At 46.3% G+C, this 56,255-nt stretch carries 67 protein-coding genes, 1 pseudogene and 1 other annotated feature (1 of these 69 cut by a window edge); of the genes and pseudogenes, 66 read left to right on the plus strand and 2 right to left on the minus strand.

Annotation, left to right across the window (positions count from 1 at the left end):
* Positions 1-327 precede the first annotated feature (327 nt).
* The 32 genes from rpsJ to CLOSYM_RS01375 all read left to right on the plus strand — a co-directional run bounded on the left by rpsJ (position 328) and on the right by CLOSYM_RS01375 (position 17,916).
* Entirely contained in the window at positions 328-645 is a 318-nt protein-coding gene (gene rpsJ, locus CLOSYM_RS01225; RefSeq protein WP_003497860.1) for a 30S ribosomal protein S10, read from the plus strand.
* A 137-nt stretch (positions 646-782) separates the two neighbouring features.
* Entirely contained in the window at positions 783-1,418 is a 636-nt protein-coding gene (rplC, locus tag CLOSYM_RS01230; RefSeq protein ID WP_003497858.1) for a 50S ribosomal protein L3, read from the plus strand.
* A gap of 27 nt (positions 1,419-1,445) precedes the next feature.
* On the plus strand, positions 1,446-2,066 hold the full coding sequence (gene rplD / locus CLOSYM_RS01235) for a 50S ribosomal protein L4 (RefSeq protein WP_003497856.1): 621 nt from the start codon (positions 1,446-1,448) through the stop codon (positions 2,064-2,066).
* Positions 2,066-2,365, plus strand: coding sequence for a 50S ribosomal protein L23 (gene rplW, locus CLOSYM_RS01240; protein WP_003497855.1), 300 nt, complete (start codon positions 2,066-2,068; stop codon positions 2,363-2,365). Before rplD ends, rplW begins: the two co-directional genes overlap by 1 nt.
* A 286-nt stretch (positions 2,366-2,651) precedes the next feature.
* On the plus strand, positions 2,652-3,494 hold the full coding sequence (rplB, locus tag CLOSYM_RS01245) for a 50S ribosomal protein L2 (RefSeq protein ID WP_003497853.1): 843 nt from the start codon (positions 2,652-2,654) through the stop codon (positions 3,492-3,494).
* Positions 3,495-3,513: 19 nt separating this feature from the next.
* Positions 3,514-3,795, plus strand: coding sequence for a 30S ribosomal protein S19 (rpsS, locus tag CLOSYM_RS01250; protein ID WP_003497851.1), 282 nt, complete (start codon positions 3,514-3,516; stop codon positions 3,793-3,795).
* Between the two features lie 29 nt (positions 3,796-3,824).
* The gene (gene rplV, locus CLOSYM_RS01255; RefSeq protein ID WP_003497846.1) at positions 3,825-4,211 is read left to right on the plus strand and encodes a 50S ribosomal protein L22; all 387 of its coding nucleotides are present in this window, start codon (positions 3,825-3,827) and stop codon (positions 4,209-4,211) included.
* A 12-nt stretch (positions 4,212-4,223) separates the two neighbouring features.
* Complete coding sequence (gene rpsC, locus CLOSYM_RS01260) at positions 4,224-4,880, plus strand: 30S ribosomal protein S3 (protein WP_003497844.1); 657 nt, start codon at positions 4,224-4,226, stop codon at positions 4,878-4,880.
* Entirely contained in the window at positions 4,880-5,317 is a 438-nt protein-coding gene (gene rplP / locus CLOSYM_RS01265) for a 50S ribosomal protein L16 (protein WP_003506061.1), read from the plus strand. Before rpsC ends, rplP begins: the two co-directional genes overlap by 1 nt.
* On the plus strand, positions 5,307-5,510 hold the full coding sequence (rpmC, locus tag CLOSYM_RS01270; protein ID WP_003497840.1) for a 50S ribosomal protein L29: 204 nt from the start codon (positions 5,307-5,309) through the stop codon (positions 5,508-5,510). The genes rplP and rpmC overlap by 11 nt, the downstream gene beginning before the upstream one ends.
* A 72-nt stretch (positions 5,511-5,582) precedes the next feature.
* Positions 5,583-5,837 (plus strand): 30S ribosomal protein S17, encoded by a 255-nt coding sequence (rpsQ, locus tag CLOSYM_RS01275; protein ID WP_003497837.1) that lies wholly within the window; start codon positions 5,583-5,585, stop codon positions 5,835-5,837.
* Between the two features lie 27 nt (positions 5,838-5,864).
* Positions 5,865-6,233, plus strand: a complete 369-nt coding sequence (gene rplN, locus CLOSYM_RS01280; RefSeq protein WP_003497835.1) for a 50S ribosomal protein L14 — start codon at positions 5,865-5,867, stop codon at positions 6,231-6,233.
* A 12-nt stretch (positions 6,234-6,245) separates the two neighbouring features.
* Entirely contained in the window at positions 6,246-6,551 is a 306-nt protein-coding gene (gene rplX / locus CLOSYM_RS01285; RefSeq protein ID WP_003506064.1) for a 50S ribosomal protein L24, read from the plus strand.
* A gap of 23 nt (positions 6,552-6,574) precedes the next feature.
* Positions 6,575-7,114, plus strand: coding sequence for a 50S ribosomal protein L5 (rplE, locus tag CLOSYM_RS01290; RefSeq protein WP_003497830.1), 540 nt, complete (start codon positions 6,575-6,577; stop codon positions 7,112-7,114).
* Between the two features lie 15 nt (positions 7,115-7,129).
* Positions 7,130-7,315, plus strand: coding sequence for a type Z 30S ribosomal protein S14 (locus CLOSYM_RS01295; RefSeq protein WP_003497828.1), 186 nt, complete (start codon positions 7,130-7,132; stop codon positions 7,313-7,315).
* Between the two features lie 169 nt (positions 7,316-7,484).
* The gene (rpsH, locus tag CLOSYM_RS01300; protein ID WP_003497826.1) at positions 7,485-7,886 is read left to right on the plus strand and encodes a 30S ribosomal protein S8; all 402 of its coding nucleotides are present in this window, start codon (positions 7,485-7,487) and stop codon (positions 7,884-7,886) included.
* A gap of 189 nt (positions 7,887-8,075) precedes the next feature.
* Positions 8,076-8,618 carry a 50S ribosomal protein L6 gene (rplF, locus tag CLOSYM_RS01305; protein ID WP_003497824.1) on the plus strand — a complete coding sequence of 181 codons (543 nt, stop codon included), beginning with the start codon at positions 8,076-8,078 and terminating at the stop codon, positions 8,616-8,618.
* Between the two features lie 18 nt (positions 8,619-8,636).
* Positions 8,637-9,005 (plus strand): 50S ribosomal protein L18, encoded by a 369-nt coding sequence (gene rplR / locus CLOSYM_RS01310; protein ID WP_003497822.1) that lies wholly within the window; start codon positions 8,637-8,639, stop codon positions 9,003-9,005.
* A gap of 19 nt (positions 9,006-9,024) precedes the next feature.
* The gene (gene rpsE, locus CLOSYM_RS01315) at positions 9,025-9,534 is read left to right on the plus strand and encodes a 30S ribosomal protein S5 (RefSeq protein WP_003497820.1); all 510 of its coding nucleotides are present in this window, start codon (positions 9,025-9,027) and stop codon (positions 9,532-9,534) included.
* A 15-nt stretch (positions 9,535-9,549) separates the two neighbouring features.
* On the plus strand, positions 9,550-9,732 hold the full coding sequence (rpmD, locus tag CLOSYM_RS01320) for a 50S ribosomal protein L30 (RefSeq protein WP_003497818.1): 183 nt from the start codon (positions 9,550-9,552) through the stop codon (positions 9,730-9,732).
* Between the two features lie 22 nt (positions 9,733-9,754).
* Positions 9,755-10,195, plus strand: a complete 441-nt coding sequence (gene rplO, locus CLOSYM_RS01325) for a 50S ribosomal protein L15 (RefSeq protein WP_021640639.1) — start codon at positions 9,755-9,757, stop codon at positions 10,193-10,195.
* 1 nt (position 10,196) lies between these two features.
* The gene (gene secY / locus CLOSYM_RS01330) at positions 10,197-11,513 is read left to right on the plus strand and encodes a preprotein translocase subunit SecY (protein WP_021640640.1); all 1,317 of its coding nucleotides are present in this window, start codon (positions 10,197-10,199) and stop codon (positions 11,511-11,513) included.
* Between the two features lie 192 nt (positions 11,514-11,705).
* The gene (locus tag CLOSYM_RS01335; protein WP_021640641.1) at positions 11,706-12,350 is read left to right on the plus strand and encodes an adenylate kinase; all 645 of its coding nucleotides are present in this window, start codon (positions 11,706-11,708) and stop codon (positions 12,348-12,350) included.
* Between the two features lie 4 nt (positions 12,351-12,354).
* Complete coding sequence (gene map / locus CLOSYM_RS01340; RefSeq protein WP_021640642.1) at positions 12,355-13,107, plus strand: type I methionyl aminopeptidase; 753 nt, start codon at positions 12,355-12,357, stop codon at positions 13,105-13,107.
* Between the two features lie 14 nt (positions 13,108-13,121).
* A complete protein-coding gene (locus CLOSYM_RS01345; RefSeq protein ID WP_003497812.1) occupies positions 13,122-13,415 on the plus strand; it encodes a KOW domain-containing RNA-binding protein in 294 nt (97 codons plus the stop codon).
* 31 nt (positions 13,416-13,446) lie between these two features.
* Positions 13,447-13,665: a translation initiation factor IF-1 gene (gene infA / locus CLOSYM_RS01350; protein ID WP_003497811.1), complete on the plus strand. Its 219-nt coding sequence runs from the start codon at positions 13,447-13,449 to the stop codon at positions 13,663-13,665.
* Between the two features lie 669 nt (positions 13,666-14,334).
* Positions 14,335-14,448 carry a 50S ribosomal protein L36 gene (gene rpmJ / locus CLOSYM_RS22145; protein ID WP_003497809.1) on the plus strand — a complete coding sequence of 38 codons (114 nt, stop codon included), beginning with the start codon at positions 14,335-14,337 and terminating at the stop codon, positions 14,446-14,448.
* 190 nt (positions 14,449-14,638) lie between these two features.
* A complete protein-coding gene (rpsM, locus tag CLOSYM_RS01355) occupies positions 14,639-15,007 on the plus strand; it encodes a 30S ribosomal protein S13 (RefSeq protein WP_003497798.1) in 369 nt (122 codons plus the stop codon).
* A gap of 81 nt (positions 15,008-15,088) precedes the next feature.
* Complete coding sequence (gene rpsK, locus CLOSYM_RS01360) at positions 15,089-15,490, plus strand: 30S ribosomal protein S11 (RefSeq protein WP_003497796.1); 402 nt, start codon at positions 15,089-15,091, stop codon at positions 15,488-15,490.
* Between the two features lie 18 nt (positions 15,491-15,508).
* Positions 15,509-16,102 (plus strand): 30S ribosomal protein S4, encoded by a 594-nt coding sequence (gene rpsD / locus CLOSYM_RS01365; protein WP_003497794.1) that lies wholly within the window; start codon positions 15,509-15,511, stop codon positions 16,100-16,102.
* Between the two features lie 184 nt (positions 16,103-16,286).
* Positions 16,287-17,249 carry a DNA-directed RNA polymerase subunit alpha gene (locus CLOSYM_RS01370; protein WP_003497792.1) on the plus strand — a complete coding sequence of 321 codons (963 nt, stop codon included), beginning with the start codon at positions 16,287-16,289 and terminating at the stop codon, positions 17,247-17,249.
* Between the two features lie 130 nt (positions 17,250-17,379).
* Positions 17,380-17,916: a bL17 family ribosomal protein gene (locus CLOSYM_RS01375; RefSeq protein ID WP_003497790.1), complete on the plus strand. Its 537-nt coding sequence runs from the start codon at positions 17,380-17,382 to the stop codon at positions 17,914-17,916.
* A gap of 146 nt (positions 17,917-18,062) precedes the next feature.
* Here CLOSYM_RS01375 and CLOSYM_RS01380 read toward each other — a convergent pair whose 3' ends face one another.
* Positions 18,063-18,701: a DJ-1/PfpI family protein gene (locus CLOSYM_RS01380; protein WP_003506086.1), complete on the minus strand. Its 639-nt coding sequence runs from the start codon at positions 18,699-18,701 to the stop codon at positions 18,063-18,065.
* 134 nt (positions 18,702-18,835) lie between these two features.
* Between CLOSYM_RS01380 and CLOSYM_RS01385 the strand changes: the two genes are divergently transcribed.
* From CLOSYM_RS01385 to CLOSYM_RS01395, 3 genes are all read left to right on the plus strand, one after another.
* Positions 18,836-19,774, plus strand: coding sequence for a helix-turn-helix transcriptional regulator (locus CLOSYM_RS01385; RefSeq protein ID WP_044902031.1), 939 nt, complete (start codon positions 18,836-18,838; stop codon positions 19,772-19,774).
* A 137-nt stretch (positions 19,775-19,911) separates the two neighbouring features.
* Complete coding sequence (locus tag CLOSYM_RS01390) at positions 19,912-21,159, plus strand: N-acetylmuramoyl-L-alanine amidase family protein (RefSeq protein WP_049941528.1); 1,248 nt, start codon at positions 19,912-19,914, stop codon at positions 21,157-21,159.
* A 39-nt stretch (positions 21,160-21,198) separates the two neighbouring features.
* A complete protein-coding gene (locus tag CLOSYM_RS01395) occupies positions 21,199-22,254 on the plus strand; it encodes an N-acetylmuramoyl-L-alanine amidase family protein (RefSeq protein ID WP_021640647.1) in 1,056 nt (351 codons plus the stop codon).
* Between the two features lie 64 nt (positions 22,255-22,318).
* Here CLOSYM_RS01395 and CLOSYM_RS01400 read toward each other — a convergent pair whose 3' ends face one another.
* Positions 22,319-23,182 carry a LysR family transcriptional regulator gene (locus CLOSYM_RS01400; RefSeq protein WP_021640648.1) on the minus strand — a complete coding sequence of 288 codons (864 nt, stop codon included), beginning with the start codon at positions 23,180-23,182 and terminating at the stop codon, positions 22,319-22,321.
* Between the two features lie 244 nt (positions 23,183-23,426).
* On the opposite strand from CLOSYM_RS01400, the gene CLOSYM_RS01405 reads away from it, so the two are divergent.
* The 31 genes and pseudogenes from CLOSYM_RS01405 to leuA form a co-directional block, all read left to right on the plus strand.
* A complete protein-coding gene (locus tag CLOSYM_RS01405) occupies positions 23,427-24,605 on the plus strand; it encodes a M20 family metallopeptidase (protein WP_003497776.1) in 1,179 nt (392 codons plus the stop codon).
* Positions 24,605-25,252, plus strand: a complete 648-nt coding sequence (locus CLOSYM_RS01410) for a nucleoside recognition domain-containing protein (RefSeq protein ID WP_003497775.1) — start codon at positions 24,605-24,607, stop codon at positions 25,250-25,252. The genes CLOSYM_RS01405 and CLOSYM_RS01410 overlap by 1 nt, the downstream gene beginning before the upstream one ends.
* Positions 25,253-25,780: a nucleoside recognition domain-containing protein gene (locus CLOSYM_RS01415; protein ID WP_021640649.1), complete on the plus strand. Its 528-nt coding sequence runs from the start codon at positions 25,253-25,255 to the stop codon at positions 25,778-25,780.
* A gap of 112 nt (positions 25,781-25,892) precedes the next feature.
* Positions 25,893-27,308: a YfcC family protein gene (locus CLOSYM_RS01420; protein ID WP_003497772.1), complete on the plus strand. Its 1,416-nt coding sequence runs from the start codon at positions 25,893-25,895 to the stop codon at positions 27,306-27,308.
* Positions 27,309-27,537: 229 nt separating this feature from the next.
* Positions 27,538-28,398, plus strand: a complete 861-nt coding sequence (locus CLOSYM_RS01430) for an energy-coupling factor transporter ATPase (RefSeq protein WP_021640651.1) — start codon at positions 27,538-27,540, stop codon at positions 28,396-28,398.
* A gap of 3 nt (positions 28,399-28,401) precedes the next feature.
* Positions 28,402-29,268, plus strand: a complete 867-nt coding sequence (locus CLOSYM_RS01435; protein WP_003497766.1) for an energy-coupling factor transporter ATPase — start codon at positions 28,402-28,404, stop codon at positions 29,266-29,268.
* A complete protein-coding gene (locus tag CLOSYM_RS01440) occupies positions 29,265-30,065 on the plus strand; it encodes an energy-coupling factor transporter transmembrane component T family protein (RefSeq protein WP_003497764.1) in 801 nt (266 codons plus the stop codon). Before CLOSYM_RS01435 ends, CLOSYM_RS01440 begins: the two co-directional genes overlap by 4 nt.
* 23 nt (positions 30,066-30,088) lie before the next feature.
* Positions 30,089-30,823 (plus strand): annotated as a pseudogene (gene truA / locus CLOSYM_RS01445) (tRNA pseudouridine(38-40) synthase TruA); the annotation flags it as partial.
* A 317-nt stretch (positions 30,824-31,140) separates the two neighbouring features.
* Positions 31,141-32,565, plus strand: a complete 1,425-nt coding sequence (locus CLOSYM_RS01450) for a sodium:solute symporter family protein (RefSeq protein ID WP_021640652.1) — start codon at positions 31,141-31,143, stop codon at positions 32,563-32,565.
* A gap of 153 nt (positions 32,566-32,718) precedes the next feature.
* Positions 32,719-34,065: a sensor histidine kinase gene (locus CLOSYM_RS01455; protein WP_021640653.1), complete on the plus strand. Its 1,347-nt coding sequence runs from the start codon at positions 32,719-32,721 to the stop codon at positions 34,063-34,065.
* Entirely contained in the window at positions 34,040-35,395 is a 1,356-nt protein-coding gene (locus tag CLOSYM_RS01460) for a sigma-54-dependent transcriptional regulator (RefSeq protein ID WP_009297692.1), read from the plus strand. Before CLOSYM_RS01455 ends, CLOSYM_RS01460 begins: the two co-directional genes overlap by 26 nt.
* Positions 35,396-35,611: 216 nt before the next feature.
* The gene (locus CLOSYM_RS01465; protein ID WP_003497754.1) at positions 35,612-36,370 is read left to right on the plus strand and encodes a LamB/YcsF family protein; all 759 of its coding nucleotides are present in this window, start codon (positions 35,612-35,614) and stop codon (positions 36,368-36,370) included.
* A 47-nt stretch (positions 36,371-36,417) separates the two neighbouring features.
* Entirely contained in the window at positions 36,418-37,635 is a 1,218-nt protein-coding gene (locus tag CLOSYM_RS01470) for an NRAMP family divalent metal transporter (protein ID WP_003497751.1), read from the plus strand.
* A 66-nt stretch (positions 37,636-37,701) separates the two neighbouring features.
* Positions 37,702-38,430, plus strand: a complete 729-nt coding sequence (gene pxpB, locus CLOSYM_RS01475) for a 5-oxoprolinase subunit PxpB (protein WP_003497750.1) — start codon at positions 37,702-37,704, stop codon at positions 38,428-38,430.
* A gap of 2 nt (positions 38,431-38,432) precedes the next feature.
* The gene (locus CLOSYM_RS01480) at positions 38,433-39,530 is read left to right on the plus strand and encodes a 5-oxoprolinase subunit C family protein (protein WP_009297691.1); all 1,098 of its coding nucleotides are present in this window, start codon (positions 38,433-38,435) and stop codon (positions 39,528-39,530) included.
* Positions 39,531-39,568: 38 nt separating this feature from the next.
* The gene (locus CLOSYM_RS01485) at positions 39,569-40,378 is read left to right on the plus strand and encodes a putative hydro-lyase (protein WP_003497746.1); all 810 of its coding nucleotides are present in this window, start codon (positions 39,569-39,571) and stop codon (positions 40,376-40,378) included.
* A gap of 164 nt (positions 40,379-40,542) precedes the next feature.
* Positions 40,543-41,541, plus strand: a complete 999-nt coding sequence (locus CLOSYM_RS01490) for an alpha/beta fold hydrolase (RefSeq protein ID WP_021640656.1) — start codon at positions 40,543-40,545, stop codon at positions 41,539-41,541.
* 180 nt (positions 41,542-41,721) lie between these two features.
* Complete coding sequence (gene rplM, locus CLOSYM_RS01495; RefSeq protein ID WP_003497743.1) at positions 41,722-42,156, plus strand: 50S ribosomal protein L13; 435 nt, start codon at positions 41,722-41,724, stop codon at positions 42,154-42,156.
* A gap of 28 nt (positions 42,157-42,184) precedes the next feature.
* The gene (rpsI, locus tag CLOSYM_RS01500) at positions 42,185-42,577 is read left to right on the plus strand and encodes a 30S ribosomal protein S9 (protein ID WP_003497741.1); all 393 of its coding nucleotides are present in this window, start codon (positions 42,185-42,187) and stop codon (positions 42,575-42,577) included.
* A gap of 118 nt (positions 42,578-42,695) precedes the next feature.
* Positions 42,696-42,917: a DUF4160 domain-containing protein gene (locus CLOSYM_RS01505; protein ID WP_021640658.1), complete on the plus strand. Its 222-nt coding sequence runs from the start codon at positions 42,696-42,698 to the stop codon at positions 42,915-42,917.
* Positions 42,918-42,929: 12 nt separating this feature from the next.
* Positions 42,930-43,205 (plus strand): DUF2442 domain-containing protein, encoded by a 276-nt coding sequence (locus CLOSYM_RS01510; RefSeq protein WP_003505492.1) that lies wholly within the window; start codon positions 42,930-42,932, stop codon positions 43,203-43,205.
* Between the two features lie 530 nt (positions 43,206-43,735).
* Positions 43,736-45,001, plus strand: a complete 1,266-nt coding sequence (locus CLOSYM_RS01515) for an ABC transporter substrate-binding protein (protein ID WP_003497733.1) — start codon at positions 43,736-43,738, stop codon at positions 44,999-45,001.
* Positions 45,002-45,075: 74 nt separating this feature from the next.
* Complete coding sequence (locus tag CLOSYM_RS01520; RefSeq protein ID WP_021640660.1) at positions 45,076-45,951, plus strand: branched-chain amino acid ABC transporter permease; 876 nt, start codon at positions 45,076-45,078, stop codon at positions 45,949-45,951.
* Positions 45,952-45,964: 13 nt separating this feature from the next.
* Complete coding sequence (locus CLOSYM_RS01525) at positions 45,965-46,855, plus strand: branched-chain amino acid ABC transporter permease (RefSeq protein WP_003506221.1); 891 nt, start codon at positions 45,965-45,967, stop codon at positions 46,853-46,855.
* Positions 46,848-47,618 (plus strand): ABC transporter ATP-binding protein, encoded by a 771-nt coding sequence (locus tag CLOSYM_RS01530; RefSeq protein WP_003506223.1) that lies wholly within the window; start codon positions 46,848-46,850, stop codon positions 47,616-47,618. The genes CLOSYM_RS01525 and CLOSYM_RS01530 overlap by 8 nt, the downstream gene beginning before the upstream one ends.
* Positions 47,602-48,306, plus strand: coding sequence for an ABC transporter ATP-binding protein (locus tag CLOSYM_RS01535; RefSeq protein WP_003497728.1), 705 nt, complete (start codon positions 47,602-47,604; stop codon positions 48,304-48,306). Before CLOSYM_RS01530 ends, CLOSYM_RS01535 begins: the two co-directional genes overlap by 17 nt.
* Before the next feature lie 554 nt (positions 48,307-48,860).
* Positions 48,861-50,282 carry a PhoH family protein gene (locus CLOSYM_RS01540; RefSeq protein ID WP_021640663.1) on the plus strand — a complete coding sequence of 474 codons (1,422 nt, stop codon included), beginning with the start codon at positions 48,861-48,863 and terminating at the stop codon, positions 50,280-50,282.
* A 113-nt stretch (positions 50,283-50,395) separates the two neighbouring features.
* Positions 50,396-50,679 (plus strand) — a binding site (T-box leader).
* A gap of 160 nt (positions 50,680-50,839) precedes the next feature.
* Positions 50,840-52,555, plus strand: coding sequence for a carbon starvation CstA family protein (locus tag CLOSYM_RS01550; RefSeq protein WP_044902036.1), 1,716 nt, complete (start codon positions 50,840-50,842; stop codon positions 52,553-52,555).
* 281 nt (positions 52,556-52,836) lie between these two features.
* The gene (locus CLOSYM_RS01555; RefSeq protein WP_009297687.1) at positions 52,837-54,177 is read left to right on the plus strand and encodes an MATE family efflux transporter; all 1,341 of its coding nucleotides are present in this window, start codon (positions 52,837-52,839) and stop codon (positions 54,175-54,177) included.
* A 108-nt stretch (positions 54,178-54,285) separates the two neighbouring features.
* Complete coding sequence (locus CLOSYM_RS01560; protein WP_044902033.1) at positions 54,286-55,203, plus strand: LD-carboxypeptidase; 918 nt, start codon at positions 54,286-54,288, stop codon at positions 55,201-55,203.
* Between the two features lie 178 nt (positions 55,204-55,381).
* A protein-coding gene (gene leuA / locus CLOSYM_RS01565) for a 2-isopropylmalate synthase (protein WP_003506232.1) crosses the window boundary here: on the plus strand, positions 55,382-56,255 show its 5' portion. The gene runs 797 nt beyond the window's last position; 874 of the gene's 1,671 nt are visible here — the first part of the coding sequence; its start codon is at positions 55,382-55,384; the stop codon falls past the right edge of the window.

Here is a 56,255-nt window from a genome sequence, read left to right on the forward strand (position 1 = left end):
GTACCGGCGGCGTCCTCACCTGCATAATTAAATCCCAATAATACAAAAAAATATGAAAAAAATCCTTGCAATCCCTGTAAATGTATGATATGCTATCAAAGCTGTGGCATGATAGCTATGAAGCGTGAGGTTGCTGCCTGAAACAGGGCAGGTTTTCCGTGGAGCGAATGTCAAGTCGAAGAAACTGGCGACAAGTCACTGTACAACTACAGAAATATCCCGAAAATAAAGAAGGATTCCGTGTGAGGTCTAAGATGACACACCCGGGCATGTGTACAGTCACCGCTTGTCGTGCTTAAATAGTACGAAAAGGAGGCGACTTTTTTTATGGCAAGTCAAGTAATGAGAATCACATTAAAAGCTTATGATCATCAGCTGGTTGACACATCCGCTGCAAAAATCATCGAGACTGTAAAGAAAAACGGATCAAAGGTGAGCGGACCGGTGCCGTTACCGACAAAGAAGGAAGTAGTAACAATTTTAAGGGCTGTTCATAAGTACAAAGATTCCAGAGAGCAGTTCGAGCAGAGAACTCACAAGAGACTCATCGACATCATTGCTCCAAGCCAGAAGACAGTTGATGCACTGCAGAGACTGGAAATGCCGGCTGGCGTTTACATCGACGTAAAGATGAAAACAAAATAAGCTGCAAAATCAGCAGCAAAGCATTCAATTCAATGCATATCCTAACAGATTTAGATAGATTTCTGGACTGTTCTAGGATGAACGCGGCGAGCAAAGCTTACTGCGTTCCGCTGTAGAAAAAGACAGGAGGTCAAATAATGAAGAAAGCGATTTTAGCGACAAAAGTCGGAATGACTCAAATCTTCAACGAAGACGGAGTTTTAACTCCCGTAACTGTTCTTCAGGCCGGACCATGTGTTGTTACACAGGTTAAGACAGTAGAGAACGACGGTTACAAAGCAGTACAGGTTGGTTTCGTTGACAAGAGAGAAAAACTTGTTACAAAGCCAGTAAAGGGACACTTTGACAAAGCAGGCGTTGCTTACAAGAGATTTGTAAGAGAATTCCGTTTTGAGAACGCAGAAGAGTATTCTGTAAAAGATGAAATCAAGGCAGAAATCTTCGCAGCAGGCGATAAGATTGATGTTACAGCTGTTTCCAAGGGTAAAGGATTCCAGGGTGCTATCAAGAGATATGGCCAGCACAGAGGACCTATGGCTCACGGCTCCAAGTTCCATCGTCATCAGGGTTCCAACGGTTCCGCAACCACTCCAGGCCGCGTATTCAAGGGCAAAGGAATGCCAGGACATATGGGAAGCGTAAAAGTTACCATCCAGAATCTGGAAGTTGTCAGAGTAGATGCAGACAGCAACTTAATCCTTGTTAAAGGCGCAGTGCCAGGACCTAAGAAATCCTTAGTAACAGTTAAAGAAACGGTAAAAGCTGGTAAATAAGCTTTACAGGAAAGGAGGAACACACAGATGGCAAACGTATCTGTTTACAATATTGAAGGCAACGAAGTTGGCACATTAGAGTTAAACGATTCTGTATTCGGCGTAGAAGTGAATGAGCACTTAGTACACCTTGCAGTTGTGGCTCAGTTAGCTAACAAACGTCAGGGAACACAGAAAGCTAAAACACGTTCCGAAGTTTCCGGAGGCGGTAGAAAACCGTGGAGACAGAAAGGAACCGGTCATGCAAGACAGGGTTCTACAAGATCTCCTCAGTGGACAGGCGGCGGCGTTGTATTTGCACCAACACCACGTGATTACACAATCCGGTTAAACAAGAAAGAGAAGAGAGCTGCTCTTAAATCTGCATTAACAAGCAGAGTAAATGAGAATAAATTCATCGTAGTGGACGCTATGAATTTCGATGAAATCAAGACAAAGAAATTCCAGTCTGTTATGAACAACCTGAAAGTGAACAAAGCTCTGGTTGTTTTAGATGACACATGCGGCAATACAGTATTATCTGCAAGAAACATTCCTACAGTTAAGACTGCATCCGTAAACACAATTAATGTATATGATATCTTAAAATACAACACAGTAGTGGCAACAAAGGCTGCTGTAGCTTCTATCGAGGAGGTGTATGCATAATGGCAAACGTACAGTACTATGACGTAATCCTCAAACCAGTGGTAACTGAGAAAAGCATGAACGCTATGAGCGAGAAGAAATATACTTTCTTAGTTCATACAGAAGCAAACAAGTCTATGATTAAAGAGGCTGTTGAAAAAATGTTCCCGGGAACAAAAGTAAAGAGCGTCAATACAATGAATCTCGATGGTAAGACAAAGAGAAGAGGTATGACCTTCGGCAAGACAGCTAAGACAAAGAAAGCAATCGTTCAGCTGACAGAAGACAGCAAAGAGATCGAAATCTTTACTGGCTTATAAGTCGAATGCAGCTTGGCTGCAGGTAACTATACGACGAACACTATGTCGTGATAAGAATGGAGTCTGCAAAAGGGACGGACGGAGAAAAACGGAAGTCCGAAGGGGCACTTCGGAAATGCAGAAAACGCATTTCCTCAGTCGCGGGCATTCGCCCTGTTCCTGCGAATCAAAAAACCTGCTTATGTGCGAGCACAACACAGGTTTTCTGCTTCACATGAACCCTGCTCATTGCTGACGCGCAAATTTAGAAAACGCCAGGGGGCGTTGAACGAAAGGAGTTAGAGTCATGGGAATTAAAACATACAGCCCATATACACCTTCCAGAAGACAGATGACCGGCTCTGATTTCTCTGAGATTACTAAATCAACACCGGAGAAGTCATTAGTAGTAGCATTAGGCAAAAAGAATGCCGGCCGTAATAATCAGGGTAAAATTACAGTTAGACATCGCGGAGGCGGTGCTAAGAGAAAATACAGAATCATCGATTTCAAGAGAAATGCAAAAGACGGTATTCCGGCAACAGTATTATCAATTGAATACGATCCGAACAGAACAGCAAACATCGCTTTAATCTGCTATGCAGACGGCGAGAAGGCATATATCCTTGCTCCGGCCGGATTACAGGTTGGAACTAAAGTTATGAGCGGCGCGCAGGCAGAAGCGAAAGTCGGCAACTGCTTACCACTCAGCGCGATTCCGGTTGGTGCTCAGATTCATAACATCGAGCTTTACCCGGGAAAAGGCGGACAGTTAGTTCGTTCCGCAGGAAACTCCGCACAGTTAATGGCTAAAGAAGGAAAATACGCAACCCTTAGATTACCTTCCGGTGAGATGAGAATGGTTCCGATTATCTGCCGCGCTACAATCGGCGTTGTAGGAAACGGAGATCACAACCTGATTAACATCGGTAAAGCTGGTAGAAAACGCCATATGGGCTTCAGACCTACCGTACGCGGTTCCGTTATGAACCCGAATGACCATCCACACGGCGGTGGTGAAGGCAAGACCGGTATCGGCCGTCCAGGTCCATGTACACCATGGGGCAAACCAGCACTTGGTCTCAAGACAAGAAAGAAAAACAAACAGTCTAACAAGTTAATCGTAAGAAGAAGAAACGGTAAACAGTAGTTATCAAGGAGGTAATTCAATGGGTCGTTCACTTAAAAAAGGACCATTTGCAGACGCTCATCTTTTAAAGAAAGTGGATGATATGAACGCAGCAGGCCAGAAGCAGGTTATCAAAACCTGGTCCCGCCGTTCTACAATCTTCCCGCAGATGGTAGGTCATACAATCGCAGTTCATGATGGCAGGAAACACGTTCCGGTATATGTTACAGAGGATATGGTTGGACATAAACTCGGAGAGTTTGTAGCTACAAGAACTTACAGAGGCCACGGAAAAGACGAAAAGAAAGCAGGCCGTAAGTAATTTTACGCTTTTGAAAGGAGGTTTCACCAATGGCTAAAGGACATAGATCCCAAATTAAGAGAGAGAGAAATGCACAGAAGGATACCAGACCGTCAGCAAAGCTGTCTTATGCCAGAGTATCTGTTCAGAAAGCATGTTTCGTATTAGATGCCATTAGAGGCAAAGATGTGCAGACTGCACTCGGTATTGTAACTTACAATTCCAGATATGCTTCTACTTTAATAAAGAAATTACTCGAATCAGCAATTGCCAATGCTGAGAATAACAACCAGATGAATCCGGAGAACCTGTATGTGGCTGAGTGCTACGCGAACAAGGGACCGACAATGAAGAGAGTTAAACCGAGAGCACAGGGCAGGGCGTACAGAATCGAAAAGAGAATGAGCCACATCACGATCGTGCTTGATGAGAGATAAAAGGAGGCAAATATGGGACAGAAAGTTAATCCACACGGCTTAAGAGTCGGTGTTATTAAAGACTGGGACTCAAAATGGTATGCTGAAGCTGATTTTGCTGACAACCTTGTAGAAGATCACAAGATCAGAACATATCTGAAAAAGAAATTATACAGCGCCGGTATTTCCAAAATTGAAATCGAGCGTGCATCTGATAAAGTGAAAATCGTCATCTACACAGCTAAGCCGGGTGTTGTAATCGGTAAAGGCGGCGCAGAGATCGAGAAAACTAAAAAAGAGATTCAGAAATTAACTGACAAGAGAGTCTTCGTAGACATCAAGGAAGTTAAGAGAGCCGACAGAGACGCTCAGTTAGTAGCTGAGAATATCGCACAGCAGTTACAGAACCGTGTATCTTTCCGCCGTGCCATGAAGTCTGCAATGGGCAGATCCATGAAGGCAGGAGCTAAAGGTATCAAAGCATCCGTATCCGGCCGTCTTGGCGGTGCAGATATGGCCCGTACAGAATTCTACAGCGAGGGTACAATCCCGCTTCAGACATTAAGAGCAGATATTGACTATGGTTTCGCTGAGGCAGATACAACCTACGGCAAGACAGGCGTTAAGGTTTGGATCTACAAAGGCGAAGTACTTCCTGCTAAAGGAAACAAGGAAGGGAGCGATAAATAATGTTAATGCCTAAAAGAGTAAAACGTCGTAAACAGTTCCGTGGTTCTATGGCAGGTAAAGCTACAAGAGGCAATGTTATTTGCTACGGAGAATTCGGTTTAGTCTCTACAGAACCATGCTGGATCAGATCCAATCAGATAGAGGCAGCCCGTGTTGCCATGACCCGTTACATCAAACGTGGCGGTAAAGTATGGATTAAGATTTTCCCGGATAAACCAGTTACCGCAAAACCGGCAGAGACTCGTATGGGTTCCGGTAAGGGCGCACTTGAATACTGGGTGGCAGTAGTTAAACCAGGCCGTGTATTATTTGAAATCGCGGGTGTACCAGAAGAGACAGCCAGAGAAGCGTTACGTCTTGCAATGCATAAACTTCCTTGCAAGTGCAAAATTGCTTCTAAAGCAGATTTAGAAGGCGGTGATAACAGTGAAAATTAATAAGTATGTAGAAGATTTAAAAGTCAAATCAGCTGCAGAATTAAATGAAGAATTAGTAGCTGCTAAAAAGGAACTTTTCAACTTAAGATTCCAGAACGCAACAAATCAGTTAGATAATACAAGCAGAATTAAAGAGGTTCGCAAGAACATCGCCAGAATTCAGACTGTTATTACAGAAAAAGCAAACGCATAACTGAACAAGCAGTGGTTGCGGTAAATTTGACTGGACAATAGATTCCTAGAACAAGGAAAGGAGATATCTACCGTGGAAAGAAATCTTAGAAAAACACGTACTGGTAAAGTAGTAAGCAACAAGATGGATAAGACAATCGTAGTTGCTATCGTAAACCATGTAAAACATCCTTTAATCGGTAAGATCGTTAAAAAGACATATAAATTAAAAGCACACGATGAGAACAATGAGTGTACTATCGGTGATACCGTAAAAGTAATGGAAACAAGACCGATCTCCAAAGACAAAAGATGGAGACTTGTTGAGATTATCGAGAAAGCAAGATAATTTTAATATCAGAAAGGAGTATTGGGCATGATTCAGCAGGAAACCAGATTGAGGGTTGCCGACAATACCGGTGCTAAAGAATTACTCTGTATCCGTGTTATGGGCGGATCCACTAGAAGATATGCAAATATTGGTGATATTATCGTTGCCACCGTTAAAGATGCAACACCAGGCGGTGTTGTAAAAAAAGGCGACGTTGTAAAAGCCGTTGTCGTACGTACTGTAAAAGGCGCACGCCGTAAAGACGGTTCTTATATCAAATTCGATGAGAACGCAGCAGTTATTATCAAAGATGACAAGAACCCGAAAGGTACACGTATCTTTGGGCCAGTAGCGAGAGAGTTAAGAGAGAAGCAGTTTATGAAGATTGTTTCCCTGGCTCCAGAAGTACTGTAGGAGGTATCAACTGTGCATAAAATTAAAAAAGATGACCTGGTAAAGATTATTGCAGGCAAAGATAAAGACAAAACAGGAAAAATTCTTTCCGTTAATACAAAGAAAAACACTGTTCTGGTTGAAGGATGCAACATGGTTACCAAGCATTCCAAACCATCAGCAGCGAACCAGCAGGGCGGCATTATCCATCAGGAAGGTCCTATCGACATTTCCAACGTAATGCTTGTCGTTGATGGAAAAGCAACAAGAGTTGGTTTTGAAGTTAAAGATGGCAAAAAAGTCCGTGTTGCAAAAGCAACCGGTAAAGTGATTGACTAATACAGAGAGGAGGAACATTTAAGTTGGCTAGATTAAAAGAAATGTATCGTGGTGAAATTACAGAAGCCATGATCAAAAAATTCGGATATAAAAATGTCATGGAAGTGCCGAAGTTAGACAAAATTGTTGTCAACATGGGCGTTGGTGAAGCAAAAGAAAATGCTAAAGTTCTGGACTCTGCTGTAAGAGATATGGAAATTATCACAGGACAGAAGGCAGTACTGACAAAAGCAAAGAAATCAGTCGCTAACTTCAAGCTCAGAGAAGGTATGGCAATTGGTTGTAAGGTAACACTGCGCGGTGAGAAGATGTATGAGTTCGCTGATCGTTTAATCAACCTTGCACTTCCTCGAGTTCGTGACTTTAGAGGTGTTAATCCAAACGCATTTGACGGCAGAGGAAACTATGCACTCGGTATCAAAGAGCAGCTTATCTTCCCGGAAGTTGAGTACGATAAGGTTGATAAAGTCAGAGGTATGGATATTATTTTCGTAACAACTGCTAAGACAGACGAAGAAGCACGTGAACTTTTAACACTGTTCAACATGCCATTTGCAAAATAATAGGAGGATTTATCAATGGCTAAGACTTCAATGAAGATTAAACAGCAGCGTCCGGCAAAATTCTCCACCAGAGAATATAACCGCTGCAGAATTTGTGGCCGTCCACACGCATACTTGAGAAAATATGGTATCTGCCGTATCTGTTTCCGTGAATTAGCTTACAAAGGCGAGATTCCGGGCGTAAGAAAAGCAAGCTGGTGACCGAAAGCAGCTTAGCGAGGTATTTTCGAGCTTAGCGCGAGGCCGTTCGCGAAACTTAGTGAGTCCGAGCCGTAGGCGAAAGACGAACTTAGTTGAGTGGACGTGTAGTGGCAGGAGAACCCCCACTCACCGAAGTGGCAGGATGAAATTATAAGGAGGCAAAACTCACATGACAATGAGCGATCCAATCGCAGATATGCTTACGAGAATCCGTAATGCCAATACTGCTAAACATGATACAGTTGATGTTCCGTCTTCCAAGATGAAATTAGCTATCGCTGACATTCTTGTAAAAGAGGGCTACATCAGAAAATATGACATCGTAGAAGATGGCAGTTTCAAAACAATCCGTATGGAATTAAAATACGGAAAAGACAAAAATGAGAAAATCATTTCCGGTATCAAGAGAATTTCCAAACCAGGTCTTCGTGTTTATGCAAACAAAGACGAAATGCCGAAAGTACTCGGTGGTTTAGGTGTGGCTATCATCTCTACCAACCAGGGTGTTATCACTGACAGACAGGCAAGAGAGCTCGGCGTAGGCGGAGAAGTTCTGGCATTTGTTTGGTAGGCATTGAACACTTAACGAGGTGTTTTCGAGTTTAGTGTGAAAGCCCGTCCCGAACCTTAGCGAGTCCGAGCCGAAGGCGGCAGACGAACTTAGTTGAGTGGACGTGTGGTGGTCTAGAAAAAGTAGTAGAACTGAAAACAGAGAAGCCGCCAATGGCTTCTCCGAGAATCTAAGTAGGAGGTAATCGGCATGTCACGTATCGGAAGAATGCCAATCGCGGTTCCGGCAGGAGTAACTGTTACAATCGCAGAGAATAATTTAGTGACTGTAAAAGGTCCTAAGGGTACACTCGAGAGAGAGTTGCCAGTAGAAATGACAATCAAAGAAGAAGATGGTCATATTATCGTTACAAGACCTAACGACTTAAAGAAGATGAAATCTTTACACGGTCTGACAAGAACCTTAATCAGCAACATGGTTCATGGTGTTACCGAAGGGTATGAGAAAGTTCTGGAAGTTAACGGCGTAGGTTACAGAGCCGCAAAACAGGGCAAGAAACTGGTTCTCAGCCTTGGTTATTCCCATCCGGTTGAGATGGAAGATCCGGAAGGCATCGAGACAGTCCTTGAAGGACAGAACAAGATCACTGTAAAAGGTATCAGTAAAGAAAAAGTTGGCCAATACGCTGCTGAAATCAGAGACAAGAGAAGACCTGAGCCGTACAAGGGCAAAGGTATTAAATATGCTGATGAAGTTATCAGACGTAAAGTTGGTAAGACTGGTAAGAAATAATTTAAGGAGAGTGTAAAGATGGTTAGCAAACAGTCAAGAAGCGAAGTTCGCGTAAAGAAACACGCTAGATTACGTAATCGTTATTCTGGAACAGCACAGAGACCGCGTTTAGCAGTGTTCAGAAGTAATAATCATATGTATGCTCAGATTATTGACGATACAGTTGGCAATACTTTAGTTGCAGCTTCAACAGCAGAGAAAGCAATCAAAGCAGAGCTTGAAAAGACAAACAACGTAGACGCAGCTGCTTACGTTGGTACTGTAATCGCAAAGAGAGCAATCGAAAAAGGTATTAAAGAAGTTGTCTTTGACAGAGGCGGATTCATATATCACGGTAAAGTTCAGGCATTAGCAGATGCAGCTAGAGAAGCTGGTCTGGAATTCTAGTAGGAAGGAGAACATACACATGAAACGTACAAAAATTGATGCCAGCCAGTTCGAGTTAGAAGATAAGGTAGTGGCAATCAAACGTGTATCCAAAACTGTTAAAGGCGGACGTACAATGAGATTCTCCGCATTAGTAGTAGTTGGTGACAAAAACGGACACGTTGGTGCAGGTATGGGTAAAGCCGCTGAAGTTCCGGAAGCAATCCGTAAAGGAAAAGAAGCTGCAGCAAGAAACCTGGTAGCTGTTCCATTTGATGACAATAACAGTATTCCACATGACTTCATTGGAAAATTCGGAAGTGCAAATGTACTTCTCAAGAAGGCTCCTGAAGGTACAGGTATCATCGCAGGAGGCCCGGCACGTTCCGTACTGGAGCTTGCAGGATACAAGAATATCCGTACAAAATCCCTGGGTTCTAACAACAAGACAAACGTTGTTTTAGCTACTCTTGCAGGATTATGCGAAATCAAGACACCTGAAGAAGTTGCAAAACTCCGTGGTAAATCTGTAGAAGAGATTCTGAACTAATAGGAGGGTATTAAAATGGCAGAGAAATTAAAAATCACTTTAGTAAAATCTCCTATCGGTGCCGTTCCGAAGCACAAAGCAACTGTTGAAGCTTTAGGCTTAAAGAAATTAAACAAAACAGTTGAAATGCCGGACAACAGCGCGGTCAGGGGCATGATTCAGTGTGTAAGACACTTGGTAAAAGTTGAAGAAATCTAAAATCCACGTAGGAGGTGCAGTCATGGATTTATCTAATTTACAGCCGGCTGTAGGTTCAAAACACAGCGACAGCTTCAGAAGAGGCCGTGGACACGCTTCAGGTAATGGTAAGACTGCTGGTAAAGGTCACAAAGGCCAGAAAGCACGTTCCGGCGCAACAAGACCGGGATTTGAAGGCGGCCAGATGCCTTTATACAGACGTATCCCGAAGAGAGGATTCACAAATAGAAACTCTAAGACAATCATTGGTATCAATGTAAGCGAATTAGAGAGATTTGACAACGACTCAGTCGTTACAGTAGAAACATTAATCGAAGCAGGTATCGTTAAAAACCCACGCGATGGCGTTAAAATTCTTGGTAACGGAGAGCTGACCAAGAAACTCACTGTGAAAGCAGATGCTGTTAGTGAAGGAGCAAAAGCCAAAATTGAAGCAGTTGGCGGAACCTGCGAGGTGATCTAATATGTTAAAAACACTCCAGAACGCTTTTAAGATAAAGGAAATAAGGGAAAAACTTCTCTACACTTTCTTTATGCTGGTTGTGATTCGTCTCGGTTCACAGCTGCCGATCCCGGGAGTAAAAACAACGTTCTTTGCTGAACTGTTCGCAAGACAGTCCAGCGATGCATTTGGATTTTTCAATACGATTACTGGCGGTTCGTTTACGAACATGTCAGTATTCGCCTTGAGCATCACGCCATATATCACATCTTCCATTATCATGCAGCTTTTAACGATCGCGATTCCAAAACTGGAAGAGATGCAGCGTGAAGGCGAGGATGGAAGAAAGAAAATTGCAGAATACACACGTTATCTGACCGTAGGCCTCGCTCTGATGCAGTCTATAGCCATGTCCGTAGGATTTGGCGGAAGAGGTCTTCTTATCGACTTCAATGCGGTCAGTGTTATCGTGGCGATTGCGACAATGACATCAGGTAGTGCAATGCTTATGTGGATTGGTGAGCGGATTACGGAGCGCGGCGTAGGAAACGGAATTTCCATCGTCCTTCTGTTCAACATCATTTCCACACTGCCGAGTGATATGATTACCCTGTACGAGAGGTTCCTTGTCGGAAAGAACGTGCCGGTGGCGACCGTATCCCTGATTATCATTCTGGCAATTATTCTTGCCATGGTAGTATTCGTTATCGTACTGCAGGATGGAGAGCGGAGAATTCCCGTTCAGTATTCCAAGAAGATGCAGGGCAGGAAGATGGTAGGCGGACAGTCTACAAATATTCCTCTGAAAGTAAATACGGCAGGTGTTATCCCTGTTATTTTTGCTTCTTCCCTGATGTCTTTTCCGGTAGTTATCGCGGAGTTTTTCCAGGTGGATTACGCTACATTCGGCGGAAAAATCTTAAGAGCTCTTAACTCCGGTTCCTGGTTCCATGCGGAATATCCGGTTTATTCAATTGGTATGGTGGTCTATATTGCTTTGATCGTGGTGTTTGCGTATTTCTACACATCCATCACATTTAATCCATTAGAGGTTGCCAACAATATGAAGAAATCCGGCGGCTTTATCCCGGGCATCCGTCCAGGTAAGCCAACATCTGATTACCTGAACAACATTTTAAATTATATCGTATTTATCGGGGCCTGCGGCCTGATCGTCGTATGCCTGATTCCGATTATGGTGTCGGGAATTTTCTCCGTAGGAAGCCTGTCTTTCGGCGGAACATCCCTTATCATTATCGTCGGAGTTGTCCTTGAGACAATTAAAGCGGTTGAGGCACAGATGCTTGTTCGTAATTATAGAGGATTTTTAAACGATTAAAACAATTCGCTTTCTAAGCAGGAGCTCCTGGAGGCCGGACGATCCGGAGCCGGGCTGATCCTGCATAGGGGCGTTTCTGTTGAAGTCGGTGACCTGTTCGCGTAGCGTGCAGGTTATCGTTGTATTTGCAGGAAGCTTGTTTTTGAGGGTACTGAAAAGTTACCGTTATCGTTTTATCGGGGAGGTAAGCCTATGAAGATTATTATGTTAGGAGCACCGGGGGCCGGCAAAGGTACGCAGGCCAAAAGAATTGCAGAGAAATATCTGATCCCGCATATCTCCACAGGAGATATATTCAGATCAAATATTAAGGAAGGTACCGAACTGGGCATGAAGGCAAAGCAGTTCATGGATCAGGGACTTCTGGTACCGGATGAGGTTACGATTGGAATGCTGCTGGATCGCATTCACCAGGACGACTGTGAGAAGGGATACGTACTGGACGGTTTTCCAAGAACCATTCCGCAGGCAGAGAGCCTGACGAAAGCGCTTTCCGATATGGGAGAGGCTATTGACTATGCAATTGACGTGGATGTTCCCGATGAGAATATCGTAAACAGAATGTCAGGCCGCCGGGCATGTTTAACTTGCGGTGCGACCTATCATGTGACGTTCGCGCCTCCTGCAAAAGAGGGCATCTGCGATGTATGCGGAGCAGAACTGGTGCTCAGGGATGACGATAAGCCTGAGACGGTTCAGAAACGCCTTGCAGTTTACCATGAGCAGACACAGCCGCTGATTGACTATTATAAGGAAAAAGGCGTGCTGCATTCCGTAGACGGAACAAAAGATATGGAAGAAGTTTTCCAAAGCATCACTGAAATTTTAGGAGCATAACAGTATGGCAGTAACGATTAAATCTCCCAGAGAGATCGAGCTGATGAGGGAGGCGGGGAAGATCCTTGCCAAAACTCATGACGAGCTTGCAAAGAACCTGAAGCCTGGCATGTCCACATGGGATATTGACCATATGGGTGAAGAGATCATACGAAGCTATGGGTGTATCCCTTCCTTTAAGAATTACAACGGCTACCCTGCGTCAATCTGTGTATCGGTCAATGACGAGGTGGTACACGGGATTCCGCACAGGGAGCATTATCTGAAGGAAGGCGATATTGTAAGTCTGGATGCGGGAGTTATCTATAAAGGATATCATTCCGACGCGGCCAGGACCCACGGAATCGGAGAAATCAGCGAGGATGCGCAGAAACTCATAGAAGTTACAAGGCAAAGTTTCTTTGAGGGGATTAAATTTGCCAAACCTGGCAATCATCTAAATGATATTTCCGCAGCTATCCAGAAATATGCCGAAAGTTTCGGCTACGGGGTAGTAAGAGACCTGGTAGGTCATGGAATCGGAACTCATCTGCATGAGGATCCGGAGGTGCCCAACTTCGCCAGAAGAAGAAAAGGCATTCTTCTGCAGCCCGGTATGACGCTGGCTGTGGAACCTATGATCAATGCGGGAACTTATGATGTAGTCTGGCTGGATGACGACTGGACCGTAGTGACGGATGATGGTTCTCTGTCGGCTCATTATGAAAATACCATTCTCATTACCGAGGATGGACCAGAGATTTTGTCAATGCTCTGATTCGAGGTGGTAAGATGGCAGGATATGAAACAGGCTGTCTGGCCTGGTCTTTGGCCGGTCATGACAAAGAAGGCATATTTATCATAATAAAAGAAGATGCGGAATATGTTTACCTGGCGGACGGAAGACTCCGGACCGTGGGAAAACCGAAACGCAAGAAGAAGAAACACGTTCAGGCATCCCGCATCCGCGATGAAAAGCTTTGCGATAAGCTTATGAGCGGCAGCACCGTTACCGATGAAGAGATTAAATACTTCATCAAACAGTACAGGGCGAATCATTTAGAGACGCCGGATGAAAACCGGTGAAATTCACATAACCAGGGAGGTATAAAAGTTTATGTCAAAAGCAGATGTAATTGAAATTGAAGGCGTTGTGGTGGAAAAATTACCGAATGCCATGTTTAAAGTGGAGCTGGAGAACAAGCATATCGTACTTGCAACAATCAGCGGAAAACTCCGCATGAATTATATCAGGATTCTGCCGGGCGACAAGGTTACGATGGAGATGTCTCCATATGATCTGTCCAAGGGAAGAATTATCTGGAGAGATAAATAAGCTGCAGCTCAGCTTACGGCGAAACTGCGGCAAATGATACATGGAAACGTCAAAGGGGACTGAACGCTGTCCCCTGAGCGGGCCGGGGAAGAGGGTAGATACATCGAGTCTTCCCGTTGGGCCTGCGCTGAGTACAGCCCATAGTCCTCACATTGCGGGAGAACGGGCTGGCGTTGAGGCTTATGGGCTGTACTCAGCATCCGGACAGCTATCCGGTCCGCCATTGCAGAGCGTGTTATTGTTCGCAGCACACCGCTTTTTGCGGTGGGTGAACAGTAACGGACTGTTAGTTACAGTTCAGCCTTCGGCTAAACCGTAACAAATGATGCACAGAAACGGCAAAAAACGTCGTTTCGCGCCGCACAACTCGGGATTTTCGCAAAAAACAGCGAAAACACCTCGCGGAATACATCATGGCTGAACGGTTACGACTGTTACCGGGGATTAGAAATACCGGGAAATTATGCTTGCATTATATAGAAATTAGTGTTATAATGCTCTAGCGAACTTTGTTGAAGCAACATGTGAGATCCGCCCTTTTGCCGGAACCCGGGCTTTTAAAGGAAAGAGACGCCTGCTGTACCTGTAAGTCCGGCATGTAAGGACTGCAATGGGTGTTATCAATATTGTATGTCCTGTGTAAGGACTGTTACGGAAAGGAGAATTACTGTGAAGGTTAGATCATCGGTTAAACCAATTTGCGAAAAGTGCAAGATCATTAAAAGAAAAGGCAGTATCAGAGTAATCTGTGAAAATCCAAAGCACAAACAAAGACAGGGCTGATAAGCATTTGTCTGCCTGATTTTTTCGCACGGCTTTCTATATGAACCACCAGGATAAGTTGTTCATAGCTGCTCAGGATTTTCGTCCTTGAAGCATGAATTCCTGCTGGTATATGGATTGGCATAATACATCATTATTTTAACTCAACTCAATGAAGAAAGAAAAAAACTAATGGAGGTGTACTACACACATGGCTCGTATTTCAGGTGTTGATTTACCAAGAGAAAAACGCGTCGAGATCGGATTAACTTACATCTACGGTATCGGTAGAACAAGTTCAACCCGTATTCTTGCAGAGGCTGGCGTTAATCCTGACACACGTGTTAAGGATTTAACGGATGACGAAGTAAAGAGAATCGCTGGTGTCATCGCTGAAAGTCAGACTGTTGAAGGTGATTTACGTAGAGAAATCGCTATGAACATCAAGAGACTTCAGGAGATTGGATGCTACAGAGGAATTCGTCATAGAAAGAGCCTGCCTGTCCGTGGTCAGAAGACCAAGACAAATGCAAGAACACGTAAGGGTCCGAGAAAGACAGTAGCAAACAAGAAGAAATAATTCATTTGGTAACAAATAAGTTGTGAATCAGGTTAGTAAGTAACAGGATTCAAGTAATCGAAGAAAGTAGGTTAGTTTAAAATGGCTAAAAAAATGTCAACTGGTAAAAAAGTGACAAAAAAGCGTGTAAAGAAAAACGTTGAACGCGGACAGGCGCACATCCAGTCATCTTTTAATAACACGATCGTTACCTTAACAGATGCACAGGGTAATGCATTATCATGGGCAAGTGCAGGCGGTCTGGGATTTAGAGGTTCAAGGAAATCTACTCCATATGCAGCTCAGATGGCTGCAGAAACTGCTACAAAGGCAGCTCTCATCCATGGCTTAAAGTCAGTAGACGTTATGGTAAAAGGTCCGGGATCAGGCCGTGAAGCAGCAATCCGTGCCCTTCAGGCATGTGGTCTTGAAGTAACCAGCATTAAGGACGTAACTCCGGTTCCGCACAACGGATGCCGTCCGCCAAAACGTAGAAGAGTCTAATTAGGAGGTGCAAGTAAAGTGGCAGTAGATAGAGTTCCTGTACTTAAAAGATGTAGATCTCTTGACCTGGATCCGATTTATTTAGGAATCGACAAGAAATCCAAGAGAGAGTTAAAAAGAGCCAATAGAAAGATGAGTGAATATGGTCTGCAGTTAAGAGAAAAGCAGAAAGCCAAATTCATCTATGGTGTGTTAGAGAAACCTTTTAGAAATTATTATGCGAAAGCTTCCAAAATGTCCGGACAGGTTGGTACCAACCTTATGATCCTTCTGGAATGCAGACTGGATAATGTATTATTCAGAATGGGCTTTGGCCGTACGAGAAAAGAGACAAGACAGATCGTAGATCACAAGCATGTACTGGTTAACGGAAAACCTGTAAACATTCCGTCTTACCGCGTTAAAGCTGGTGACACAATCGAGATCAAAGAGAAATACAAATCTTCACAGAGATATAAAAATATCTTAGAGGTAACCGCCGGAAGAATGGTACCAGCATGGTTAGAGGCTGATATGGAAAACTTGAAAGGCGTTGTTAAAGAGTTACCAACCAGAGACGAAATTGATGTTCCTGTAAATGAAGTGCTTATCGTCGAGTTATACTCCAAATAATTAAGAGTTGACTAAATTTTTTGTTGCTGTCCGGCCCTTCACGGGCCGGACAGCGGCAAAATCGCCGGTTGGCGGTAACGGATGTGAACCGCGTCTTTTGCCGTTACCCGCAGCGAAAGTTCTTCTCTTATTTTATAAGAGTATGACAGACCCTCAATAAAAGTTCCCAAAAGGAGGGGCTATAGTGTTCGATTTTGAAAAACCGAAAATTGAAATTGCTGAGATTTCAGAAGACAAAAGATATGGCAAGTTTGTAGTTGAACCGCTCGAAAGAGGCTACGGAACTACTTTAGGAAATTCTTTAAGAAGAATTATGCTCTCTTCTTTGCCTGGCGCAGCAGTAAGTCAAGTGAAAATCGATGGCGTTTTGCATGAATTCAGTTCGATTCCCGGAGTAAAGGAAGACGTAACTGAGATTATTATGAACATCAAGAGTTTGGCAATTAAGAATCTGAGCGAAACGAATGAGCCAAAGACAGCTTATATCGAATTCGAGGGAGAAGGCGTCGTAACAGCCGCTGATATCCAGGTGGATTCTGACATTGAGATTTTAAATCCTGAGCAGGTAATTGCCACATTAAGCGGCGGCACGGACAGTAAGTTCTATATGGAACTGAACATCACAAAAGGCCGTGGTTATATCAGCGCAGACAAGAACAAGAACGACGAGCTTCCAATCGGAATGATCGCTGTGGATTCCATCTACACACCGGTAGAGCGTGTCAATATGACCGTTGAGAATACCCGTGTGGGCCAGGTTACCGACTTTGATAAGCTGACACTGGATGTATTCACAAACGGAACTCTTGCTCCTGATGAGGCAGTCAGCCTGGCAGCTAAAGTTCTGAGCGAGCATTTGAACCTTTTCATCGACCTTTCTGAGAATGCCAGAACTGCAGAAGTTATGGTAGAGAAGGAAGACAACGAGAAAGAAAAAGTGCTTGAGATGAACATTGATGAACTGGAGTTATCCGTTCGTTCATACAACTGTTTAAAGAGAGCAGGTATCAACACCGTGGAGGAACTGTGCAACAGGACTCCGGAAGATATGATGAAGGTCAGAAACCTGGGCCGCAAATCTTTGGAAGAGGTACTTGCCAAATTAAAAGAGTTAGGCTTACAGCTCAATCCGAGCGAAGAAGCTTAATTTTAACGAATGTTTGAGCACCCGGCAGATAAGACCAAAGGGCACAGCCGGGCGTTTACGAATAAAGCAGGCGGACAGTAAGACCAATGAAGCGTGGACGCCGGCTTCCACAAATATGGAGGATTAAATCATGGCAGGATATAGAAAGCTGGGAAAGACTTCCAGCCAGAGAAAAGCATTACTGAGAAACCAGGTTACCAATCTGTTATACCACGGCAAGATCGTTACAACTGAGGCCAGAGCCAAAGAAGTAAAGAAGATTGCTGAGGGCTTAATTGCCATGGCAGTTAAGGAAAAAGACAACTTCGAGACCGTAAAAGTTACTGCAAAGGTTGCACGTAAAGATAAAGACGGCAAGAGAGTAAAAGAAGTTGTTGACGGAAAGAAAGTTACCGTTTATGACGAAGTAGAGAAAGAGATCAAGAAAGACAAACCATCCAGACTTCATGCTAGAAGACAGATGTTAAAGGTTCTCTATGATGTAACAGAAGTTCCGGCTGCAAAAGCAGGCAGAAAGAAAAATACAAAAGAAGTAGATATGCCGGCAAAACTCTTTGATGAGATTGCTCCTAAATACGTAAACCGCAACGGTGGATACACAAGAATCGTTAAGATCGGACAGCGTAAGGGCGACGGCGCTTTGGAAGTTTTATTAGAGCTTGTTTAATCAGTAAACAAAGCGGTGAAACGTTTGCTTTGTAAACATTTCACTGCCCGTTAATAAACGACTCCAGCCATGCAGAGTGGCTGGAGTCGTTTTAATTTACGGCGGTGACGTGTGCGCGGAGCGTGCAGGTTATCGTTTAACGGTCCTCAGCTTTCCTTGCCGGACGGTAAAGTCTGCATGAGGGCAAAGAAATGTTCAGGCTTACCGGTGGTGAAATATGCATACCAGGATTCCAGCGTGTCCGGCTGAAAAACGTTTAAATGCCCAATAATCTGTTTCGCCCACAGTAAAGCTCCGGCAGAGCCGGCGGTAATTAGGTTGTTATCCGCCACAGAGGGCTTGTCAATGTAAAAATCCTGGCCTTTATAACCGGGAGAAAACATTTCAAGAAATCCCGGCCCGTTGCTGGTATGGGGGCGGTTATCCAGCAGTCCGGCTCCGGCAAGCGCAGCGGTAGCCCCGCAGATGGCACACACCAAAGCGCCTGACGAGAGAAGCTCTTCTGCTTTTTTAATAACAGCCCCGTGCTTTAAATCATTCCATGTGTCTGCGCCCGGTAATAGCAGAACGCTTGTCTCACTCACAGCAATATCATCAATCAGGCAGTCGGGCATGATTGTCAGACCGCCCATTGTCTTGATTGGCTTCCCGGAATAACTGACGGTTTTGAGCGATACGCGCTGAGCGTCCTTTTTGAAAAACCGGCCGGAATTCACCTCTGAAATAACATAGCCAAGCTCCCAGTCGGCCAAAGCATCAAGAACGTAAACATAGATTGTGAACATAAGTTTCCTCCATTTTCATATTATTTCCACCTGACAGGCAGTTGATTTGCCTGCCTTTTTATTATACTCTGCAATTGTTGACAACTGTATGGCAACAATCTATAATGATAAAAAAATTGGAAGGTGCCCGACAGATGAAAGTTGACAGGCTTGTTAGCATAATTATGATACTCCTTGATAAAAAGCGCATAGGCGCGCAGGAACTGGCGGATATGTTTGAAGTTTCCCCCCGCACAATCTACCGCGACATAGAGGCGATCAACATGGCGGGTATTCCTGTCCGGGGGGCATCCGGGGTGGGCGGCGGCTTTGAAATCATGCAGGATTACAAGCTTGATAAAAAGGTTTTTTCGACTTCCGAGCTTTCCGCCCTCCTAATGGGGCTTTCCAGTCTTTCCGGTATGATACGGGGGGACGAACTGGTACATGCCCTTGCAAAAGTCAAAAGTTTTATCCCTGCCGACAGAGCGAAAGACATTGAATTAAAAGTAAACCAGATATGTATTGATTTAAATCCGTGGATGGGTAACAGGAATATGCAGCCATATTTGGAAATTATTAAAACAGCTTTACAGGAAAGCAGGCTGCTTTCATTTGAGTATATTGACAGATACGGAAATTTTTCTAAACGGACAGCCGAGCCGTACCAGCTCATATTAAAAAGTAATCACTGGTATTGGCAGGGGTATTGCCATAAAAGAAATGATTACCGTTTATTCAGATTATCCCGTATATCAAACCTGGAAATGCTGGAAGAAGCTTTTACACCGCGGGATTATCAAAAACCCCAGTTGGATTTTACTGATATTTATACAACCATGCAGATAAAAATCAAAATTCGTATTCATAAATCTGTCATGGACAGGGTACTTGATTTTTGTTCGTATGATCATTTTACTCCGGATGGTGACGAGCATTACATTGTCACTCTCCCCTTCATAGAGAATGAATACTATTACAATATTCTTTTAAGCTTTGGGGATAAATGCGAGTGTTTGGGGCCGGTACATGTCTGCAGGGAGATGAAGCGCCGGATCCATAACATAGCGGCTTTATATGAGAAATGGAATTAGAAGTATTTCTTTTTTATCCATCTATGCCGCAAGAATATCGTAAGTTGACTGTAATAGTGGAACGCTTTATAATTAAATTATAAAAACAGCGGAAAAAACAGCAAGAAAAATGTTTTCCGCCGGAGAGGATGAGGGATATGAAGAGAAAAAACAGGTGGATTGGTCCGCTTGTTTCTATATGCCTGGTGACCTGTATGGCGTTTGGAGGGGCAATGGTTTCCTATGCCGCTTCGTCCAGAAAGACAATCAGCAAGGTAACGATTAATCTGGACCTGGAATTGGAAGCGGGCGAGAGCCTGCCGGATCTGGAAGCGGGAAAAGACAGCGGGTTTAATGTAAGGGCAGGAAACGAGCGGTATACGGCAACTGAGGCGCAGTGGGTGAGCTCCACATCGAAGGATGTGAAGATTGGCAGCACCTATACGTTAAAAGTGTGGCTGGAAGCGGAGGATCCGGATTCCTATGGCTTTGTCGGGACCTATAAATCCAGCAATGTCACGGTAAAAGGCGGCACCTTTGTGTCGGCTTCCAGAAAGGGATACGATACTCTGGTAGTCACGGTTAAGACGAAGCCGGTAAAGGGCGAATATGACGCCCCTGAGGACGCCGAATGGAAAGAGAATCAGCTGGGCCACGCGAAGTGGGATAAAGTGAACGGAGTGGACGCCTATGATATAAACCTTTATAAAGGCAGCAGCGCCATATATAAGGTGAAGGCGTACAAGGGCACGTCGATCAATTTTTATCCATACATGACGAGTGCGGGTACTTATACCTTTAAGGTGCGTTCCGCACCGTCGGGCGACAGCCAGAAGGACTACGCCGACAGCAGCGACTGGACGGAGTCGGATGAGCTGTATATTGCCAAGGAATCGGTGTCCAATGGTTCCGGCAAGATTGATTACAACAATACAAACAGCGCTGCCAATAATTCCACGTCGCAGGTCGGCTGGATCCAGGATGGGAGCCGCTGGTGGTACCGCTATCCGGACGGAACCTTCCAGAAGGATTCCTGGCTGCTGGTCAACAATATCTGGTATCTGTTTGACAAAGACGGCTGGATGCTGACGGGATGGCAGGAGAAGAACGGAAACTGGTATTATCTGGACAACAACGGAGCAATGAGAAAGGGCTGGGTACAGGCGGCCAACGGCTGGTATTATCTGAATCCGGGACCTGAGGGCACAGAGGGAGCGATGTTTAAGAACCAGTGGCTGGACAGCAACGGCAAGAGATATTATCTGGGAGAAAACGGCGTAATGTGCGAGGGCTGGACCCAGGTGGCAGGAAACTGGTATTATTTCTATCCGGGTGACGGAAGCATGGCTGTTAACACGACTATCAGCACATTTTATGTAGGTGCCGACGGTGTGTGGCGCCGGTAAGGAGCAGCGGCATAAATTCTAGAAAAGTGAGGTAGTGGTATGTTTGGGAGAAGAACACGGGGCTTATGGATCTGCATAGCGGCGGCAATGCTCATAGCGGGCAGCGCTTTTACAGCATATGCGGATACGACGATTGCCAATATCAGAGTGACATTTAAAAATAATTATGATAAAGAGGAAGGTCAGATTCTGGAGCCAACCGTGACTACAGGAAGCGGCTACGAGGTGGAGGATATTTCCTGGAGCAAGGCTCTGGAGAAATGGAATCCGGGTTCCAAAATAACGGCTTCGGTTACACTGGTTCCCGGCAGCGGGAAAGCTTTTGCGAGTTCCTATTCTTCTAAAAAGACTACCATAAGCGGAGCGGATTTTGTCTCTGCCAAACGGAATGAAGACGGCAACCTGGTGGTAAAGGTAAACTATTATCCGGTAGTTCAGCTTGGACAGACGGAGAAAGCCGGCTGGAGTGATTCGACAAGGACAAAAGCAGTCTGGAAAAAGGTCCCATATGCAACCGCATATCAGCTCCGCCTCTACCGGGGAGACGATGAGTATGTGACTACGTTGACGCTGGAGGGTACGAATGTTGACCTGACGGAGTATATCACAAAAGAGGCCAACTATTTCTATGAAGTCAGAGCAACCTCGAAGAACAGCACAGATGCCGGCTACAGAAGAACCGGAGATTATGTAACCTCCGAGGATTCATTTGTAGACAACCTGGGTGAGGTAGGGGGACGCTGGCGCCAGGATCGCACAGGCTACCGCTATACGGATGAGAACGGAGTGGAAGCCAACAATGGCTGGCGTTATATTCAGGGTACATGGTATTATTTTGATGAGAACGGTTATGCAGCCACAGGCTGGCGTTTAATCAATGGAAAATGGTACTTTATGAATTCGGAATGTAAAATGCAGACCGGCTGGCTGAACCTGAATGACAAGTGGTACTATACGGATTCAACGGGCGCTATGGCAGTCGGCTGGTATCAGATTTCGCCGTCGGAGTGGTATTATTTCTATGAAGACGGAAGCATGGCGGTGAATACGGTGATAGACGGATACATGATAGGCGGAGACGGAAAGATGCAGTAAGGCGCGGGATAGAAGTAGAGCTGTTGTGAAGGTGACCTGTGCGCGGAGCGTGCAGGTCACCGTTTTATAATGAACGGAAATAATCTAAAAAAGCCATTGCAGACTTATTCAGATAATGGTCATATGCCCAGATTGCCATGGGACTTGTATAAAGACAATCGTCAGCCAATATTTTCTGTACAATTTTTTCCTGTGCCATCTGTGTCGCTCCCGAAGGCAGAAGGGCAATTCCGAGTCCGGATTCTGCCGCACGCAAAGCGGATGAAGAACGCTCCGCTTTACATATAATCCTGGGCAAGACATTATGTAAATTAAATACTTCATTTAAGATTGATTCATAACGGCGGTATATAATCAACTGTTTTCCATCCAGTTCATCGACGGAGCAGCTTACACAGTCAGACCAGTTATATTCCGGAGACATGACCGCAACCATAGGCTCAGGCTCTTTTTTCAAATATTTGATACCCTGAAGATGGAAGGGGGAACGGATAATGCCAATATCGATGATGCCTTTTTGCACCAAATCATGGATATAAGCGCTATTTCCCTCAAAAAATTCAAAATTAATCATCGGATAATTCTGATGAAATTCCGCTATTTTAGGCGATAATACAAGCGGTACTGCGGTAGGGGTTATGCCAATGTATAAATTTCCCTTATAACCGCTGGAAAAATCCACAATTTCTTTTTGTATCACGTTACTTAGAGCAAGAAGCTGCCTGGCACGGTCTGCAAACATCTGGCCTACGGCTGTCAGCTGTAAATTACGGGAATCACGTTCGAATAAAACAACATTAAATTCTTTCTCCAGCTTTTTTAACTGCTGGCTAAGCGGCGGCTGCGTGACGTGCAGCCTGGCGGCTGCGGCAGTAATAGAGCCTTCTTCTACAATTGTTAAAAAATACTGTAACTGCTTTAGATCCATATAAATCCCCCATTTATACAAGAAATGAATAAATTCTATTTTATATCAATATTTTACATGACAATAGTGTGATGTTACAATGAATTCATAGTTAAATATTGTTTAGTGCACATAAATAATCTTAACATAACCGGTGGCCTGTGTCTATGCCTGACGGATTCGGAAGAAGCGCGCTCCCCTTTTGGCATACCCGCGGCCACATGGCTGAAATTTTATTAATAATAAGTCTAAGAAGGAGAAGGTTATGATTAATAGGGAACAATGCGGCCAATTTATAGACGCAAATACGGATAATATGGTGAAAGACTGGAAGCGGTTGGTAGAAATAGAAACGGGCTCTTTTGATAAAGAGGGACTTGAGGAGGCAGCCGATACACTTAAGGCAATGTTTGAGGGCATCGGGTTTAGGTGTGACCTGATTGATACAGGGGCTGCGGGGAAGACATTAACAGGGATATTAGGCAGGGAGAGGGAAGGAAAGCCGATTTTATTTTCCGGACATTATGATACGGTTTTTCCAAAGGGAACACTGGCAGACAATCCATTCCGTATCGAAAACGGAAGGGCATATGGACCGGGCGTCCTGGATATGAAAGGGGGCATTATAATTGCATATTATGTTATTAAGGCGTTGAACAGCCTGGGTTTTACAGAGCGTCCGATTAAAATATTATTTGCCGGTGATGAAGAAATTGCCCATGAAAATTCTACAACTGCAGAAACTCTGGTGGAAGAAGCTAAAAACTGTGAATTTGCTTTTAATATGGAAACAGGGCTTCCGGACGGTTCGCTGTGTGTTGGACGAAAAGGCGGAATAACTATATCGGCGGAAGTCACCGGGGTAGAAGCTCATGCCGGAAACAGTTTTGAGACAGGCAGGAATGCAATCGAAGAGATGGCATATAAAATTTGCAGGCTACGTGAGATAACAAATTTATCGGAGGGAATAACTGTCAGTGTAGGAACCATAAAAGGAGGCACAGTTTCTAACTCCATTCCAGGCAGCTGCCGTATTGAGATAGACGCACGGTTTATAAAGCCGTCCCAAATGGAAAAACTGGAACATGACCTCTATGCTGCCCTCGATGAGACTCATATACCGGGTACACAAACTACATACAAGGTTTTAAGCATTATTAATGCATTTGAAACGACCAATTCTGTTAAAAAGCTCTTTGATTTTTGCAGTCAGGCACTTCAGGACTGCGGGGAAGAACCGTTGAAGTCAACCGTACTGGGCGGAAACTCAGATGCAGCATACATCAATATAGCCGGGACACCGGTCATCTGTTCCTGCGGCGTGATTGGACAGGGAAATCATACGGGGAAAGAGTTTGCAATAGTAGCTACGATGGCTGAAAGAGCAAAAATGCTTTTAAGTATTCTGAGCCGGCTGGACAGCTATAAGGGGGAGGCCGAATAATGAGAAAAGAAGAAAAAAACAGAGAGCAGGAGCACCGTATAGGGATAAAAGGCTGGGGCTCGTTATTCTTGCTTATTATCCTTTTTTCCGGGATATTTACTAATTCCGGGAACTTTTTAAAGGCTTTTGATTTAAGCAATCTGATTGGAAGCTTTGGAATCATTGCCGATGGTCTGAATTTTGAAGGACAGGGAGGAGTCGGAGCGAGAGAGGGGTTCATGTTTGCATTGACACTGATTCCCACAACCTGTGTTTCGGTAGGATTTGTACATGTCTGTGAAGATATGGGGGCCATGGAAGCAGCACGAAAGTTTTTTACACCTCTACTCAGACCTTTGATGGGAATTCCCGGAACCAGCGGGATTGCTTTCGTAGCGTCCTTCACCAGTTCTGATGTTGCGTCTTTTATGACGAAAAAAGCATATCAGCAGGGGGAGATAACCGATAGGGAAAGGACAATATTCGTGGCTTATCAATATGCGGCTTCGGCTGTTATTATTAACACGATTTCCACGCAGGCTCCGCTGCTCCCGATCATTAAGCTCGCGGTAGGTCCTGTAATCGTATATTTGTGGATATTTAAAGTTCTGGGAGCTAATATTATGCGGCTGGTAGTAAAAAAAGAAGCAGAAGGAGGTGCTGTTTAGATGAGCGAAGAAATTAAAACAGAAGAGGCCGGCACTGATAATAATCAGGAAGAGAAAAAACAGAAAAAGTCGATAGTTACCTCTTTCATGGATGGGGCTAAGGAAGGGTTCTATATCGGGATTGAAAATATATTACCGGCTATGGTATTGGGCTACGTTATAATCAGGTTCCTTGAACTTACGGGCCTCGTAAATCTGATTGGAAAGGTATTTGCTCCGGTAATGGGAATTTTTGGCCTGCCGGGAGAGGCGGCAATTGTGTTAATGTCGGCGTTTTTTGCAAAAGCGGCGGGAGCGGCTACGGCGGCGAATTTATATGCGGCCGGAACAATTAATGCGGCTCAGGCAACGATTCTGGTTGTACCCTGTATGCTGATGGGAACGTTAGTAGGACATTATGCAAGAATTGTTCTTGTAGCAGGGACAAATCCGAAATACAGGTCGCATCTTTTGGGGCTGCCGATTCTTCTCAGCCTGGCGGGAATGCTTGGGATGCGCGGAATCATGATGCTTATGGGGTATATGTAAGCTGTTTTATATCAGTAAACGGAGCTGCCGGTTTTGACTAAGGCGGCCCCGTTCTGCTTCCGCTCTCTGCTGCAGGAGCAGGCTGTTGATAATTTTGAAAGAAGGGGAAGATATGTACAAGAAAAAGGGGAGAACCGTACCGAAACGGGTAAAAGCTATTAATCCGATGCTCATACTGGTTGCATTTCTGGTAATTGCGGCAATTGCGACTTATTTGGTGCCGGCAGGCTCATTTGACCGTTTTGAAAATGAGATAACAGGCTATTCGATAGTCGATCCGGACAGTTACCGTCATGTGGCACAGAATCCGATAAAAATATTTGATTTTTTCATGGCGGTTCCTAATGGGCTTGCCAGCTCCGGTAACTTAATTTTCTTTATTTTAATTGTAGGCGGGGCGCTGCAGGTTATTCAGGCGACGGGGGCGATTGATATAGGCCTGAAAAATTTAATTAAGAAATTTGCAGGAAAAGAAAATCTGCTTTTGATTGCCATTCTCCTGACATTTGGCCTGCTGTCCTGCTTTGCCGCCACCAGTGAGGAATTTCTGGCATTTATGCCGCTGATATATATGGTTTGCCTGGGACTTGGATTTGACTCTCTGATTGCTGCATTTCTGGTACTTGGCTCATCCTCCATCGGGTACTGCGGCGGCATGACGAATGCATATACGGTTGGTGTATCCCAGACGATTGCCGAGCTTCCCATGTTTTCGGGAATCGGCTACAGGGCGGTTGCTTTCATTGTATTTGAAATTGTCAGCATGATATGGCTTTGCACCTATGCAAATAAAATCCGTAAAAATCCGGAGAAAAGCCTGATGTATGAAATTGACAGCCAGTACCGGACAGCTCTTGATTTATCCGATATTCCGCCTATGACTATGCGGCACAAGCTGGTGCTGCTGACTTTCATTCTTGGAATCGTATCGATGGTGTGGGGGATTCTTACCAGGGGATTTTATCTTACAGAAATGGGAGCGGTGTTTATGATTATGACAGTGACGGCCGGAGTGGTCGGCGGCCTGAACGGAAATCAGATATGCAATGAATTTGTGGAAGGAACGAAAAGTCTTTTATGGGTTGGTCTTGTTATGGGGCTTTGTAAAGGAGTGACTAATATCCTTACGGAAGCAAACATCATTGATACAATAATTAATGCCCTGGCAAGCCTGCTTCACGGCCTTCCCCGTACAGTTGCCGCCTGTGCTATGTTTGCCGTCCAGGATGTAATCAATTTCGTAATTCCCTCCGGCTCGGGACAAGCTGCGGTTACGATGCCGTTAATGATACCGCTGGGAGACTTGTTGGGGATAAACCGCCAGGTGAATGTACTGGCTTTTCAGTTCGGTGATTCGCTGTCAAATATGGTTACACCGGCTGGAGCAAAGCTGATGGCCGGCATTGCCATGTGCAATATACCTTATAAGAAGTGGCTGAAGTTTTTTTTACCCTGTTTTGCGCTGTGGTGGATTATTTCCTTTATTCTTTTAACGATAGCAACCTTGATTAATTACGGCCCTTTTTAAATGAAAGGAGGTGAAATTTACCCCAAATACATAATCCCTTTTAAAAGACCGATCCGGTATCTGCCGGACCGGTTTTTTATTGCCCGGCTGCCGCAGTTTCTGCCGCTGCCGGGAACCGATATTTTGGATGGGATTTTTAGAAACAAAATACTACTTGACTCCGGGGTACAATTGCTCTACAATTTACACAAATATGCAGTGATAAGCTGCGGTTATGAAGGGCTTGAATATGAATATAATTAAAGCGGCAAATCTCGTTTTTGACTATATCAGACGGGACGAAGAAGATAAAGTGGAAGAAGTAAACCGTGCGATTGATCATGTGGATGTGGAGATTGAGAAGGGGAGTTTTGTGGCTGTACTGGGACACAATGGCTCCGGAAAGTCCACATTTGCAAAGCATATCAATGGCATTTTAATTCCGACGGAAGGAACGGTCTGGGTATCTGAGATGGATACGGCGGACGACGATCTGCTGTGGGAAGTGAGAAAAACTGCCGGGATGGTGTTCCAAAATCCGGATAACCAGATTATCGGCAACGTAGTTGAGGAGGATGTGGGGTTCGGGCCGGAGAATATCGCAGTCCCTACCGAGGAGATTTGGGAACGGGTGGATAAGAGCCTTCAGGCTGTTGGGATGACGGCGTACAGGAAGAAGTCCCCAAACCGTTTGTCGGGAGGACAGAAGCAGAGGGTGGCGATCGCCGGCGTGATGGCGATGAAGCCCCAGTGTATCGTTCTGGATGAACCGACCGCCATGCTCGATCCGAACGGCCGCAAGGATGTTATCAGAACCGTTCAGGAGCTGAACCGGGCTGAGGGGATCACCATACTTTTGATTACTCATTATATGGAGGAAGTTATAGACGCAGACCGCGTGATCGTTATGGACGGCGGTAAAGTGGTTATGGATGGGACGCCAAAAGAGATTTTTTCAAGGGTGGACGAGCTTAAGAGCTACCGTCTGGACGTTCCCCAGGTGACGGAACTGGCCTACGAGTTAAAAAAGGGCGGAGCCATGCTGCCGGATGGAATACTCAGGAAAGAAGAGCTGATGGAAGCGCTGCTTCCGCTCTTAAAAGAGGAATAAGATATGTCAATCAAGGTTATAGATTTGAATTACACATATGGGGCGGGGACTGCCTTTGAGCAGCATGCCCTTAAGCATGTGAATTTTGAGATAAATGACGGTGAATTTGTCGGTCTGATCGGCCATACCGGTTCCGGCAAATCTACTTTAATCCAGCATCTGAACGGCCTGATCCGGCCTACGGGCGGAGATATCCTGTATCACGGGACCAGCATATACAGCGACGGTTATAAGATGAAGGAGCTGCGCAGCAAGGTCGGTCTTGTATTTCAGTACCCGGAGCATCAGCTTTTTGAAGCTGATGTATTTTCCGATGTCTGCTTTGGACCGAAGAACCTGGGCTGTTCTAAGGAAGAGACCGAGAAGAGGGCGCGCCATGCCCTGGATCTGGTGGGAATGGATGAGAGCTTCTATGAACAGTCGCCATTTGAATTGTCGGGCGGGCAGAAAAGAAGGGTGGCGATAGCGGGAGTCCTTGCGATGCGGCCTGAGATGATGATACTGGATGAGCCTACGGCCGGTCTGGATCCCCAAGGCCGGGATGAAATCCTGGATCAGATTGAGCGGCTGAACCGCCGGTACGGCCTTACCATTCTCCTTGTCTCCCACAGTATGGAGGATGTGGCCCGCTATGTTGACCGGATTATGGTTATGAACCACGGGGAGAAGGTCTTTGACGATACCCCGAAGGAAGTATTTAAACATTATAAGGAACTGGAAGACATGGGACTGGCGGCGCCTCAGATTACCTATGTGGTCCAGGAGCTGCGGGAGCATGGGATCCCTGTGGATGATACAATTACGACCGTGGAAGAGGCAAGGGATGCGATTCTTAACCTCCTTCGGGAAAAGGGGAGGCTCACATTATGATTAGGGATATTACAATCGGACAGTACTATCCGGTAGATTCACCGATCCACCGCCTGGATCCGAGAACGAAGCTGTTTGGTACGATGATATACATTATTTCACTGTTTTTTGCCGATAATCTGTGGTGCTACCTGATTGCCACACTGTTTTTGACCCTGGTAGTCAGACTTTCGAAGGTGCCTTTCAAATTCATTGTGAAGGGGCTGAAAGCAATTGTTTTCCTGCTGCTTATCAGCGTCAGCTTTAACCTGTTTCTGACGGACGGCCGGGAGATTTTCCGGCTCGGATTTCTGAAAATCACGGCCGAGGGCCTGAGTCTGGCCTTTTTTATGGGCCTGCGTCTGATGTACCTGGTGCTTGGCTCATCGATCATGACGCTGACGACGACGCCGAACCAGCTCACGGACGGCCTGGAAAAGAGCCTCGGATTTATGAACAGGCTTCATGTGCCGGTTCATGAGGTCTCAATGATGATGTCGATTGCGCTGCGTTTTATTCCGATTCTGATTGAGGAGACGGATAAGATTATGAAGGCCCAGATGGCAAGGGGAGCCGACTTTGAGACGGGCAACCTGATGCAGAGAGCGAAGAGCATGATACCGCTTCTTGTTCCGCTGTTTGTCTCCGCCTTCCGCCGTGCAACCGATCTTGCGATGGCAATGGAAGCCAGATGTTACAGGGGCGGTGCGGGAAGAACGAAGATGAAGCCTCTGCACTATGAGAAGAGGGATAGGGCGGCTTATGCCGTATTTATTATCTATCTGGCTGCTGTTATCGCGGTCCGCATTATTATGTAGAACCATGCCGGGAGAAGAATAGAATGAAACGTATAAAACTGACTGTGGCATATGATGGCACGGCCTACTGCGGCTGGCAGATACAGCCCAATGGCGTGACAATCGAGGAAGTGCTCAACAAGGCTTTAACAGGGCTTCTGAAGGAGCCTGTTACCGTAATCGGGGCCAGCCGTACCGACTCCGGCGTACATGCGAGGGGGAATGTGGCTGTCTTTGATACGGAGAGCAGAATACCGGGGGATAAGATTTGCTTTGCATTAAACCAGCGCCTGCCGGACGATATCCGTGTCCAGGCATCGGAAGAGGTTCCTCTCTCATTCCATCCGAGAAAAGCCAATTGCACAAAAACGTATGAATACAAGATACTGAACAGAAAAATCAGCATGCCGCTGGAACGACTTTACAGCCACTTCTGTTATTTCAACCTGGACGTGGAAAAGATGAAGCAGGCAGCGGCTTTTTTAGTGGGCGAACATGATTTCAAAAGCTTTTGCACGGTCCGCACCCAGGCAGAGGAGACGGTCAGGACGATCTACAGCCTTGATGTCTCAAAGGATGGGGATATGATTACGATTCGGATCAGCGGAAGCGGTTTTCTCTATAATATGGTGCGGATTATTACCGGAACCCTTGTGAAGGTCGGTCTCGGCGTATATCCTCCGGAGCATATGGAAGAGATACTGGAGGCCAGGGACCGGTCGGCAGCAGGGCCGACCATACCGGCGGTCGGTCTTACGCTTGTAAGCCTGGAATATGAAAAGGAGCTTCGTCCGTTTTTGGAGGGGCAGAACAGGCACTGGCATTATGTACTGGATCAGAGGGAGGCAGGAGACGGAGGCCCCGCCCGGCTGACGGTTTACCGCTGCGGGGAGGAAGAGTTTGAGAGGCTTGTGAAACGTGTCGTACATCAGGCTTACCGGAATGGAGCCGGGAGCGTTATCGTGACGGACGCGGAAAAAGACAGGTTCCGGGCCGGAGACCGTTATGGATTTTATAAAGTTGTGAAGAATGGGACCGGATTCCAAATGGAGGATGCCGGACCGGAATAGAATTTCGTCGGAAAAACGGGGGAAAAATGAGTAAAACATTTGTGTATCTGGTTTATTTTGGCGTATATTCGCTGGCAATTTTATTTATTGGAAAGTCTTCCTTCGGGGAGAGTGATTCTATCTCCAAATTCTTTGTCGGAGAGAGAAAAATCGGGCTTTGCCGCCTTTTTTTTACTTTTGTGGGAACCTGGATTTCAGCGGCCACAATTCTCGGGTATACGGGAAATGTCTATCAGAACGGGGTGGCTGTAATTTCCATGTCGGTAATTCCGTGGTTTATCGGGGCGCTGATGCTGTATGCAATCAGCAACCGGCTTTATGACAACGATATCCTTACGATTCCACAGCTGATTCGGAACCGTTATGGCTCCCGGGGCCTTCAGATTGCCTCCGCCCTGCTGATGTCATGCGGTTATGTGCTTTACCTTGTCATGCAGATTAAAGGATTTGGCATTGCCGCCTCCAATCTGCTTAATATTGATTATAAGGTAGCGGTTTTTCTGGTCTATCTCTTTATATTATATTCCACGTTCGGCGGCTTTAACTCGGTTATCAAGACAGATACCTGTAATCTGGTGATGCTGGCGCTCAGCGTAGGCGTGATTTATTTTGTTATAGTCGGGAAAGTGGAAGGCACATGGCTTTTATCGGACAGCACTGTGGCGAGAGAAACACTGAAAGCCGGAGTGGCGGTGGAGAACCCGGGATTGTTCCGGGACTATTCCCCTCTTATGTATATCTCCATGTTTTTCGGCTGGGGCATGGGACTGGCGACAAATCCCCAGTACATGATCCGGATTGTCGCCGCAAAAGATAAAAAGACGGCTAGAAAAATGCTGCTGTGTGCGATTGTTTTTCTGGCTCTGTTCTATTTTGCCCTTACTCAGATAGGGCTGGGGCTTAAAATTCTTTTTCCGCGTCTTGACACCTTTCATGATACGGATGATATTTTTATTTATGCGGTAAACTATCTGCTTCAAAGCAGATTCAGCGGTTTTTTTCTGATCAGCGTAATCGGAGCGTGCCTTTCTACGGCCAATTCGCAGCTTTTGCTGATAGGCTCCATGCTGTCTTATGATGTGGCGGGGCAGTTCGGGAAGAATGGGATGAAGGAGGACAAGCTGCTGGGGCGCGCCAAGTGGTTTATATTCATCGGAGGTACCCTGGCTCTGATACTGTCCCTGAATCCCCCTGAGGATATCCTCTTTTTCGGCGCCGATATATGGGGAGTTTTTGCAGTGATTTTTACGCCCTTAATCTACGGGGCGCTGTTATATCCGAGAGGAACAAAGGCCGGGGCCTACGGTTCATTTATCGTGGGCATTATCTGTGCGGCTCTGTTATGGGGCAGGACCACCAGGGTATACTGGGCCTTCCCGGCCACAGCCTGTTCTGTTCTGGCATACCTTGTAATTCCGTTTTTCCAGAGGAAAACAGGTGCTAAAGGGTAACAGATCAGACAGGTCTGCGCGTTTGCTGCGCGGACCGTGCGAAAAGGTAGTGGAAGCGAGCATCCGGCTCATCGCGCAGCGATTTTATTAGCCGGATGCAGTAACAGTTCCTTGTCGGAACTGTTACGCTGAAGGGGAAAAGGGGGCTGAAGAATGAAAAAGTTGACCGACAGGCTGTCAAAATGGTTTTTTCAGATAGAGAACGAAATCCTGGTCCCGTTTTTATTTGTCGGAATTGTCGTAATCTGTGGTTTTGGGGTAATCTCCTATTACAACGGTTACACGATGCAGAGAGATAACCAGAAAACCCTGGCCGTCTACATGTTTGAGGAAATAAACAGGGATGTTGAGTATTTGTCCGGCCGTCTGAGCGAGAAGGAGCTGAAAGATAAATACAGGTATTATGGGAGAGGCTATGTCCGGATTACGGATAAGGACGGTCAGGTTATTACTTATGAAGACGGCTCTGTTCAGGATAAGACGGTATTTTTAACGAATGAGGGCGCGAACAAGCTGGGATGGAAACTGGAATTTCTGATAGACGAAAAGATGTTTGAGGAAGAAATTCTGGAAAAACAGAATTATGTCGTCATCGGGGCCATCGCATCCCTTCTTATCATCATACAGGCCAGTATTTTTATTTCCCATAACATTACAAGGCCAATCCGCAGTATGAGCAGTACGTGCCGGGAAATAAACAAAAATAAGGGAAACTACAGGAGCTACCGGTTCGAATCGGTGAAAAGAAAAGACGAAATAGGCCAGCTGGCTGTTACATTTGAGAGCCTGCTCCGTAACATGGATAACTACACTAAGATGGAGTATACCAGCAAAATGTCGGCGACGCTTGCCCATGAGATAAAAAACCCGATTGCAGGGATACGTTCAGGGATACAGCTTTTAAAGGGAAGAGCAGCCAAAGAAAGTGACAAAATGCTATGCGAGAGCATGATTAAAGAGGTTGACAGAGTGACCACTCTGATTATGAATCTTTTTACTCTTTCCGTAAAGAAGGAATCCCCAAAGGAATTGATATCCTTTGAAAAAGTCATTGGTGAGATTGCGATGATTTATTCCAAGGGGGCGGAGGGACAGGGAGTCGTGATGGAAACCGCGGTGGAGGAAGGACTGACGGGCTATCTGAATGAGAATGAATTCCGCCAGATTGCCCACAACCTGATCAGCAACAGCATTAAATCGGTTATTCCCGGCATTGAGGGGAGAATCAGGATATCGGGAAGAGAGAGCGGGAACAAGGCTCTGATTGAGTTTCAGGACAACGGAAAAGGGATGTCGCGGGAAGAGCTGACGCGCGCCATGGAGCCGTTCTACACAAAGAGCATTAACGGAATTGGAATTGGTCTTGCTATTGTAAAGAAGCTGGTGGAACAAAACGGCGGCCTGATGGAGATGGCCAGTGCCTGCGGGGAGGGGACCTGCGTAAGGCTGACATTTTACAGGAGGGTGGAAGATTATGAAGAAAATATTAGTCGTGGATGATGAATTTCTGATCCGTTACACACTGGAGGAAGGGCTGAAGGACAGGGGATATGACGCCAAATCGGCCGGGACCATAGAGGAGGCCGTAGAGTGTGTAAAGAAATTCCACCCGAATGTCGTGATCCTGGATAATCTTCTGGAGCATAGCGTGGGTATGGATGAGATTGCCACCTTCAAAAATATGGATGAGGATATCCAGGTCATTTTGATGACGGCCTACGGCTCCGTATCCCAGGCAGTGGAGGCGACCAAAAGAGGGGCCTACGATTATGTTCTGAAACCGTTTGATGTGGATGAAATCGATTTTATTATAAAAAGATGTCTGGAGCAGATGAAGCGCCGTGATTCTCTGGAATTTTTGAAGGGAAAATCCCAGGATTTTACCGGAATCAGTGAGGCTGTCTGCCAGATCCGCTCCCAGATCAAGGTGCTGGGTGAAAATTCCTCTGTCAATGTCCTGATCAGGGGGGAAACGGGGACCGGAAAAGAGGTGGTGGCCAGACAGATTCATGACTGCAGTGACAGGAGAGAAAATCTGATGGTCAGAATCAACTGCGGGGCAATCCCTGAAAATCTCCTGGAAAGTGAGCTGTTCGGTTACGAGAAGGGCGCATTTGCGGGAGCGCTGAAGACGAAGAAAGGGCTGATAGAGCTGGCTAACGGCGGAACCGTCTTCCTGGATGAAATCGGAGAACTGCCTCTTGCTATGCAGACAAAGCTTTTGACTTTTCTGGACGACCGGAAATACAAACGAATCGGCGGTCTGGAAGATATCGAGCTGGATGTACGGGTGATTGCCGCGACCAACCGGAATCTGGAGAGGGCGATTGCGCAGGGCCAGTTCCGTGAGGATTTGTTCTACCGCCTCAATGTGATGCAGATTGTAATTCCTCCGCTCCGGGAGCGGCGGGAAGATATCCCTGCACTTTGTGATTACTATCTGGACTACTATAATAAATCCTTTGCCAAAAACATTGAGAGGGTAGAGCCGGATTTTATGAGGGAGCTGATTTTATATGACTGGAAGGGGAACGTCCGGGAGCTTAAGAATATCTTTGAACGCTGCTTCCTGTTCAGCCAGGGGAATGTCCTGGAGAAGCACGTAGAACTGACGCCGGTTGAGAAAACGGAGACCGGCGGACATGGGAACTGTTATTATCTGAAAGATTTGGAGAAAGGTCCAATCAGTCTCGAACAGGAGGTTTTAGTGCTGGAAAAATTATATATGAATCAGGCGCTCAAAATCAGTAATAATAATCTGACCAAAGCCGCCGCTCTCCTGGGAACGACCCGTTTTTCTATCAAGAGGAAAATGGAGAGGGAGGAATAAAGAGCGGTGAACCATAAACCGTGCAAAAAGTCACATCGTGCAAAAACGCACGCAAAAATCGTGCGTTTTTGCACGATTTTTGCGTTAATTAGCCATAAAAATAAAAATAATCGAAATAAATATTGAAAAAAATATTAAAGTCAGATAAAATAGTACTGTCAGAACTACATATGGTTCGAGGGGCAAATAAACAGTGAAGGTAAGGAGGAAAAGACTATGTATTATGTGGATTTGAACAGTGATTTGGGAGAGAGCTTCGGCAATTATACGATCGGTATGGATGCGGAAATTCTCAAGTATGTATCATCCGCAAACGTTGCATGCGGCTGGCACGCAGGCGATCCGATTGTAATGGAAAAGACGGTTGCCGTTGCTAAGGATAACGGCGTTGCCGTAGGCGCACATCCCGGATTTCCTGATTTGATGGGATTCGGAAGAAGGAATATGGTAGTTACTCCGGAGGAAGCAAAGGCGTATGTGAAGTATCAGCTGGGGGCTTTAAAAGCATTTACAGACAGCCACGGTGTGAAAATTCAGCATGTAAAACCGCACGGGGCTCTCTATAATATGGCGGCAGTTGATGAAAAGCTGGCGAAGGCAATGTGCGAGGCGGTTTATGAAGTAGATAAGGATATCATTTTCATGGGACTGGCAGGATCAAAGATGATTGAAGCGGCCGAAGCGGCCGGCCTTAAGGCAGCCAGCGAGGTATTTGCAGACAGGGCATATAATGACGACGGAACTCTGGTATCCAGGAAACTGGAAGGTTCGGTTATCAAGGATAAAGACCTGGCTATTAAACGCGTAGTCAGAATGGTAAAAGAAGGAAAAGTGGAGAGCATTAACGGAAACGACATTAATATCAAGGCTGATTCCATCTGTGTTCACGGTGACAATCCAAAAGCTCTTGAGTTTGTAAAAAATATCCGCGAAACTCTGATCGCGGAGGGTGTAAGTATTAAAAATCTGTTTTAATGGGAATGGGAAAACCTTAGACAGTATTCACGATGAAGGAGATATATATGGGAGAGAAGAAAAAGAATAATATGACGGTCCTTTTGGGAGCAGCGTTCCTGATGGCGACATCGGCTATCGGACCCGGCTTTCTGACACAGACAGCCACTTTTACAGGCCAGTACGGTTCAATTTTTGCAATGGTTATCATCTGCACCATCCTTCTGGATGTCACGACGCAGTTAAACATCTGGTCGATTATCGGTGTGTCCGGTATGCGCGGCCAGGATATTGCCAACAAGGTTCTGCCGGGACTCGGTTATTTTATCGCGTTCCTGGTTGCCCTCGGCGGCCTGGTATTTAATATTGGAAACGTGGGCGGAGCCGCCACGGGACTGAACGTAATGTTCGGACTTCCGGTCAAGGCCGGCACGATTATCGGCGGAGCCATCGGCATCCTGATTTTCCTGTCCAAGGATGCCAAATCCGGTATGGATAAGATGACAAAGTATCTGGGAAGCATTATGATTCTTGTGGTACTCTTTGTGGCATTCAAATCAAAGCCCCCGGTTGGCGAGGCAGTGACAAGCGTCTTCAAGTTTTCAGAAGCTCCGGGACTGGTATTCCCGATGATTACACTGCTCGGCGGAAGCTGCGGCGGATATATTACTTTCTCCGGCGCCCACCGTCTTCTCGACGCAGGCTTTTCAGGGACCAAGGATCTTCCGGAAGTGCGCAGATCCGTTCTTATGGGAATTACTGTGTCAGGCACCATGAGAATCTTATTATTCCTTGCTGTTCTGGGCGTTGTTACGGCTATGCCGCAAGTTGTGGGAAGCGATGCATGGGTAGCCAGTCCTCCCGCGGCAGCATTCCAGGCAGGCGCAGGCGTGATCGGCTATAAGATTTTCGGCCTTGTTATTTTCTTTGCGGCATGTACCTCTATTATCGGTGCGGCTTATACTTCCGTTTCCTTCTTAAAGACACTGCATCCATTTATCATGGAAAATGAAAAATGGTTCGTTATCGGATTTATTGCCGTTTCTACCGTAATTATGACTTTATTAGGCCAGCCTGCAACTCTGCTGGTACTGGCAGGTTCCGTAAACGGCCTGATTCTTCCTCTGACTCTTCTGACCATCCTTCTGGCCAGCAGGAGAAAAGATATTGTGGGAGAAAATTATAAGCACCCGATGGTTCTGATTGTTCTGGGACTTGGCGTTGTACTTCTGACAGGATATTCAGGTATCATGGCGCTTCCGAAGATTCTGACCATCTTTGGATAATGAATTGACAGTAATTAGTGGTAACAAGCCTGTACAGCGGCTTGTTACCGTTTTGGAGGAAAAAATATGAGCGAAGTAAGATACCTTGTATCAGGCGACTGCTCCGTGTGTGTTGAATTCGGCAATGAAATCAGTCCTGAAATCAATAAGAAAATCAGGGCGTTTAAAATCGCCGTTGAAAAAAGCGGAATCGAAGGGATAGTCGAGACCGTTCCAACGTACCGTTCTCTGCTTGTCTATTATAAACCTGAGATTATCAGTTTCAGGGAAATCTCGGAAAAGTTCGAAGAGCTTATGGGTTCCCTTGATAATATCGAAATCCCGCCGCCAACGGTAATTGAAATTCCGGTTCTTTATGGCGGGGAGATGGGACCTGATATCCAGAACGTGGCCGAACATAACGGTAAGACGGTAGAAGAGGTTATTCAGATTCACACATCGGAAGAATATCTGATTTATATGATTGGCTTTATAGCCGGTTTCCCGTATCTGGGAGGAATGAGCAAAGAGATTGCCACCCCGAGGTTAAAAAGCCCCAGGGTTAAAATCGACGGCGGTTCGGTGGGAATTGCCGGCGAGCAGACCGGTGTCTACCCGGTTGACTCCCCCGGAGGCTGGCAGTTAATCGGAAGAACACCGTTAAAGCTTTATGATGCAGAGCGTGAGAAACCGGTGCTTCTGGAAGCCGGACAGTACATAAAGTTTAAGTCCGTTACCCCGGAAGAATACGACGCAATTCTGAAGGCTGTGGAAGACGGCAGCTACCGTTACGTTGTATATGACAAGGAGGTGTAACGATGGGCATTAAATTTTTAAATGGGGGGTTCCTCACGACAATCCAGGACATGGGACGCACAGGCTATCAGGAGTCCGGCATGTCCGTATCCGGCGTCATGGATCAGCGCTCTGCGGCACTGGCCAACATCCTTGTCGGGAATGATGAAAATGAAGGCGTCATGGAGGTTACCCTGATGGGGCCGATGGCGGAGTTTACAGCAGACAATATCATTGCCGTCACAGGGGCCAATCTCGGGGCGAAGTTAAACGGCAAGGAACTGCCGATGTACCAGGCGGTACAGGTGCACAAGGGCGATTCCTTAAGCTTTGCCGGCATGTTCAGCGGCAGCAGGGCCTATGTGGCATTTGCAGGAGGGCTGGATATCCCGGTCATCATGGGAAGCAAGTCCACAAACCTGAAATCCAGGGTAGGCGGCTATGAAGGAAGAAAACTGGGTGCAGGAGATGAGATTGCCTTTACGGCGCCGAAAACCACTCTTCCCAATATGCACCTGAGAAAAATTAAACCCGATGATTTTACCGCCACGGAACAGGTTCTGCGGGTGGTAATGGGTCCCCAGGATGATTACTTTACAGAGAAGGGGCTCGACACATTCCTGAGCGCAACGTATGCGTTCACCAATGAGTCGGACCGCATGGGCTGCCGGTGCGAGGGCGAAGTGATTGAGCATAAAAACGGCGGCGATATTATTACCGATGGAATTGCTTTTGGAGCAATCCAGGTTCCGTCTCACGGACAGCCAATCATTATGATGGCAGACCACCAGACAACAGGCGGTTATACAAAGATTGCAAGCGTTATTTCCGTGGATCTTCCCAAGGTGGCCCAGTCCAGGCCGGGATATAAGGTAAAATTCCGTAAGGTTTCCATCGAGGAGGCACAGGAATTACACATCGCACAGGTGGAAGAATTCAAGGCATTAAAAGAGAAGTTATCAAAAGCGCCGGAGCCTGCCGCTGAGCGGGATGCGGTTATCCAGGCGGCGGTCGCCCACGAGGCGTCCAAGTACTGGGGAAGCGCCGGAACGTATAAGGTTCGGATTGACGGAGAGGAATTTATTGTCGAGCTTCAGGAAGAGAGAACAGGGCTGCGCTAGAGACACCTATTTAAAATCAAACAGGGAGGTAGATACCCATGAAAGACTACAGCAAGACGTCACCGGAAGAGATCTGGAAACTGATACGTTCCGGAGAAATTGATTACCCGACGGCAGGAATGTGCGCGGGATACGCACAGGCCAACCTGGTTATTCTGCCGAAAAAATATGCTGAAGATTTTAAAGAATTTGCCAGAAAGAATCCGAAACCATGTCCGATCCTGGAAGTGGTGGAAGGAACTCCGGATGTTCATGATATGGGAGAAGGCTCTAATATCGTAACGGACATCCCAAGATATTTCATCTACAGAGACGGAGTCAGGACGGAAGAGGTGACCGATGCATCTTCCTACTGGGAGGATGATTTTACCGGGTTCCTGATTGGCTGCAGCTTCTCCTTCGAGGAAGCGCTCATGAGGGCCGGAATTGAAGTGCGCCATATTGCGATGGGCTGCAATGTGCCCATGTACAAGACGAACATCGCCTGTGAGAGCGCAGGGGTATTTGAAGGACCGATGGTAGTCAGCATGCGTCCGATGACACCTGAGAATGCAGAGAAGGCCAAAGAAATCACCGATAAGTACCCGAATGTCCACGGAGGCCCGGTGCAGATAGGCAATCCTGAGGCGATCGGAATCATGGATATCAACAAGCCTGATTACGGCGACAGCGTTGAAATCCGCGAGGGAGAGATTCCCGTATTCTGGGCTTGCGGCGTTACTCCGCAGGCGGCAATCGAGAATGCGAAGCTGCCCCTTGTAATTACCCATGCTCCGGGACATATGTTTATCACAAATGTCCTGAATACGGAGTTGAATGATTTCCTGGAGGCGAAGAAACAAAAATAAATACGGCCTTATTAAATTTATTAAATCATATAAGGAAAAAAAGTTCATTACAAAACAAGCGGCGGGAAAAGGAGAGATGTTCCGGGGAGGAAGCTCTCCTTTTCTCTGTAAAAAGCTTGACAGGATCTGCTGCCGCAGGTAGAGTGTAGGAGAAAGAAAGGCGTATGGACACAGGCAGGAAAGCAGGTATGATGAACAGGCAGTTAGATGAAAAGATATTCATTGAAGTAAACGGAATCAGGCAGGGGATGTTTTTGCAGAGTGAAAACACCGAAAATCCGGTCCTGCTGTACCTCCATGGAGGACCCGGGTCACCGGAGATAGCATTCACTCAGGATTACCCGACGGGGCTGGAACAGTTATTTACTGTCTGCTGGTGGGAACAGCGGGGCAGCGGTATCTCCTACAGCCGGAAGGTTACAAAAGAAACCATGACAATCGGGCAGATGATAGAGGATGCGACAGCGGTGACGAATTATCTGCGCCGGAGGTTCGGGAAGGAAAAAATATATGTTTTAGGTCATTCCTGGGGTTCCGTGCTGGGAGTGCTTACGGTTCAGAAATCACCGGAACTGTTCCATGGCTATATCGGAATTGGTCAGGTTGTTTGCCAGTCAAAATCCGAGTGTCTTGCCTATTCCTTTATGGTAAATGAGTTTACTGCCGCAGGCGACAGGAAGATGCTGCGCAGATTAGAGAAGTTCCCAATCGACAGAGGAGGCGAGGTAAGCTTTCAGTATCTCGCGGTGCGGAGCGTGGGGATGATGAAGCTCGGGATCGTAATTATGCATCATCTGGACTCCATGAGTGATTGTATTAAAATAGTGCTGCGCTATAAAGGGTACACTTTGAAAGATAAGCTTCACTTCGTCATGGGAAGCGGTCTGGCGCTCAAATGTCTGTGGGACTTTGTGATGCAGACCGATTTTGTAAAACAGGTTCCCCGTCTGGAGATTCCGGTCTACATTTTTCAGGGCCGGTTTGATTACCAGGTATCCTACAGCCTTGCAAAAGAGTTTGCAGACACGGTAAAAGCGCCGGTGAAAGGTTTTTATACCTTTGAAAATTCGGCTCACAGTCCCTGCTTTGAAGAGCCGAAAAAGATGTGCCATATTATCCGGGAAGACGTGCTGCAGGGAAAATGCGGTTTGGCGGATGGATAAAACTTGAAATGTCGCAGAAAACCTTATTTTATAAGGAAAAAGTGGTTGACACGTCCGGCAGAGTGTAATATAATGTATAACTGTGACATCAGGAGAAAGCGTCTGTACCAATGCCCCGGAACAGACATTTCATGATAAAGTTAATCTCAAATATCTGATAGTAAAACAGGAGGTCAACCAATGAAGAGTTTTATGGCTAGTCCAGCAACAATCGAGAGAAAATGGTACGTAGTTGACGCTACAGGATATACATTAGGTCGTCTGGCATCAGAAGTAGCAAAGGTTTTAAGAGGAAAGAACAAACCGATCTTTACACCTCACATGGATTGCGGTGATTACGTGATCGTGGTAAATGCAGAAAATATTAAAGTAACAGGCAAAAAGTTAGATCAGAAGATCTACTACAATCACTCTGACTATGTAGGCGGTATGAGAGAGACTACATTAAAAGAGATGATGGCTAAAAAGCCTGAGAAAGTTATTGAGTTAGCAGTTAAGGGAATGCTTCCAAAAGGACCTTTAGGAAGAAGTATGCTTACAAAACTTCATGTTTATGCTGGTCCAGAGCATGAGCAGGCAGCTCAGAAACCGGAAGTTTTAGAAATCAAATTTTAATTAAAGGTGCTGGAAGGAGGAAACAATAATGGCTAACGCTAAATTTTACGGAACAGGCAGAAGAAAAAAATCTATCGCCAGAGTATATATTGTACCGGGTACAGGTAACATTACAATCAATAAGAGAGACATCGATAACTACTTTGGTCTTGAGACACTTAAGGTAGTTGTTCGTCAGCCGCTCGTTGCTACAGAGACAGCCGATAAATTCGACGTATTAGTAACAGTACGCGGAGGCGGATTTACAGGACAGGCAGGCGCAATCCGCCACGGCCTTTCAAGAGCTCTTCTTCAGGCTGACGCTGATTACAGACCAGTTCTTAAGAAAGCGGGTTATTTAACACGTGATCCAAGAATGAAAGAAAGAAAGAAATACGGTCTCAAAGCAGCTCGTCGTGCTCCACAGTTCAGCAAACGATAAGAAATTGTATATTATAGTACACGTGAAAAACCTGCAGACATTATGTTTGCGGGTTTTTTTTAGATCATAATTGTGGTATACTTATACTGTAAAAGATATACTGAGAATCAGGGTGACGATGTATTATGATGACCATAATCCACCTCATTTTCATGCTGAGTACAATGGAAATAAAGCAATAGTTGAAATAGATGGAGTAAGAGTAATAAAAGGTGCCTTGCCATCAAAGCAGTTAAAGCTGATTTTAGCATGGTGTGTTTTGCATCAGGATGAATTGATGCAGAATTGGGAATTATCCAAAGACGGAAAGCCGATGAACAGAATTAATCCATTAATTTAAGGAGGTGGCAGTATGTTTCCGAAGGTAGTGCAAGTGATACCCATGAAAGATTACTCTGTTTATGTATATTTTGAAGATGGGAAAATTGTATCTTATGATATGTCCAAGATGATTGAGAAAGAGGCATTTCGTTCGCTGCGTGATATTAATATTTTTATAGATACTTGTACGGTAATGAATGATACTCTTGCATGGGACATTGGTAAGAATCGCGATGTTACGATGTGCCTGGATATTGACCCGGACACACTGTATGAATTACCGATGGCGGTGGAAAAGATAGCATAATATATGGTTTGGGGACAGTATGAGCACATATGAGCGTATATGGGTAACTAACACGTAACTGACAAACAGCTTAAAAATGGCGTATTTACGGCGTTCGGAGTTATCCAAGAGATAATAAGAGACTTTATAAGAAAATTATCAGAACCCTTGAAAAAATGCAATGTTTTCAGGGGTTCTTTCATTTTCCTTAACAAAATCACACATTCTTAACGATTTTCTCGTTTATCGACACTTTATCGACGGGACGGGTCTACAATCATCCTAACCTTATAAATGGCAATGAAAATGGCACAAAGGCGTATCTGCTGTAAGACGGCAGGTGTGGCCTTTTTTGTTTTTTGGCGGTGAAAATAGTACACAAAACGTTTCTCATCGCCGATTGCGGTAAAAAGCCCGCAAAGCGCATTTTTTACCGGTTTGAGTAGGAATTTTGCTGCCAGAACCAGAAGAATACCGAATCGGAACAAAATAAGGTTCTACCCGGTGTCGGCCATGCCATATGATAAGAAATAAAAAGGAGGTTTACAGCTATGAAGAAAATGAAAAAACTTGTATCAGTCGTTATGAGTGTGGCAATGGTTTATTCCCTGACGGGATGCAGCTCGGGCGGTAAAGAATCAGCAGCGCCTGAATCGAAACCGGCAGAAACTCAGACACCCGCCTCAGGCGAATCTTCAGATGGTGCGCAGGCAGCGGCGGACAGCAGTAATCCCATTAAAATAGGATTCTTTTCGCCTCTTACGTCGGCTTCCGCATCTGCGGACGGAGAAAGTACCTTAAATGCGGCGAAGCTTGCAGTGGCTGATATCAATGCTGCGGGCGGGCTCTTGGGAAGAAGTGTGGAGCTGGTGGATTATGATGACGCTCTCGACACGAACCAGGCGGTCAGCATAGCGGAAAAACTGACGACAAAGGACGGTGTTGTTGCAATCGTCAGCGGAAGCTACAGCGGACCGACCCGTGTGGCGGCTCCGATTATCCAGGCGGCGGGCATTCCGATGGTATCTGCTTATGCCGTTCATCCTGACGTGGTAAATGCAGGAGATTATATCTTTTCACAGTCCTTCCCCGGCCAGGTTCAGGGCAAGGCAGGAGCTGTTCTGGCTGTCGATAAGCTGGGAGCAAAACGCATTTCCATCATTGCCGTTGATCTGGATTACGGTTCAGAGCTTGCGGGAACCTTTGAGGAGTATGCCAAGGCGCATGGCGCAGAGATTGTTTCCTATGATAAAGTGGCAATGAGCGATAATGAATTCACCTCCATCATCACAAAATTAAAACAGGACGTTAAACCGGATCTGATTTATATGGCTAATTATTATGCACATGCATCGGAAGTTATGAAACAGTGCAAGACATTAGGCCTGGATGTCCCGGTTGTCGGCACGGAGGGCGTGGATTCCTGGCAGTTCCTGGAGACGGCGGGAAAGAATGCGGACGGACTCTATCTGACGACCAACATGGACCGTGATACAAAGGACGAGAATACACAGAAATTTATGAAAGACTACAGAGCTACATATAATAAAGAGCCTGACATGGTCGGAGCTTCCGCGTACGATGCATTCCAGGTTATCTTTAAAGCGATTGAAGAAGCGGGTTCTACCGAGCCGGCTGCCATTAAAGATAAAATAGCATCGCTGAAGGATATTGACACGGTTACGGGAAAACTTTTATATTACACCGAAAACGGAGAAGCTGTAAAGCCGGTTCAGATTCAGGTTATCAAAGACGGCAAGTATCATTATTACGATATAATAGATGATCCGGAAATCATTGTTCCTGAGACAAAGTAACCAGTCGTATCCAGTACGGGAGAAGAGATGCCTTATTTAAGGCATCTCTTTGAAGATAGAAGGCGGTGAATTCTATGTTATTGCAGCAGATTATCAACGGAATTATTATCGGAAGCGTCTATGCACTGACGGCTATGGGCGCCACCCTGATATATGGAATTATGAGGATTCTTGATATAGCCAATGCCGGAGCTTATGTGGTGGGAGCTTATATCGGATACTACATTTATATTACGACAGGAAATCTGCCCCTTGCTTTTATATTGTCCATGGGGCTGACGGGTACTATCGGCGTGCTTGTCCACAAATGCCTGTACGGCCCGATCCTGGCGAAGCCGCATATCCTGCCTATTATTCCGCTGATCACCAGCGTCGGTCTTTTTACACTGACCGGTGATCTTGTAAGACTGATTTGCGGAGCGGGAACAAAAGCATACAACGCAGAGCTGGGATTTGGCGCTGTTCACCTGGGAAATAATATTGTCATTGCCCCGGAGTGGATCCTGATTCTGGTTCTTACGGCAGTCCTGTTTCTTATTTTATGGTTTATTCTTAACAAAACTACGCTGGGGCTGGCGTGGAAAGCCACGGCAGAGGAGCCGGAGATTGCAAGGGCGGTGGGAATCAATACCAACTCTGCAACGGCCTTGAGCTATATCATCGGTTACGGTTTTGCCGCTGCCGCGGGTATCATGGTCGGAATTCTCTATAACTCCATTACACCTGCTCTCGGCGAGACGCCATCCTATAAAATGCTTGCCATTATTGTATTGGGCGGTCTTGGAAACCCGGTCGGTACCGTGATAGCGGGACTTTTTGTCGGGCTGTCGGAAACTCTGATATCTGTGTACATAGGTTCTTTCATACCCAAAGATTCGATTGCGTTTATTGTACTGGTGTTGATACTGCTTATCAAGCCCTCCGGCTTAGTGAGCAAAAAACTCTCGTAAAGGAGGGGATGGAATGAGTTATATTATTACGGTTGCGGTAAATATAGCTATTTTTGCACTGCTGGCGCTGAGCCTGAATATCATTACCGGATATGCGGGACAGTCAGCCATGGGCCACGCCGCCTTTTTTGGAATCGGTGCGTATACGGCTGCGCTGATGACGAATGCAGGAATCAGTTTCTGGCTGAGTCTGCCAGCAGCAATGCTGGTCACGGCAGCGGCAGGAGGGCTGCTCGGTGTAATCAGCCTCAGGGTAAGAGATGACTTTCTGGCCATTACGACGATCGGTATTAACTTTGTCATGGTGGCGCTCTTTCAAAACATGAAAATCTTCGGGGCATCCCTGGGAATGTCGGTAACACCTCCTACGTTTTTCGGCGCTAAGATGACGCCGATGCACTTTCTGGTGCTCCTTCTGATTTTAATCGTGCTGACCTGTCTGCTGACGCGCAAGATGACGAAATCGTGGTTTGGTCTGGCTCTGGCCAGCCTGAGAAATGACGAGGGCGCAGCCATGTCCTTCGGTATCAATGTAAGCCAGTATAAAATCCTGGCGTTTATTCTGGGAACCGCGATCGCAGGGCTTACGGGGGCCATCTATGTGCACCGTATGACATTCATATTCTCCAGCAGCTTTGCGTTTACCGTTTCCATCAGTATCTTATCCATGGTGGTGGTAGGAGGAATCGGGACGATAAGAGGACCGCTTCTGGGAGCGCTGATTCTGGGGGCGGCTCCCGAGGTTCTGCGTTTCGCCGCTGATTACAGGATGATTCTGTATGGAGGAATCCTGGTGCTGATGATGCGGTTCCAGCCGCAGGGGCTGCTTGGCTGTGACAGCTTTATTCTGCGGGGCCTGCACAAACTATTTCCGAAAGATAAGGCAGGTGAGATGAATGGATGAGATGCTGAAGGTGGAAGAACTTAAGATGTATTTCGGCGGTCTGAAAGCCATTGATGATTTCAGTATGTCGGTTTACGATAAAGAGACGCTTGGAATCATCGGACCGAACGGAGCAGGGAAAACAACGCTGTTTAACGCAATCTGCGGCGTTTATAAACCGACGGACGGAAAAGTGCTGCTGAACGGGGAAGAGATCCAGGGAAAGCTGCCGTATGAAATTGCAAGGAAAGGGATTGCCAGAACCTTCCAGATATCGAAACCGCTGGGAGATTTGAGTATACAGGACAATATCGTGGCCGCTCTCGGCATACATGAATATACAGGCGTTAAATCGTTTTTTAAAAAGAGCCATACAAAGGAGATGCTTGAGAGGGCGGAGGAGCTGATGGAACTGGTGGATTTGAAGGAATACCGGTTCAAACTGGCAAGGGACGTGAGCCTCGGATATTTAAGGCGGCTGGAGATTGCCCGCGCGCTGGCTACGGACCCGTTTCTCATCATGCTGGATGAACCGTGCGCAGGACTCAGCAATTTTGCCATCAACGAGGTAACGGAGCTGATCATGGGGCTGAAGGCGCAGGGGAAAACCATCATCCTGATTGAACATAACCTTCCTATCACGATGAAGGTGTGCGACAGGATCGTCGTTCTCAGCTACGGTAAGAAAATTGCCGAGGGAGTGCCGGAAGAAATACGGAGGAATCCACAGGTAATTGAAGCATATCTGGGAGAGGAGGACGAAAGCGATGCTGAAAATCTCTAATCTGGAAGTGAATTACGGAAAAATGCAGGTAATCAAGGGAATCAGCCTGGAGGTGAAAGAAGGAGAGCTAATCAGCGTAATAGGACCGAACGGGGCTGGAAAGACAACGCTGATCCGCACTATCATGGGGCTTAAGAAAGCCGCATCAGGCAGCATTTTCTTCGAAGATAAGGATATAACGGCGCTCCCGGCATGGAAACGCGCCGATATGGGAATCGGATATGTTCCCGAGGGCCGGCGCGTCTTCGGCAATCTGACAGTGGAAGAGAACCTGCTGACCGGATGTTATAAGGTAAAGGACAATGTGAGGAAAAGGGCCAGTATCAAACGCGTTTATGAACTGTTTCCCCGTCTGGAGGAGAGAAAGAACCAGTCGGCCAGGACAATGAGCGGAGGTGAACAGCAGATGCTGGCAATCGGAAGGGCGCTTGTCCTGGAGCCGCGTCTTCTGCTGATCGACGAGGTATCGATGGGACTGATGCCCATCATGGTAAATACCTGCTTCAAGATTATAAAAGACCTGAATGACTCTGGCATCACGGTTCTTGTTGTGGAGCAGAATGCCAATAAAGCCCTTAAGATCGCCAACCGCGGATATGTCATTGAGACGGGCAATATCATTCTGGAGGACGATGCAAAGGTACTCCGGGAAAACGATGTGGTTCAGAAAGCTTATCTGGGAAGCTGATAGGGAGAACTGCAAAGAAGGACAGATGCGGAAAGAGGGACGGAAAAAATCAGCAGAAGAAAAGACGGCAGGAAAAATACAACAGAAGAAATGACAGACACGAAAGGAAGGTCATAGCAGACGCAAAAGAACAGGATAGCAGGGAGGGGAAGGAATAAAGAAATGGAATAAGCAGGGAAGTAAGTGAGGATTCGGATCGGGCCTGAATTCCGCCTGCTTCCCTGCATTGCCGTTATACAGGCTACTTCCCCATTATATTAATGGTTTCCGACTGATGCATCGTGAAAGGCCGGAAGGCAATAAATGTAATTTTTCGGAGCGGCTTCTGGGGGGGACATCTGCCGCTTCTGAATTATAATGCAAATTTTACATATATTTACGATGCAGCCTGCATGGGATTTTACATTGTTCCGTTATAATAGCAGCAGGGGATATGCTGCATGCTTCATCCCGGCCCTAAGACAAACGCCTGAAAGCGTTCGGAGGAGTAACGGCATGTCTGCCGATCATATGATAGAGCAGGTAATAAAAATTGCCTTAAAGGAGGCCTGTGAATGATTAAAACCTATGTAGTGGATACGAATGTTCTGATCCAGGCGCCATATGCGCTGAATTGTTTTGAAGATAATCAGGTGGTGATTCCGGTGGTAGTGCTGGAAGAGCTGGATAACCTGAAAAAAGCCGAGGGGGAGCGGGGGAACAACGCCAGACGGGCCATCAGACTGCTGGAACAGCTCAGAGTCTCAGGAGATCTTTTAGAAGGGGTCAGGCTTCCCGGCGGCGGGATGCTCCGGATCGAGAAAAATTTTGTCGATGTGAAGCTGCCCAGGGATCTTCCCGATGAAAAAGCCGACAACAGGATTCTGAAGGTATGCAAAGGACTGGCGGAAAGCTGCCGGGACGGGAACAGGGCGGCCCATATAACAGGCGGGGAGACGGAAGAAGCCTCCCAGGTGATTCTGGTAACAAAAGATATATTGCTCCGCATCAAGGCCCAGATTATCGGTATCAGAGCAGAGGATTTCACAACCGAACAGGTATCCGACAAAGCGGAGCAATATATCGGAAGGACGGAGGTATTTGCCCCGGAGGAGCTGTTTAAGGAGTTTAAGAAAAAAGGAATTTCTACCAAAGAAGTTTACATAACAGACGAGAACGGAAAGCATTCAGGTCTCAAACTGGAGGAAAACGAATTTATTATATTAAAGGCGGATCAGTCCACAAAGAAGACCATGCTGGGGAGAGTGGAGAATGGGCGGATCCGGGAACTGGATTTTAAGAAGAGCCGTCCTTACGGTGTCACACCGAGGAATGCCGGACAGTATTTTCTGCAGGAGGCGCTGATGCAGCCGGCCGATAAGGCCCCGCTTGTCATAGTCAAGGGAATGGCGGGAACCAGCAAGACCTTTTATTCTCTCGCGGTTGGTCTTGAAAAGCTTGTTAATAATCCGAACGGGGAATACCGGAGGATTCTGATCAGCCGTCCAAACGCCCAGTTTGACACGGATATCGGCTTCCTGCCGGGAAATGAGCAGGAGAAAATTTCCCCTCTGATGCGGCCGATTATTGATAATCTGGAACAGCTCATTGACTCCAGTGAAGAGCAGCGCTATTCCAATGAGAAGGAATTGAGTGATAAGATACAGGAGATATTTGACAGGGGACTAATCCAGACGGAGGCTCTGAATTATATCAGGGGGCGTTCCATTGTGAAAACGTATCTGATTATCGATGAAGCCCAGAATATGACGCCGAATCAGGTAAAAGGAATCATCACCAGGGCGGGGAAGAACACAAAGATTATACTTCTCGGTGATCCTAACCAGATTGACCGGCCCTATCTCGACGAGAGAACCAACGGGCTGAGCTATGCGGCGGAATATATGAAAGGCAGTTCTCTCTGCTGGCAGATTACGCTGAATGCAGAGGAATGCGAACGCTCGGCGCTGGCTATGGATGCAGTAAAAAGACTGTAGTATAATCATCGGCATGAGATGAAACGGAATATTAAAATTTTGTAAAAAACAGTTGACTTTATAGCTATGAAGTGATAAAACAATAAACGCATAGTAATGTACGAGTCTTAAACGAAAATGCATGGATGGGGAAATGTTGGATGGAATTGCCCGTTTCAGAGAGTCGCCGGCTGCTGGAAGGCGATACGGACGCCATGACAATCTCACCCCTGAGCAGCTTTCCTGAACATGCCGCTGGCGGATATAACATCTGCGGTGTTTATAGGGAAAGACGGTTTCTTACCGTTAAAAAAGATGCTGTTAAAGAGACCATACGGCCTGAGACAGCAAAAAAGAGGCTGTGTTTATATAAACATGGCAAGGCAGGGTGGTACCGCGGAATTATTTCGTCTCTGCAGCGTAAGCTGCAGGGACTTTTTATATTTATCAGGAAAGTTTTCCTGTTAAATATAAAACGCTCCGCGGAGTATCATACTGCAAAGGAGCGCAATGCGCGATAAGGCCGGCAAGTACTTATGCAAATGGGAAAAGAGATAAAAAAGAAAGAGGGAAAACAAATGAATGGTATTACAATGATGGTACTGGCCATTGTAGTCTTAGGCGGAGCCTATTTACTGTATGGCCGTTATCTGGAAAAAAAATGGGGGATTGACCCCAAAGCAAAAACACCGGCTTTTGAGATGGAGGACGGTGTGGATTACGTTCCGGCCGATACGAATGTTGTCTTTGGCCATCAGTTTGCTTCCATCGCAGGAGCAGGTCCGATCAACGGTCCGATTCAGGCCGCCATGTTCGGCTGGCTTCCGGTTCTTCTGTGGATTCTGATCGGCGGCGTCTTCTTTGGAGCGGTTCAGGATTTCGCTGCGATGTATGCGTCAGTTAAGAATAAGGGACGTACAATCGGCTATATTATTGAGGAATACATCGGCAAGCTGGGCAAGAAATTATTTCTGCTGTTTTGCTGGCTGTTCTGTATTCTCGTGGTCGCGGCGTTTGCTGACGTGGTCGCGGGAACCTTCAACGGTTTTGTGACGGCCGACGGCGTAACCTCCACTGTTGAGGCCAACGGCGCGGTGGCGACGACCTCCATGCTGTTTATCATTGAGGCGGTGGCACTGGGAATGATTTTAAAATACGGCAGACTGGGCAAGGGGCTCAATACCGCCATTGCAATCGGAATGCTGGTGGCGGCCGTGGGAATCGGTCTCTGCTTCCCGATTTACATAACAAGGCCAACCTGGCATATTATTATCTTTATTTATGTGCTGATCGCTTCGGTAGCGCCAGTGTGGAGCCTGTTACAGCCAAGGGATTATTTAAACAGTTATCTGCTTGTATTTATGATAGTCGCAGCGATTGCAGGCGTGTTTATCTCCAATCCTTCCTGTAACCTGAATTCTTTTAACGGATTTAATGTGGACGGACAGTATATGTTCCCAATCCTTTTTGTCACAATTGCCTGCGGAGCGGTGTCGGGATTCCACTCTCTGGTATCCTCCGGTACCGCGTCCAAGCAGATTAAAAATGAGAAAAATATGCTCCCGGTGTCCTTCGGCGCCATGCTGATGGAAAGCATGCTGGCAATTATCGCGCTGATCGCAGTGGCATCCTTTGCCGACGGGGAAGCGGCGGCAGCCGGACTTACGACTCAGCCTCAGATTTTCGCCGGGGCGATTGCCAACTTCCTGACGGCGGCCGGACTTCCGTACAGCCTCGTGTTTACCCTGATTAATCTTGCGGTTTCGGCATTTGCCCTCACCTCCCTTGACTCCGTGGCCCGTGTGGGACGACTTTCATTCCAGGAGTTTTTTATGGAAGATGAGACGGAAGGAAAGGAATCCAGCTCATTTATCAAGCTTATGACGAATAAATACTTTGCCACAGCCCTGACGCTGATTCTGGCCTATCTGCTGGCAAAGGTCGGATACGCTGAGATATGGCCGCTGTTCGGTTCGGCAAACCAGCTCTTATCCGTATTAGCTCTGGTGGCCTGCGCCGTATTCTTAAAGAAGACAAACCGTCAGGGAGCGATGCTCTGGATTCCTATGGTATTTATGATGGCAGTGACATTTACCGCACTTGGAATGACGATATTCAAACTCGGCAGCGCCTTCTTTACAACAGGCCTGAGCTTTGGCAATACGCTTCAGCTTGTGTTTGCAGTCCTCCTGCTGATTCTCGGCGTGATTGTTGCCATCCAGGGAATCCAGAAGCTGGTTGGGAATGATAAGGCTGCGGACGGTATTGCCGGCAAGGAAAAAGAATTAGCATAAACATCAACGTGAATGCCGCAAACGGACTTAAATAACAGCGGTTTGAAGACTGCTTAGGGCAAAAAGATGTCAAAAAAAATGATATCTTTTTGCCCGTTTTCGTTTTTATTACCAATATTCGAAAGTTTGACTGTAAAATTTATGCATGCTATTGAGAAATCCATTTTCCGGTGATATAATTCTTCCAATTGCAGCAAGAGGGACAGACATTACCGGGATGATGAATAGATAAAGCATATGATGATATAGGAAAAGACATATGCAGGGGAACAGAGGTTAAGATGGAAAAAAAGCACATGTTCAGCAACAGGGATCTGAGGAAGCTGCTGATACCGCTGGTAGTGGAACAGATCCTGAACTCACTTATGGGAACAGCGGACAGTATCATGGTAAGTAATGTGGGGCCTGCCGCCATTTCGGCAGTTTCACTGGTGGATTCAATCAATATTCTGGTTATCCAGGCATTCTATGCGCTGGCGGCCGGGGGAGCCATCATCTGCTCACAGTATATTGGCCAGGGAGACCATAAAAATGCAGGCCGATCCGCAAATCAGCTGGTTTTTGTCGTTACGGTCATTTCAGCAGCGGTTACCGCGGCTTGTCTGGCATTCAGGATGCCTCTTTTGAAGCTGATTTTCGGTCAGGTGGAGCCGGCCGTTATGGATGCGGCCCAGATCTATTTCTTCTTTACAACATTATCATTTCCGTTTATTGCGCTCTATGATGCGGGCTCTTCGGTTTACCGGGCACAGGGGAATACAAAGCTGCCCATGACAATTGCCGTGGTTTCCAACGGGCTTAACATTTGCGGCAATGCCGTTTTAATATGGGGATTTAAAATGGGTGTCACCGGTGCAGCTTTGGCTACACTGGGTTCTCGAATTTTTTCCGCTGTCATCGTATTTGCTTTTTTGAGAAAAAAAGACCAGACTCTTGTCATCCGGGATTATTTCAAAATCAGGCCGGATTTATATAAAATCAGGATGATTCTGGCTGTCGGGATACCGAATGGAATTGAAAATGCCATGTTCCAGTTTGGAAAGCTGGCGATCCAGTCTACGGTATCCACAATGGGAACGATTGCGATTGCAGCGCAGGCTATGACAAATATTATGGAGAATCTGAACGGCATCGCGGCTATCGGTATCGGCATCGGCCTGATGACGGTCGTCGGGCAGTGCATGGGAGCAGGCCGGAAGGAGGAGGCGGTTTATTATATTAAAAAACTGAGCGGACTGGCCGAGATTGTAATTATTATAAGCTGTCTGGCTGTTTTTGCCCTGACAAAGCCGATCACGATACTGGCAGGAATGGAGAAAGAGAGCGCAGATATGTGCTTTTATATGGTAGGGTGGATAACGTTTGTCAAGCCCCTTGTATGGGCGCTGGCATTTATACCGGCTTACGGACTAAGGGCGGCGGGGGATGTGAAGTTCTCCATGTGTACCTCCTGTGTCACAATGTGGGCATTCCGGGTAAGCCTCTGTATTTTCCTGTGCAGGCAGTTTGGCTTTGGCCCGATGGCCGTATGGATTGGCATGTTTACGGACTGGACCATCCGCGCCGTCATTTTTACCTGGAGATTTTTGAGCGGGAGATGGATGTCTCATAAAGTGGTCTGACAGATACTGTCCGCAGAACCGCGTTTTTCAGCGGGGCTGCGAAAAGCAATATGGAGCAGGGCGATCGGAAAGGGAATGCCGGAGAATGGTAATCGGAGGATAAAAATAATGGAACCAGGCGAAAACTTGTATATGGGGGGCGGAATTCTCCGCCGGGGAGACAGAGTGGGACTGTCCTGCTGTTCAAACGGACTTTTGGAGGCAGACAAAGGCTCTCTGGAGCTGCTGAAGGAAAGGCTGGCCCTGATTGGTCTGGAGACGGTGGAAAGTCCTTTCCTGTACAGAGGCGTTACCGCATTCAGCGGAACCGGGACACAGAGAGCGCATGCGCTGATGGATTTTTACCGGGATGAGACCGTAAAAGCCGTTTTTGACGTTTCGGGTGGAGATATGGCTAATGAGGTACTGACTGATTTGGATTTCGAAATGATCAGCGCCTCCGATAAGATATTTTTCGGATACAGTGATTTGACGACGGTGATTAACGCTATTTATACGAAGACGGGAAAAAAGTCGGGGCTGTACCAGCTGCGCAACCTGACGGGCCCCTGCTGGCAGGAGCAGTTCTCCCAATTCAGGGAAACATTGATGGAGGGCGGAAGTATGCTGAACAACTTCTCTTTTCATTTTCTTAGGGGAACCAGGATGGAGGGAACAGTGCTGGGCGGAAACATCCGCTGCCTGCTGAAACTGGCAGGAACACAGTACTGGCCCGATTTTACCGGGAAACTTCTGTTCCTTGAATGTAATGGCGGAGAAGTTCCGCAGATTGTGGCGTATTTAAACCAGTTGAGCCAGATCGGGGTATTTTGTCAGATATCCGGGATTTTGCTCGGAACGTTTTCTAGAATGGAAAGCAGAGGACTGCATCCTACGGTGGAAGAACAACTGCTTCGGATGATCCGCCCGGAACTTTCCGTGGCAAAAACATTTCAGATTGGTCACGGAAGCGATTCCAGGTGTCTTATGATCGGTGATCATATCAGAATTCATCAGGCGCTGCAGGAACAGAAACCGCCGGCCTGAGTATTGCAGCTGGTTACTGGCAGCGGTTTATACTTGATATCCGGAAGGCAAAATGATATAATTTTTAATAATTGTTTGCAGGCTGCATTTTGTGGTGTGATTTACCGATTCCAACGCCGGAGTGAGCGGTGGCTGGATTAGATAAAAATCACTTTGTAAGTATTGTAGGAGAAGAAAGATGATGAATTATAAAAAGTATAAGCGTGTACCGGTAGTTGATTTCCCCCGGAGGGAATGGCCGAATAAGGAGATTAAAAAAGCTCCCGTATGGTGCAGCGTGGATTTGCGCGACGGCAACCAGGCTCTGATTGAGCCGATGGTGGTGGAGGAGAAGATTGAGATGTTTAATCTTCTTGTCAGAATGGGATTTAAGGAGATTGAGATAGGATTTCCGGCTGCCTCCCAGATTGAATTTGATTTTTTAAGACAATTAGTTGAGCGAAAACTGATTCCGGACGACGTGGTAGTGCAGGTTCTCACTCAGTGCCGTGAGCATCTGATACGCCGTACCTTCGAATCTATTCAGGGAATCAAGAAAGCAATTGTACATATTTACAATTCCACATCGACACTTCAAAGGGATGTCGTATTCCACAAAGAGCGTGACGAAATTAAAGAAATTGCCGTTGAAGGAACCAAACTGGTTAAGAAATATTTGGACAACCATGAAGGAGAAGTGATTCTGGAATATTCACCGGAAAGTTTTACCGGCACGGAATTAGACTTTGCCCTTGATATCTGTACCGCAGTACAGGATGAATGGGGACCGACTCCGGAGAAAAAGATGATTATCAATCTTCCGGCTACGGTTGAGATGACAACACCGAATGTCTATGCCGATCAGATTGAGTGGATGAATAAGCACTTCAAAAACCGCGACAGCATTATCTTGAGCGTACACCCCCACAATGACAGGGGAACCGGCATTGCAGCGGCAGAGCTGGCGCTTATGGCCGGGGCGGAACGTATCGAGGGAACGCTGCTCGGCAACGGAGAGCGTACCGGTAACGTCGATATTTTGAATATTGCATACAATATGTTCTCCCAGGGGA

Origin of the sequence: [Clostridium] symbiosum ATCC 14940 (assembly GCF_000466485.1) — a bacterium.
Lineage (GTDB): Bacteria > Bacillota > Clostridia > Lachnospirales > Lachnospiraceae > Otoolea > Otoolea symbiosa.

Bases quoted from the DNA above. Each gene is read 5' to 3' on its own strand.
- CLOSYM_RS01440 (WP_003497764.1), top strand. From the start codon at position 29,265: ATGATTAGGGATATTACAATCGGACAGTACTATCCGGTAGATTCACCG.
- map (WP_021640642.1), top strand. From the start codon at position 12,355: ATGGCAGTAACGATTAAATCTCCCAGAGAGATCGAGCTGATGAGGGAG.
- CLOSYM_RS01395 (WP_021640647.1), top strand. From the start codon at position 21,199: ATGTTTGGGAGAAGAACACGGGGCTTATGGATCTGCATAGCGGCGGCA.
- rplR (WP_003497822.1), top strand. From the start codon at position 8,637: ATGGTTAGCAAACAGTCAAGAAGCGAAGTTCGCGTAAAGAAACACGCT.
- CLOSYM_RS01510 (WP_003505492.1), top strand. From the start codon at position 42,930: ATGTTTCCGAAGGTAGTGCAAGTGATACCCATGAAAGATTACTCTGTT.
- rpmD (WP_003497818.1), top strand. From the start codon at position 9,550: ATGGCAGAGAAATTAAAAATCACTTTAGTAAAATCTCCTATCGGTGCC.
- CLOSYM_RS01405 (WP_003497776.1), top strand. From the start codon at position 23,427: ATGATTAATAGGGAACAATGCGGCCAATTTATAGACGCAAATACGGAT.
- rplF (WP_003497824.1), top strand. From the start codon at position 8,076: ATGTCACGTATCGGAAGAATGCCAATCGCGGTTCCGGCAGGAGTAACT.
- CLOSYM_RS01420 (WP_003497772.1), top strand. From the start codon at position 25,893: ATGTACAAGAAAAAGGGGAGAACCGTACCGAAACGGGTAAAAGCTATT.
- rpsI (WP_003497741.1), top strand. From the start codon at position 42,185: ATGGCTAACGCTAAATTTTACGGAACAGGCAGAAGAAAAAAATCTATC.
- CLOSYM_RS01555 (WP_009297687.1), top strand. From the start codon at position 52,837: ATGGAAAAAAAGCACATGTTCAGCAACAGGGATCTGAGGAAGCTGCTG.
- rpsH (WP_003497826.1), top strand. From the start codon at position 7,485: ATGACAATGAGCGATCCAATCGCAGATATGCTTACGAGAATCCGTAAT.
- CLOSYM_RS01520 (WP_021640660.1), top strand. From the start codon at position 45,076: ATGTTATTGCAGCAGATTATCAACGGAATTATTATCGGAAGCGTCTAT.
- rpsC (WP_003497844.1), top strand. From the start codon at position 4,224: ATGGGACAGAAAGTTAATCCACACGGCTTAAGAGTCGGTGTTATTAAA.
- CLOSYM_RS01455 (WP_021640653.1), top strand. From the start codon at position 32,719: ATGAAAAAGTTGACCGACAGGCTGTCAAAATGGTTTTTTCAGATAGAG.
- rplW (WP_003497855.1), top strand. From the start codon at position 2,066: ATGGCAAACGTACAGTACTATGACGTAATCCTCAAACCAGTGGTAACT.
- CLOSYM_RS01470 (WP_003497751.1), top strand. From the start codon at position 36,418: ATGGGAGAGAAGAAAAAGAATAATATGACGGTCCTTTTGGGAGCAGCG.
- rplN (WP_003497835.1), top strand. From the start codon at position 5,865: ATGATTCAGCAGGAAACCAGATTGAGGGTTGCCGACAATACCGGTGCT.
- CLOSYM_RS01515 (WP_003497733.1), top strand. From the start codon at position 43,736: ATGAAGAAAATGAAAAAACTTGTATCAGTCGTTATGAGTGTGGCAATG.
- CLOSYM_RS01480 (WP_009297691.1), top strand. From the start codon at position 38,433: ATGGGCATTAAATTTTTAAATGGGGGGTTCCTCACGACAATCCAGGAC.
- rplO (WP_021640639.1), top strand. From the start codon at position 9,755: ATGGATTTATCTAATTTACAGCCGGCTGTAGGTTCAAAACACAGCGAC.
- pxpB (WP_003497750.1), top strand. From the start codon at position 37,702: ATGAGCGAAGTAAGATACCTTGTATCAGGCGACTGCTCCGTGTGTGTT.
- CLOSYM_RS01295 (WP_003497828.1), top strand. From the start codon at position 7,130: ATGGCTAAGACTTCAATGAAGATTAAACAGCAGCGTCCGGCAAAATTC.
- CLOSYM_RS01460 (WP_009297692.1), top strand. From the start codon at position 34,040: ATGAAGAAAATATTAGTCGTGGATGATGAATTTCTGATCCGTTACACA.
- rplV (WP_003497846.1), top strand. From the start codon at position 3,825: ATGGCTAAAGGACATAGATCCCAAATTAAGAGAGAGAGAAATGCACAG.
- rpsM (WP_003497798.1), top strand. From the start codon at position 14,639: ATGGCTCGTATTTCAGGTGTTGATTTACCAAGAGAAAAACGCGTCGAG.
- rpsS (WP_003497851.1), top strand. From the start codon at position 3,514: ATGGGTCGTTCACTTAAAAAAGGACCATTTGCAGACGCTCATCTTTTA.
- CLOSYM_RS01450 (WP_021640652.1), top strand. From the start codon at position 31,141: ATGAGTAAAACATTTGTGTATCTGGTTTATTTTGGCGTATATTCGCTG.
- CLOSYM_RS01410 (WP_003497775.1), top strand. From the start codon at position 24,605: ATGAGAAAAGAAGAAAAAAACAGAGAGCAGGAGCACCGTATAGGGATA.
- CLOSYM_RS01335 (WP_021640641.1), top strand. From the start codon at position 11,706: ATGAAGATTATTATGTTAGGAGCACCGGGGGCCGGCAAAGGTACGCAG.
- CLOSYM_RS01530 (WP_003506223.1), top strand. From the start codon at position 46,848: ATGGATGAGATGCTGAAGGTGGAAGAACTTAAGATGTATTTCGGCGGT.
- CLOSYM_RS01550 (WP_044902036.1), top strand. From the start codon at position 50,840: ATGAATGGTATTACAATGATGGTACTGGCCATTGTAGTCTTAGGCGGA.
- CLOSYM_RS01390 (WP_049941528.1), top strand. From the start codon at position 19,912: ATGAAGAGAAAAAACAGGTGGATTGGTCCGCTTGTTTCTATATGCCTG.
- rplB (WP_003497853.1), top strand. From the start codon at position 2,652: ATGGGAATTAAAACATACAGCCCATATACACCTTCCAGAAGACAGATG.
- CLOSYM_RS01415 (WP_021640649.1), top strand. From the start codon at position 25,253: ATGAGCGAAGAAATTAAAACAGAAGAGGCCGGCACTGATAATAATCAG.
- rplP (WP_003506061.1), top strand. From the start codon at position 4,880: ATGTTAATGCCTAAAAGAGTAAAACGTCGTAAACAGTTCCGTGGTTCT.
- CLOSYM_RS01525 (WP_003506221.1), top strand. From the start codon at position 45,965: ATGAGTTATATTATTACGGTTGCGGTAAATATAGCTATTTTTGCACTG.
- CLOSYM_RS01560 (WP_044902033.1), top strand. From the start codon at position 54,286: ATGGAACCAGGCGAAAACTTGTATATGGGGGGCGGAATTCTCCGCCGG.
- CLOSYM_RS01345 (WP_003497812.1), top strand. From the start codon at position 13,122: ATGGCAGGATATGAAACAGGCTGTCTGGCCTGGTCTTTGGCCGGTCAT.
- infA (WP_003497811.1), top strand. From the start codon at position 13,447: ATGTCAAAAGCAGATGTAATTGAAATTGAAGGCGTTGTGGTGGAAAAA.
- CLOSYM_RS01435 (WP_003497766.1), top strand. From the start codon at position 28,402: ATGTCAATCAAGGTTATAGATTTGAATTACACATATGGGGCGGGGACT.
- rpsK (WP_003497796.1), top strand. From the start codon at position 15,089: ATGGCTAAAAAAATGTCAACTGGTAAAAAAGTGACAAAAAAGCGTGTA.
- CLOSYM_RS01540 (WP_021640663.1), top strand. From the start codon at position 48,861: ATGATTAAAACCTATGTAGTGGATACGAATGTTCTGATCCAGGCGCCA.
- rplM (WP_003497743.1), top strand. From the start codon at position 41,722: ATGAAGAGTTTTATGGCTAGTCCAGCAACAATCGAGAGAAAATGGTAC.
- CLOSYM_RS01535 (WP_003497728.1), top strand. From the start codon at position 47,602: ATGCTGAAAATCTCTAATCTGGAAGTGAATTACGGAAAAATGCAGGTA.
- CLOSYM_RS01385 (WP_044902031.1), top strand. From the start codon at position 18,836: ATGAAAGTTGACAGGCTTGTTAGCATAATTATGATACTCCTTGATAAA.
- CLOSYM_RS01505 (WP_021640658.1), top strand. From the start codon at position 42,696: ATGTATTATGATGACCATAATCCACCTCATTTTCATGCTGAGTACAAT.
- CLOSYM_RS01375 (WP_003497790.1), top strand. From the start codon at position 17,380: ATGGCAGGATATAGAAAGCTGGGAAAGACTTCCAGCCAGAGAAAAGCA.
- CLOSYM_RS01485 (WP_003497746.1), top strand. From the start codon at position 39,569: ATGAAAGACTACAGCAAGACGTCACCGGAAGAGATCTGGAAACTGATA.
- rplC (WP_003497858.1), top strand. From the start codon at position 783: ATGAAGAAAGCGATTTTAGCGACAAAAGTCGGAATGACTCAAATCTTC.
- CLOSYM_RS01490 (WP_021640656.1), top strand. From the start codon at position 40,543: ATGGACACAGGCAGGAAAGCAGGTATGATGAACAGGCAGTTAGATGAA.
- rpsJ (WP_003497860.1), top strand. From the start codon at position 328: ATGGCAAGTCAAGTAATGAGAATCACATTAAAAGCTTATGATCATCAG.
- CLOSYM_RS01465 (WP_003497754.1), top strand. From the start codon at position 35,612: ATGTATTATGTGGATTTGAACAGTGATTTGGGAGAGAGCTTCGGCAAT.
- secY (WP_021640640.1), top strand. From the start codon at position 10,197: ATGTTAAAAACACTCCAGAACGCTTTTAAGATAAAGGAAATAAGGGAA.
- CLOSYM_RS01430 (WP_021640651.1), top strand. From the start codon at position 27,538: ATGAATATAATTAAAGCGGCAAATCTCGTTTTTGACTATATCAGACGG.
- CLOSYM_RS01400 (WP_021640648.1), bottom strand. From the start codon at position 23,182: ATGGATCTAAAGCAGTTACAGTATTTTTTAACAATTGTAGAAGAAGGC.
- rplD (WP_003497856.1), top strand. From the start codon at position 1,446: ATGGCAAACGTATCTGTTTACAATATTGAAGGCAACGAAGTTGGCACA.
- CLOSYM_RS01380 (WP_003506086.1), bottom strand. From the start codon at position 18,701: ATGTTCACAATCTATGTTTACGTTCTTGATGCTTTGGCCGACTGGGAG.
- rpsE (WP_003497820.1), top strand. From the start codon at position 9,025: ATGAAACGTACAAAAATTGATGCCAGCCAGTTCGAGTTAGAAGATAAG.